Source organism: Mesorhizobium sp. AA23 (genome assembly GCF_001672435.1).
Classification (GTDB): Bacteria; Pseudomonadota; Alphaproteobacteria; order Rhizobiales; family Rhizobiaceae; genus Mesorhizobium.
In genome coordinates this window covers 110,109-164,548 of sequence record NZ_LYTP01000012.1, presented here as the reverse complement: position 1 = coordinate 164,548, position 54,440 = coordinate 110,109, and the positions used below count along the sequence as shown (strand labels likewise).

Annotated in this window: 58 protein-coding genes, 1 tRNA gene and 2 pseudogenes (2 of these 61 cut by a window edge); 31 read left to right on the top strand and 30 right to left on the bottom strand. The window is 64.9% G+C overall.

All coding sequences use genetic code 11. The annotated features are described in order from the left end of the window. The 3 genes from ffh to rpsP all read left to right on the top strand — a co-directional run. Positions 1-670 carry the end of a signal recognition particle protein gene (ffh, locus tag A9K66_RS11450; protein ID WP_067323624.1) on the top strand. The gene continues 920 nt to the left of window position 1, outside the view, so the window shows 670 of its 1,590 coding nt (coding positions 921-1,590); the start codon falls outside the window, past its left edge; it ends in the stop codon at positions 668-670. A 6-nt stretch (positions 671-676) separates the two neighbouring features. After that, positions 677-1,003: a chorismate mutase gene (locus A9K66_RS11445; RefSeq protein WP_066991680.1), complete on the top strand. Its 327-nt coding sequence runs from the start codon at positions 677-679 to the stop codon at positions 1,001-1,003. 106 nt (positions 1,004-1,109) lie between these two features. Further along, positions 1,110-1,511, top strand: coding sequence for a 30S ribosomal protein S16 (gene rpsP / locus A9K66_RS11440; RefSeq protein WP_067323622.1), 402 nt, complete (start codon positions 1,110-1,112; stop codon positions 1,509-1,511). Between the two features lie 77 nt (positions 1,512-1,588). Here the strand turns inward: rpsP and A9K66_RS11435 are convergent, their stop codons facing one another. Together A9K66_RS11435 and A9K66_RS11430 are read right to left on the bottom strand one after the other, a co-directional pair. After that, on the bottom strand, positions 1,589-1,852 hold the full coding sequence (locus tag A9K66_RS11435; protein WP_066991674.1) for a YMGG-like glycine zipper-containing protein: 264 nt from the start codon (positions 1,850-1,852) through the stop codon (positions 1,589-1,591). A gap of 235 nt (positions 1,853-2,087) precedes the next feature. Next, positions 2,088-2,498, bottom strand: coding sequence for a DoxX family protein (locus tag A9K66_RS11430; RefSeq protein WP_067323620.1), 411 nt, complete (start codon positions 2,496-2,498; stop codon positions 2,088-2,090). Between the two features lie 141 nt (positions 2,499-2,639). On the opposite strand from A9K66_RS11430, the gene A9K66_RS11425 reads away from it, so the two are divergent. Continuing rightward, on the top strand, positions 2,640-3,047 hold the full coding sequence (locus A9K66_RS11425; RefSeq protein ID WP_067323618.1) for an ACT domain-containing protein: 408 nt from the start codon (positions 2,640-2,642) through the stop codon (positions 3,045-3,047). 246 nt (positions 3,048-3,293) lie between these two features. On the opposite strand, the gene A9K66_RS11420 is transcribed toward A9K66_RS11425, so the two are convergent. Beyond that, a complete protein-coding gene (locus A9K66_RS11420; RefSeq protein ID WP_067323616.1) occupies positions 3,294-4,328 on the bottom strand; it encodes an aspartate-semialdehyde dehydrogenase in 1,035 nt (344 codons plus the stop codon). 285 nt (positions 4,329-4,613) lie between these two features. Next, positions 4,614-6,023: a glycosyltransferase gene (locus A9K66_RS11415; protein ID WP_067323614.1), complete on the bottom strand. Its 1,410-nt coding sequence runs from the start codon at positions 6,021-6,023 to the stop codon at positions 4,614-4,616. Between the two features lie 147 nt (positions 6,024-6,170). Between A9K66_RS11415 and A9K66_RS11410 the strand changes: the two genes are divergently transcribed. Continuing rightward, positions 6,171-6,878, top strand: coding sequence for a DUF805 domain-containing protein (locus A9K66_RS11410; protein ID WP_067323612.1), 708 nt, complete (start codon positions 6,171-6,173; stop codon positions 6,876-6,878). Here the strand turns inward: A9K66_RS11410 and A9K66_RS11405 are convergent. The 6 genes and pseudogenes from A9K66_RS11405 to leuD form a co-directional block, all read right to left on the bottom strand. After that, positions 6,868-7,365: a GNAT family N-acetyltransferase gene (locus A9K66_RS11405; protein ID WP_066991656.1), complete on the bottom strand. Its 498-nt coding sequence runs from the start codon at positions 7,363-7,365 to the stop codon at positions 6,868-6,870. The genes A9K66_RS11410 and A9K66_RS11405 overlap by 11 nt on opposite strands. Positions 7,366-7,370: 5 nt before the next feature. After that, positions 7,371-8,474 carry a 3-isopropylmalate dehydrogenase gene (leuB, locus tag A9K66_RS11400; RefSeq protein WP_067323610.1) on the bottom strand — a complete coding sequence of 368 codons (1,104 nt, stop codon included), beginning with the start codon at positions 8,472-8,474 and terminating at the stop codon, positions 7,371-7,373. A 138-nt stretch (positions 8,475-8,612) separates the two neighbouring features. After that, a pseudogene (locus A9K66_RS11395) lies at positions 8,613-8,965 on the bottom strand (VOC family protein). Between the two features lie 62 nt (positions 8,966-9,027). Continuing rightward, positions 9,028-9,411, bottom strand: coding sequence for a RidA family protein (locus A9K66_RS11390; RefSeq protein WP_067323608.1), 384 nt, complete (start codon positions 9,409-9,411; stop codon positions 9,028-9,030). A 127-nt stretch (positions 9,412-9,538) separates the two neighbouring features. Next, entirely contained in the window at positions 9,539-10,483 is a 945-nt protein-coding gene (locus tag A9K66_RS11385) for a hypothetical protein (RefSeq protein ID WP_067323606.1), read from the bottom strand. A gap of 73 nt (positions 10,484-10,556) precedes the next feature. Continuing rightward, positions 10,557-11,162, bottom strand: a complete 606-nt coding sequence (gene leuD / locus A9K66_RS11380) for a 3-isopropylmalate dehydratase small subunit (protein ID WP_066991643.1) — start codon at positions 11,160-11,162, stop codon at positions 10,557-10,559. Positions 11,163-11,321: 159 nt separating this feature from the next. On the opposite strand from leuD, the gene A9K66_RS11375 reads away from it, so the two are divergent. The 5 genes from A9K66_RS11375 (at position 11,322) to A9K66_RS11355 (ending at position 13,964) form a co-directional block, all read left to right on the top strand. Continuing rightward, the gene (locus tag A9K66_RS11375; protein WP_067323604.1) at positions 11,322-11,747 is read left to right on the top strand and encodes a GNAT family N-acetyltransferase; all 426 of its coding nucleotides are present in this window, start codon (positions 11,322-11,324) and stop codon (positions 11,745-11,747) included. Positions 11,748-11,822: 75 nt separating this feature from the next. Further along, positions 11,823-12,143, top strand: a complete 321-nt coding sequence (locus A9K66_RS11370) for a helix-turn-helix domain-containing protein (RefSeq protein ID WP_067323602.1) — start codon at positions 11,823-11,825, stop codon at positions 12,141-12,143. Next, positions 12,140-12,589 (top strand): SRPBCC family protein, encoded by a 450-nt coding sequence (locus A9K66_RS11365; protein WP_066991633.1) that lies wholly within the window; start codon positions 12,140-12,142, stop codon positions 12,587-12,589. Before A9K66_RS11370 ends, A9K66_RS11365 begins: the two co-directional genes overlap by 4 nt. Positions 12,590-12,623: 34 nt before the next feature. Beyond that, positions 12,624-13,112 (top strand): SRPBCC domain-containing protein, encoded by a 489-nt coding sequence (locus A9K66_RS11360; RefSeq protein ID WP_067323600.1) that lies wholly within the window; start codon positions 12,624-12,626, stop codon positions 13,110-13,112. Between the two features lie 42 nt (positions 13,113-13,154). Next, positions 13,155-13,964, top strand: coding sequence for a DUF72 domain-containing protein (locus A9K66_RS11355; RefSeq protein WP_067323598.1), 810 nt, complete (start codon positions 13,155-13,157; stop codon positions 13,962-13,964). On the opposite strand, the gene A9K66_RS11350 is transcribed toward A9K66_RS11355, so the two are convergent. From A9K66_RS11350 to A9K66_RS11340, 3 genes are read right to left on the bottom strand one after another with little or no spacing between them, the layout of a single operon-like run. Next, the gene (locus A9K66_RS11350; protein ID WP_067324626.1) at positions 13,883-15,049 is read right to left on the bottom strand and encodes an FAD-binding oxidoreductase; all 1,167 of its coding nucleotides are present in this window, start codon (positions 15,047-15,049) and stop codon (positions 13,883-13,885) included. The genes A9K66_RS11355 and A9K66_RS11350 overlap by 82 nt on opposite strands. A gap of 23 nt (positions 15,050-15,072) precedes the next feature. Then, on the bottom strand, positions 15,073-16,644 hold the full coding sequence (locus tag A9K66_RS11345) for a HAMP domain-containing sensor histidine kinase (protein ID WP_067323596.1): 1,572 nt from the start codon (positions 16,642-16,644) through the stop codon (positions 15,073-15,075). Further along, the gene (locus A9K66_RS11340; RefSeq protein ID WP_067323595.1) at positions 16,632-17,330 is read right to left on the bottom strand and encodes a response regulator transcription factor; all 699 of its coding nucleotides are present in this window, start codon (positions 17,328-17,330) and stop codon (positions 16,632-16,634) included. The genes A9K66_RS11345 and A9K66_RS11340 overlap by 13 nt, the downstream gene beginning before the upstream one ends. 638 nt (positions 17,331-17,968) lie before the next feature. Here A9K66_RS11340 and A9K66_RS11335 point away from each other — a divergent pair. Beyond that, a pseudogene (locus tag A9K66_RS11335) lies at positions 17,969-18,849 on the top strand (CoA ester lyase). Between the two features lie 56 nt (positions 18,850-18,905). Next, positions 18,906-19,112 (top strand): DUF1737 domain-containing protein, encoded by a 207-nt coding sequence (locus tag A9K66_RS11330; protein ID WP_066991619.1) that lies wholly within the window; start codon positions 18,906-18,908, stop codon positions 19,110-19,112. A 25-nt stretch (positions 19,113-19,137) separates the two neighbouring features. Here A9K66_RS11330 and A9K66_RS11325 read toward each other — a convergent pair whose 3' ends face one another. Continuing rightward, on the bottom strand, positions 19,138-19,575 hold the full coding sequence (locus tag A9K66_RS11325; protein ID WP_066991616.1) for a metallopeptidase family protein: 438 nt from the start codon (positions 19,573-19,575) through the stop codon (positions 19,138-19,140). Between the two features lie 183 nt (positions 19,576-19,758). On the opposite strand from A9K66_RS11325, the gene A9K66_RS31135 reads away from it, so the two are divergent. The 3 genes from A9K66_RS31135 to A9K66_RS11310 are packed head-to-tail and all read left to right on the top strand — an operon-like array spanning position 19,759 to position 25,605. Then, positions 19,759-20,859, top strand: coding sequence for a hypothetical protein (locus A9K66_RS31135; RefSeq protein ID WP_067324624.1), 1,101 nt, complete (start codon positions 19,759-19,761; stop codon positions 20,857-20,859). Then, entirely contained in the window at positions 20,801-22,276 is a 1,476-nt protein-coding gene (locus A9K66_RS11315; RefSeq protein WP_067323593.1) for a DUF6504 family protein, read from the top strand. Before A9K66_RS31135 ends, A9K66_RS11315 begins: the two co-directional genes overlap by 59 nt. Then, positions 22,273-25,605, top strand: a complete 3,333-nt coding sequence (locus A9K66_RS11310) for an error-prone DNA polymerase (protein ID WP_067323591.1) — start codon at positions 22,273-22,275, stop codon at positions 25,603-25,605. Before A9K66_RS11315 ends, A9K66_RS11310 begins: the two co-directional genes overlap by 4 nt. A 23-nt stretch (positions 25,606-25,628) precedes the next feature. Here the strand turns inward: A9K66_RS11310 and A9K66_RS11305 are convergent, their stop codons facing one another. The 4 genes from A9K66_RS11305 to A9K66_RS11290 form a co-directional block, all read right to left on the bottom strand. Beyond that, the gene (locus tag A9K66_RS11305; protein ID WP_067323589.1) at positions 25,629-25,871 is read right to left on the bottom strand and encodes a Trm112 family protein; all 243 of its coding nucleotides are present in this window, start codon (positions 25,869-25,871) and stop codon (positions 25,629-25,631) included. 79 nt (positions 25,872-25,950) lie between these two features. Then, entirely contained in the window at positions 25,951-26,622 is a 672-nt protein-coding gene (locus A9K66_RS11300) for an LON peptidase substrate-binding domain-containing protein (protein WP_067323587.1), read from the bottom strand. 195 nt (positions 26,623-26,817) lie between these two features. Next, positions 26,818-27,813, bottom strand: coding sequence for a thioredoxin (gene trxA, locus A9K66_RS11295; protein ID WP_067323585.1), 996 nt, complete (start codon positions 27,811-27,813; stop codon positions 26,818-26,820). Between the two features lie 85 nt (positions 27,814-27,898). After that, positions 27,899-28,396, bottom strand: a complete 498-nt coding sequence (locus tag A9K66_RS11290; protein WP_067323583.1) for a prolyl-tRNA synthetase associated domain-containing protein — start codon at positions 28,394-28,396, stop codon at positions 27,899-27,901. Between the two features lie 208 nt (positions 28,397-28,604). On the opposite strand from A9K66_RS11290, the gene A9K66_RS11285 reads away from it, so the two are divergent. After that, positions 28,605-28,679: transfer RNA gene (locus tag A9K66_RS11285), tRNA-Gly, on the top strand. Between the two features lie 67 nt (positions 28,680-28,746). On the opposite strand, the gene A9K66_RS11280 is transcribed toward A9K66_RS11285, so the two are convergent. Beyond that, a complete protein-coding gene (locus A9K66_RS11280; RefSeq protein ID WP_067323579.1) occupies positions 28,747-29,040 on the bottom strand; it encodes a hypothetical protein in 294 nt (97 codons plus the stop codon). A gap of 228 nt (positions 29,041-29,268) precedes the next feature. Beyond that, entirely contained in the window at positions 29,269-29,709 is a 441-nt protein-coding gene (locus tag A9K66_RS11275) for an Lrp/AsnC family transcriptional regulator (protein WP_067324622.1), read from the bottom strand. A gap of 132 nt (positions 29,710-29,841) precedes the next feature. Here A9K66_RS11275 and rocF point away from each other — a divergent pair, with 132 nt between their 5' ends. Together rocF and A9K66_RS11265 are read left to right on the top strand one after the other, a co-directional pair. Next, a complete protein-coding gene (gene rocF / locus A9K66_RS11270; RefSeq protein ID WP_067323577.1) occupies positions 29,842-30,774 on the top strand; it encodes an arginase in 933 nt (310 codons plus the stop codon). A 2-nt stretch (positions 30,775-30,776) separates the two neighbouring features. Continuing rightward, positions 30,777-31,835: an ornithine cyclodeaminase gene (locus A9K66_RS11265; protein ID WP_067323575.1), complete on the top strand. Its 1,059-nt coding sequence runs from the start codon at positions 30,777-30,779 to the stop codon at positions 31,833-31,835. Between the two features lie 170 nt (positions 31,836-32,005). Here A9K66_RS11265 and A9K66_RS11260 read toward each other — a convergent pair whose 3' ends face one another. The 5 genes from A9K66_RS11260 to A9K66_RS11240 form a co-directional block, all read right to left on the bottom strand. Then, positions 32,006-33,007 carry a substrate-binding domain-containing protein gene (locus A9K66_RS11260; protein WP_066991595.1) on the bottom strand — a complete coding sequence of 334 codons (1,002 nt, stop codon included), beginning with the start codon at positions 33,005-33,007 and terminating at the stop codon, positions 32,006-32,008. Between the two features lie 16 nt (positions 33,008-33,023). After that, positions 33,024-34,040, bottom strand: coding sequence for an ABC transporter permease (locus A9K66_RS11255; RefSeq protein WP_067323574.1), 1,017 nt, complete (start codon positions 34,038-34,040; stop codon positions 33,024-33,026). Continuing rightward, positions 34,037-35,539, bottom strand: a complete 1,503-nt coding sequence (locus A9K66_RS11250; RefSeq protein WP_067323572.1) for a sugar ABC transporter ATP-binding protein — start codon at positions 35,537-35,539, stop codon at positions 34,037-34,039. Before A9K66_RS11250 ends, A9K66_RS11255 begins: the two co-directional genes overlap by 4 nt. 105 nt (positions 35,540-35,644) lie before the next feature. Continuing rightward, positions 35,645-36,616 (bottom strand): sugar ABC transporter substrate-binding protein, encoded by a 972-nt coding sequence (locus tag A9K66_RS11245; protein WP_082953827.1) that lies wholly within the window; start codon positions 36,614-36,616, stop codon positions 35,645-35,647. A gap of 145 nt (positions 36,617-36,761) precedes the next feature. Further along, positions 36,762-37,853, bottom strand: coding sequence for a helix-turn-helix domain-containing protein (locus A9K66_RS11240; protein WP_067323570.1), 1,092 nt, complete (start codon positions 37,851-37,853; stop codon positions 36,762-36,764). A 193-nt stretch (positions 37,854-38,046) separates the two neighbouring features. Here A9K66_RS11240 and A9K66_RS11235 point away from each other — a divergent pair, with 193 nt between their 5' ends. The 3 genes from A9K66_RS11235 (at position 38,047) to A9K66_RS11225 (ending at position 39,985) form a co-directional block, all read left to right on the top strand. Then, positions 38,047-39,123: a class I SAM-dependent methyltransferase gene (locus tag A9K66_RS11235; protein WP_067323568.1), complete on the top strand. Its 1,077-nt coding sequence runs from the start codon at positions 38,047-38,049 to the stop codon at positions 39,121-39,123. A gap of 114 nt (positions 39,124-39,237) precedes the next feature. Further along, positions 39,238-39,681: a carboxymuconolactone decarboxylase family protein gene (locus A9K66_RS11230; RefSeq protein ID WP_067323564.1), complete on the top strand. Its 444-nt coding sequence runs from the start codon at positions 39,238-39,240 to the stop codon at positions 39,679-39,681. A gap of 70 nt (positions 39,682-39,751) precedes the next feature. Then, entirely contained in the window at positions 39,752-39,985 is a 234-nt protein-coding gene (locus A9K66_RS11225) for a YgjV family protein (RefSeq protein ID WP_197507466.1), read from the top strand. A 100-nt stretch (positions 39,986-40,085) separates the two neighbouring features. Here the strand turns inward: A9K66_RS11225 and A9K66_RS11220 are convergent, their stop codons facing one another. Both A9K66_RS11220 and A9K66_RS11215 read right to left on the bottom strand, forming a co-directional pair. After that, entirely contained in the window at positions 40,086-41,105 is a 1,020-nt protein-coding gene (locus A9K66_RS11220) for an LLM class flavin-dependent oxidoreductase (RefSeq protein WP_067323561.1), read from the bottom strand. Between the two features lie 168 nt (positions 41,106-41,273). Beyond that, complete coding sequence (locus A9K66_RS11215) at positions 41,274-42,767, bottom strand: aldehyde dehydrogenase family protein (RefSeq protein WP_067323558.1); 1,494 nt, start codon at positions 42,765-42,767, stop codon at positions 41,274-41,276. A gap of 204 nt (positions 42,768-42,971) precedes the next feature. On the opposite strand from A9K66_RS11215, the gene A9K66_RS11210 reads away from it, so the two are divergent. Further along, positions 42,972-43,733, top strand: a complete 762-nt coding sequence (locus tag A9K66_RS11210; RefSeq protein ID WP_067323556.1) for a COG4280 domain-containing protein — start codon at positions 42,972-42,974, stop codon at positions 43,731-43,733. Positions 43,734-43,823: 90 nt separating this feature from the next. Further along, positions 43,824-44,042, top strand: a complete 219-nt coding sequence (locus tag A9K66_RS11205; protein WP_066991559.1) for a hypothetical protein — start codon at positions 43,824-43,826, stop codon at positions 44,040-44,042. 43 nt (positions 44,043-44,085) lie between these two features. Here the strand turns inward: A9K66_RS11205 and A9K66_RS30225 are convergent, their stop codons facing one another. Together A9K66_RS30225 and A9K66_RS11200 are read right to left on the bottom strand one after the other, a co-directional pair. Next, positions 44,086-44,271 (bottom strand): hypothetical protein, encoded by a 186-nt coding sequence (locus A9K66_RS30225; protein ID WP_095799570.1) that lies wholly within the window; start codon positions 44,269-44,271, stop codon positions 44,086-44,088. Between the two features lie 241 nt (positions 44,272-44,512). After that, entirely contained in the window at positions 44,513-45,019 is a 507-nt protein-coding gene (locus tag A9K66_RS11200; protein WP_245307485.1) for an isoprenylcysteine carboxylmethyltransferase family protein, read from the bottom strand. A 196-nt stretch (positions 45,020-45,215) separates the two neighbouring features. Here A9K66_RS11200 and A9K66_RS11195 point away from each other — a divergent pair, with 196 nt between their 5' ends. Genes A9K66_RS11195 through A9K66_RS11185 form a run of 3 tightly spaced genes read left to right on the top strand, consistent with a single transcriptional unit; the run spans position 45,216 to position 47,714 of the window. Further along, on the top strand, positions 45,216-45,893 hold the full coding sequence (locus tag A9K66_RS11195; protein WP_066991553.1) for a winged helix-turn-helix domain-containing protein: 678 nt from the start codon (positions 45,216-45,218) through the stop codon (positions 45,891-45,893). 56 nt (positions 45,894-45,949) lie between these two features. Continuing rightward, positions 45,950-46,330 (top strand): YkvA family protein, encoded by a 381-nt coding sequence (locus tag A9K66_RS11190; RefSeq protein ID WP_067323554.1) that lies wholly within the window; start codon positions 45,950-45,952, stop codon positions 46,328-46,330. 4 nt (positions 46,331-46,334) lie between these two features. Then, positions 46,335-47,714, top strand: coding sequence for an ATP-binding protein (locus A9K66_RS11185; protein WP_067323552.1), 1,380 nt, complete (start codon positions 46,335-46,337; stop codon positions 47,712-47,714). A gap of 9 nt (positions 47,715-47,723) precedes the next feature. Here A9K66_RS11185 and A9K66_RS11180 read toward each other — a convergent pair whose 3' ends face one another. Then, the gene (locus tag A9K66_RS11180) at positions 47,724-48,590 is read right to left on the bottom strand and encodes a helix-turn-helix domain-containing protein (protein WP_067323547.1); all 867 of its coding nucleotides are present in this window, start codon (positions 48,588-48,590) and stop codon (positions 47,724-47,726) included. Between the two features lie 106 nt (positions 48,591-48,696). Here A9K66_RS11180 and A9K66_RS11175 point away from each other — a divergent pair, with 106 nt between their 5' ends. The 5 genes from A9K66_RS11175 to A9K66_RS11155 form a co-directional block, all read left to right on the top strand. After that, on the top strand, positions 48,697-49,965 hold the full coding sequence (locus A9K66_RS11175; RefSeq protein ID WP_067323546.1) for an ABC transporter substrate-binding protein: 1,269 nt from the start codon (positions 48,697-48,699) through the stop codon (positions 49,963-49,965). A 267-nt stretch (positions 49,966-50,232) separates the two neighbouring features. Further along, positions 50,233-51,093, top strand: a complete 861-nt coding sequence (locus A9K66_RS11170) for a sugar ABC transporter permease (RefSeq protein WP_067323545.1) — start codon at positions 50,233-50,235, stop codon at positions 51,091-51,093. After that, positions 51,090-51,926, top strand: coding sequence for a carbohydrate ABC transporter permease (locus A9K66_RS11165; protein ID WP_067323543.1), 837 nt, complete (start codon positions 51,090-51,092; stop codon positions 51,924-51,926). The genes A9K66_RS11170 and A9K66_RS11165 overlap by 4 nt, the downstream gene beginning before the upstream one ends. Positions 51,927-51,938: 12 nt before the next feature. Next, positions 51,939-53,024 carry a sn-glycerol-3-phosphate ABC transporter ATP-binding protein UgpC gene (ugpC, locus tag A9K66_RS11160; RefSeq protein WP_067323539.1) on the top strand — a complete coding sequence of 362 codons (1,086 nt, stop codon included), beginning with the start codon at positions 51,939-51,941 and terminating at the stop codon, positions 53,022-53,024. Positions 53,025-53,079: 55 nt separating this feature from the next. Continuing rightward, positions 53,080-54,440, top strand: the 5' portion of a protein-coding gene (locus A9K66_RS11155; protein WP_067323537.1) for an aldo/keto reductase. Its footprint extends 667 nt past the window's final position; only the first 1,361 of its 2,028 coding nucleotides appear in the window; the start codon lies at positions 53,080-53,082; its stop codon lies beyond the right edge, outside the window.

Here is a 54,440-nt window from a genome sequence, read left to right as displayed (position 1 = left end):
CGCCGAGACCATCGACGCCGAGCAGGCGGCGGCGATGGCCAAGAAGATGCAGTCAGGCAAGTTCGACCTGAACGACCTTGCCGCGCAGCTTCAGCAGATGTCGAAAATGGGCGGCATGGGCGGCATCATGGGCATGATGCCCGGCATGGGCAAGATGAAGGACCAGCTCGCCGCAGCCGGCTTCGACGACAAGATGTTCCGCCGGCAGCTCGCCATCATCTCCTCGATGACCAAGGCCGAGCGCGCCAACCCCGATATCTTGAAGCACTCGCGCAAGAAGCGCATCGCCGCCGGCTCCGGCACCGACGCGGCCGAGATCAACAAGCTCTTGAAGATGCATCGCGGCATGGCCGACATGATGAAGGCGATCGGCGGCAAGGGCAAAGGCGGCGGCATGATGCGCGGCATGATGGGCGGCCTTGCCTCGAAGATGGGCCTTGGCGGCATGATGCCCGGCGGCGGCATGCCCGACCTTTCCAAGATGGACCCGAAGCAGCTGGAGGCCTTGCAGAAGCAGGCCCAGGCTGCCGGTCTCGGCAAAGGCCTGCCGGGCGGGCTGCCCGGCGGACTTCCCGGCGGCGGGTTGCCGGGCCTGCCCGGCGGCATGAAACTGCCGGGCCTTCCCGGTCTCGGCGGCGGCGGGCTGCCTGGCCTTGGCAAGAAGAAGTGAGGGGCGATGAACGAGGAGAAGGACATGGCCGAGGCACGCGCCGTTCTGGCGGGCTACCGCGCTTCGATCGACAACATCGACGCCGCCCTCATTCATATGCTGGCTGAGCGCTTCCGCTGCACCAAGGCGGTCGGCGTGCTGAAGGCCGAGCATGGCCTGCCGCCGGCCGACCCGGCGCGCGAGCAGCAGCAGATCGCCCGCCTGCGCCAACTGGCGAAGGATGCGCATCTCGATCCGGATTTCGCGGAGAAATTTCTGAACTTCGTCATCCGCGAAGTTATCCGGCATCACGAACAGATCGCCGCTAACAACGGCGTGACGAAAACCGGCTGAAGCTGGTGCATGTGGCCCAACTGCGCAGCGGTCTTGGGATTACGACTTGCACAACGCCAAAGCCGCAACCCAATCAACGAACTCAGAGCTTGTTAGGAGATAAAGAATGGCACTGAAGATCAGACTGGCCCGTGCGGGCTCGAAGAAGCGTCCCTATTACCACGTCGTCGTCGCCGACGCCCGTTCGCCGCGCGACGGCCGTTTCATCGAGGCGCTCGGCTCGTGGAACCCGCTGCTGCCGAAGGACGGCGAACGCGTGAAGGTCGATGCCGACCGCGTCAAGCACTGGCTCTCGCACGGCGCCCAGCCGACCGACCGCGTGCTGCGCTTCCTCGACGAGGCCGGCATCGCCAAGCGTCCGGCCCGCTCGAACCCGAACAAGGCCCTGCCGGGCAAGAAGGCGCAGGAGCGCGCAGCCCTGCTGAAGAAGGCCCAGGAAGACGCCGCCGCTGCCGTTGCGGCCGCGTCCGCAGCACCCGCCGAGTCGGAAGCCGCGACCGCCGAGTAGTCTCGGCCCCCGGTCAAAACAGGTCAAAAGAACGGCGGGCCAACCCCGCCGTTCTTTTGGTCAGGCCTGTCGATACCTCAATATCCCGACGGGCAACGAGCAATATAAACGCGCCCGTAGCGGTCCCGATAACGGCACTTGCCGCTTTCGCTGGCACGGCCGATCAACGCGCCTGCCACGGCGCCGACAGCACCACCGACCACTGCGCCCTCGACCGGGTCATTGGCGACGGCCGCTCCGACCGCAGCACCGCCCAAGCCGCCGATCGCCGCTCCTTTTTCCGTCTGCGAACAGGCGCCCAGCGCCACCGTCAGCACCAGAATGGTAATCGCTTTCTTCATTTCAGTTCCTCTCTCACGGGATCGCCGTCCTCGCCGCCAAGCTTTAACTCGCAAACGGCTAATTTGATCCCGAAGGGAACGAATATTGCTGTTTCGAAGGCAGGCGCGGGTTGCGCCAACCGGCCTCGACAGCATTGAGAGTGCTCACGAATTAGCGTTCGGTAACGCAGCTTGGCAACCCGGCTTCGAAGCCTTGCGGTCGCCGCAGCCGGTGGAATCACCAGAACGAACCGGCTCAGCGGCTGAACGGGATCAGCGCGCGCACTCTGGGGTCGCGCAGATAGAGCCCGCCCCACAGGACAACAGCGAGATAGACGCCGAAAAGCGTGTGCGAAAGCAGCGGGTTGCCGATGCGCACATGCGTGGAAATCGCGCCGCCCATATAGGCGGTGAGCAGGATGGCCCCGAGCACGGACGTGCGCGGCAGCGCATAAAGCACAGTCGAGATCAGGCCGACGATGCCGAGCAGCCGCGCGGTGTTTGGGTCCTCCGGCCAGCCGAGCTGCGCCATCGTCTCGGTGACGATCTGCAGCGGCGGCAGCTTGATGACGCCGTCGAAGATCATGAAAAGGATGACAATGGCGCTAAGCGCGCGCCCGGTCCACAAGGCGCCGTTCGAGACGGGAGCGGTTTCTGAAATGCTCATTGGTGTTCCCTCCTTGGTTGGAGCCTGGCTGTTTTGCCAGTTTCGAGCCAAGGACGGCGGGCAGGGCGGCGATCCGACAAGGGCCGGTGCGCTTTTTTCGAACGCATGGTTGAGTGAGAATGCATGACCGAAGGAGAGAGAATGACCGGCGAGACCAATCTCCAAAGACTACTGGCGTCGATGACGCCGCAACTGCTCCCCGATGTCCATGTTTTCGCGACGCTGGCGCCCGGTACAGCCGTACCGGACGGTCTTGATCCGGTCATGCAGTTTCGCGAGCGGGAAGGTCTGACGTTGATCGTGTCGGAGGACCAAGCGAAGGTAGCCGGCCTCGCCGGCACGTTCCGCTGCCGGATGATCACGCTCGACATCCATTCGTCGCTCGACGCCGTCGGCTTTCTGGCCGCGATCACGACGCGGCTCGCCGCTGCCGGCATGGGCGTCAATCCGGTTTCGGCCTTTTACCATGACCATCTGTTCGTCCCGGCGGAGCGGGCGGACGAGGCGCTCGGCCTCCTGCGGCAGCTGGCTGCGGAGAGCAGTGGCTAGCGCCTCAGCACATGGAAGCAGCGGGCATCGCTCGTCACACCCATTGCGGCGCCACCCTCATCCTCCTGCCGCGACCTTTCCCGTGAACGGGAAAAAGAGAGCTATCGGCGGAAGGCCGCCCGCGACGCGCGGCCCGTGAGCGAGAACCCAACGGCCGAAGGCCGAGCCCGCGACCGCGGGCCGCCGGTCGTCCGGCGCCCTCGCGGAGGGCCAGCCGCGAAGCGGCGGCGCGGCCCGTAAGCGAAATTAAGCCGCCTTCTTCTTCGGCTGGATCAGGCCCCGCTCCACCAACAGCTCGGCGATCTGGACGGCGTTGAGCGCCGCGCCCTTGCGCAGATTGTCGGAGACGACCCACATCGACAGGCCGTTATCGACGGTCGAATCCTCGCGGATGCGCGAGATGAAGGTGGCGTCCTCGCCGGCCGACTCGAGCGGCGTGATGTAGCCGCCGTTCTCGCGTTTGTCCAAGACCTGGCAGCCGGGAGCCTCGCGCAGGATCTCGCGCGCCTCGTCGGCGGTGATCGGCTTCTCGAACTCGATGTTGACGGCTTCCGAGTGGCCGATGAACACCGGCACGCGCACGCAGGTCGCCGTCAGCTTGATCTTAGGATCGAGCATCTTCTTGGTCTCGGCGACCATCTTCCACTCTTCTTTGGTGAAGCCGTCGTCGAGGAAGACGTCGATATGCGGGATGACGTTGAAGGCGATGCGCTTGGTGAACTTCTTGACGTCGACCTGGTCGGCGACGAAGACCGCGCGGGTCTGCGTGAACAGCTCGTCCATGCCTTCCTTGCCGGCGCCGGAGACCGACTGGTAGGTGGCGACGACGACGCGCTTGATGGTGGCGACATCGTGCAGCGGCTTCAGCGCCACGACGAGCTGCGCCGTCGAGCAGTTCGGATTGGCGATGATGTTCTTGCGCGAGAAGAGTTCGACCGCGTCCGGATTCACCTCCGGCACGATCAGCGGCACGTCAGGGTCGTAACGGAAGGCCGAGGAATTATCGATGACGACGCAGCCCTGCTTGCCGATCTTGGGCGACCACTCCTTGGAGACATTGCCGCCGGCCGACATGACGCAGATGTCGGTGTCGGAAAAATCGTAGGTGTCGAGCGCCTTGACCTTCAGCGTGCGGTCGCCGAAGGACACTTCGGTGCCCTGGCTGCGGCGCGAGGCCAATGCCACCACTTCGCTCGCCGGGAAGCCGCGCTCGTCCAGAATGTTGAGCATTTCGCGGCCCACATTGCCCGTGGCGCCGACTACCGCAACCTTGAAACTCATCGAAATCTCCTGTCCCTCTCCGCTTGGTTGTTGGAGAAAACCCGCCGGCCTCATGCGGGTTCTGTCCCCCGGGCCGAACCCGGGAGAGGGTGGTTAGGCCAAGGGAATCACACCGTTTTGGTGGTGGTTTTGGCCGTAGTTTTGCGAGAACGGACGGACGCGTCGAAACGCCCGGCCCAATGCTGTGCATCGTGGCTGGGGGCATCGAATGCCAGAAGAGCCAAATGGCCGCGCATTGAAGACGATCCCGTTCGCTGCCGGCTTTTACGCGCTTTGCGTAAAGAGTCAATTGGCGCAGGCTGCTGCCGCCTTGAGCCCGGCCTTTATCGCCGCCCAGCTTTCGGCAGGCGATGTCGGCCTGTGCTCTTCGGCGATACGGCCGGCCAGCAAATCGCGCCAGGCAGCGTCGTCTGTCATCCGTCGGATTGCGCGATACCAGCCGATCTGATCGGTCGAACCGACCGCGGGCATCAGGCCGCCGGTCGCTTCGATCAGCGACGGCGTGGTCGAGACGATGACCGGGACTCCGAAATCCAGACACTCCGAAGCTGCATAGCCCCAGCCCTCGATATGCGAGGGGAAAACGCCGAAGGTGGCACTTCGATAATAGCCGATAAGCTCCTCGTCGCTGACCGGACCCGCGAAGATGATCTTTTCTTTCAGCCCCGGATGAGCCTTGAGATAGGCGCTGAGCTCCTCGACCATCCAGCCCCAGCGGCCGACGCAGACGAGCTTCGGCAACCAAACGGCTTCGTCGAGCGCCTGCTGCCAGATGCGGGCGAGCATGATGTGGTTCTTCCGGATCTCGACGGTCGAGCAATAAAGGATGTAGGGCTCGCCAGCCTCGAGCCGCGACGTCATTCTCAGCCGCGCGGCCTTCTCATGCAGCAGCGAGGGCATCGGGAAGCGATGGACGACCGGCAGATCTATGCCGGCCTTGCGCATGTGATCGCCAAGCATCGTCGCCGCGGTGTCGGAGGTGCAGAAGGCCGCCGCGCCGGACCGCACCAGCCGTTCGAGATTGGGCCCGAAGGCGGCTTGCCATCTGTTCTTGGCGACAAGGTCGGGCCGCATGGTCGGGATCATGTCGTGGCAAAGAAAGGCTATGTTGTCGGGGCCGGCGCAAACCGCCGCTACCTTTTCGCCGACCAGCAGTTGGTTGCTGATCAGCACCGTTCGAGGCCCGACATCCTTCGTCGGCTGCGCCGCATCGCCCCGAAGCAAACCGGCCCAGAGACGGGCTCGCCTAGAGAAGCGATAGGCCCGCAGCAACAGCTTCGACACCGTGAAGGTGAAGCCGGGACGGCCGTTCGTCACCATTCCCGCAAGCTGGCGATCGGCTTCACTCTTGGCCATTGGATGGCGCCGCACCGCTTCGAACCCCTGCCGCAGCGCGGCAGTGGCTTGCAGTCGTGGCCGCTGCCGGAACGGCGCGATCTCGCTGACGCCCAACTGCTCGACTTCGAATTTTTCGAGCGGCCGGAAACGATGGCTGGAGAAATCGAGCGTCACCACCTCGACATCCGGGTCGGGATCGGCGAGCGCTGCCCTGACCATGAAGTCTTCCAGCCGCTGGATGCCGGCCAGCGCGCCGCGCCAGGCGAGCAGGCCGGTCGCGTCGATGCAGATTTTCCGTCTTTGGCCGCCGGGAGCGTCGGCCGCTTCTGGCAGCAGTATCGAGTCCTTCCGGGCCATTGCTTCGCGGTCTGTGAGGCGACTTGCGGCTTCTATCCCGATTTGCCGCCTCTAAGATAGCCGGCTGAACGCCATCGCTCTTGCCCGCCGGCCGGCGCTCATGTCAAATCGAGCAAAGGGAAAGAATTCGACGCTCGGGGGGATCTGATGCGTGGCGAAGTTCTTCACTATGACGAGCACCAGGGCTTCGGCTTCATCAGCGGCGCCGACGGCAGGCGCTACAGTTTCGCGCGCGAGGAACTGCGTCGCGAGACAACGCTTGCCAGGGGAGCCCAGGTCGAGTTCCAGCCGAACGGCGAACGTGCCGGCAATGTCTTCTCGGTCCGCGGCCGGATGATCGATCCGGTTGACAACGCCGTTCCAGTTCCTGCCCGTCCGCTGCCGGGCAGCTCGCCTGCGGGGCAGCCGCATTTCGGCCGCGACGCCGAGGCCGAAACGGTGGAATCGACCGGCCTCTGGAGCTATTTCTGGCGTGGCGTGTCGACGAACTACGTCAACTTCTCCGGCCGCGCCCGGCGCAAGGAGTTCTGGGGCTTTTGCCTGTTCTGGACGATCGGTCTTGTCGTCGCCATCGGCGTCGGCTTCTCCGCAGACCTGTCGCGCGGCAACGTCGAGGGCGGCGGCGATGAGCCGGTCGTCATGTTCAGCCTGCTCGGTCTTTACGTCCTGCTCACGTTCCTGCCGTGGGTCGCGCTCATCGTGCGCCGCTTGCATGATCTCGGCCTGACCGGCTGGCTCGCCATCCTCTGCTTCGTGCCTTATGTCGGCTGGCTCGCCACCCTGGTCTTCGGCCTGATCCCGACCCAGGCCGGCGACAACAAGTGGGGGCCGGTGCCGGGCGGAGTTAGATTCTGACGGCCGCCGTCCTTAGTGCCTCGCCCGACAGCCTGAGGAAGATCTTCTGGCCGTGGCGTTCGGCGCCGAGCCGCTCGTAGAAGCGCAGCGCACCCTCGTTCCAGTCCTCGGCGGTGAGGTCGATGCGGCCAATGCGCTTGTCGAGGCAATAGCCGGCGAGAAACCCGATCAGCGCCTCACCCACTCCCGCGTTTCGTGCCTCTTGGCGTACGAACAGGTCTTTCAAGAACATCAGCCGGTCGAGATCGATGCCCGGATGCGCGATCGCGACCGAGGCCAGGCCGGCCACCTCGCCACCGGCGAAGGCCAGCGCGAAATGCGGATAGGCCGGGCTTTCCTCGCCGAGCCACTGCTTTGCCGTGGCCGTCGCCCGGGCATGGTCGAGCGGTGACTGCCGATAATGCGCCGCCATTGCGCAAAGCACGGTGGCGAGCGCCTCGGCGTCTTCGGTCGTCGCCCAGCGGACGTCGACCGCCGCCTCTGCCATGGGGATCAGCCCTGGAACTTGGCGATGATGGCGTCGCCCATCTCGGTGGTGCCGACCTCGGTCATGCCCTCGGACATGATGTCCTTGGTGCGCAGGCCGTCGTCGAGCACGGCGGCGATCGCCGCTTCGAGCTTGTCGGCTTCCACCGTCATGCCGAAGGAATAGCGCAGGCACATGGCGAAGGAGGCGATCATGGCGATCGGATTGGCGACGCCCTTGCCGGCGATGTCGGGCGCCGAGCCGTGCACCGGCTCGTAGAGCGCCTTGCGCTTCTTGGTCTTGACGTCCGGCGCGCCGAGCGAGGCCGACGGCAGCATGCCGATCGAGCCGGTGAGCATGGCGGCGATGTCCGAGAGCATGTCGCCGAACAGATTGTCGGTGACGATGACGTCGAACTGTTTTGGCCAGCGCACCAGCTGCATGCCGCCGGCATCGGCCAGCATGTGGTCGAGCTTGACGTCGGCATATTTCGCCTGATGCGTCTGGGTGACCACCTCGTTCCACAGCACGCCCGACTTCATGACGTTGCGCTTTTCCATCGAGGTGACATGGTTCTTGCGCGTGCGTGCCAGCTCGAAAGCGACGCCGGAGATACGCTCGATCTCGAACGTGTCGTAGACCTGGGTGTCGATGCCGCGCTTCTGGCCGTTGCCGAGGTCGATGATCTGCTTCGGCTCGCCGAAATAGACGCCGCCGGTGAGCTCGCGCACGATCAAGATGTCGAGGCCCTCGACCACCTCCTGCTTGAGCGAGGAGGAGGTGGCCAGAGCCGGATAGCAGATAGCCGGACGCAGGTTGGCGAACAGCTCCATGTCCTTGCGCAGGCGCAGCAGGCCGGCCTCGGGGCGCACCTCGTAGGGCACCTTGTCCCATTTCGGCCCGCCGACGGCGCCGAACAGCACGGCATCCGCAGCAACAGCCTTTTCCATGTCGGCATCGGAGATCGCCGCGCCATGCGCGTCGTAAGCGCATCCGCCGACCAGCCCCTCGTCGGTGGCAAAGCCGCTGCCGAGCTTCGCGTTCATGGCCGCGATCAACTTCTTCACTTCGGCCATGGCCTCGGGGCCGATGCCGTCGCCGGCGAGCAGGAAGAGACTTTTCGAAGCCATGGAGAACCGTCCTGGGGAGAGAATTGAACCGCGGCCTTGCTAAACGCCGGGCGGGCTGTGCGCAAGGGGACGAGCCTCGAGATCCTTCACACCCCCTCTGCCCTGCCAGCATCTCGCAAGAGGCCGGTAGGCGCGCCATCACCGATGCGACAGGATATTCACCAGCCGCCCGAACGGATCGCGCACATAGAAGCGCCGCACGCCCCAGGGCTCGTCGGCCGGCCCTATTCGACGGCAAAGCCAGCCTTGCGCATGCGGTCCAGCGCATCATCGACATCGTCGACCTCGATCGAGAGGTCCGGCACCGGCGTGCCCGACCCGCCTTGCGACATGAAGCTGATCTGGACGGCCATGGTCTGCTGGGAGCCGTACGTGGCGATCCAGCCCATATCCATGAGCTGATCGAGGCCAAGCACGCCCTGATAGAAGCGCTTTGCCGCCGCAATGTCGGGCGTTTCGGTATTGGCGACGATGCGTCTGACCTTGACCATGGGCCGCTCCTCGCTCCACGCCGTCGTTGTGCCCAGCCGCTTCGCAGCTTGGGCGACAGGCCTCAGACAGTGCGCCTGAGCGCCGTCACCTCGATCTCGATCTTCATCTCCGGCTTGTTGAGCTGGCAGACGATCATCGTCGCCGCCGGGCGGATGTCCCCGAACGCCTCGCCGAGGATCGGGAAGACCACGTCAACATAGGCCTGGTCGGTAATATAGTAATGCGCCCGCACCACATCGGCCATGTCGAAGCCACCGTCGGCAAGGGCCTTGGCGATGGTGGCAAGACAATTGCGCGTCTGCGCCTCGACCGTGTCGGGCATCGTCATCGTGGCATAGTCGTAGCCGGTCGTTCCGGAGACGAAACACCAGTCGCCCTGCACCACCGCGCGCGAATAGCCGGCGGTTTTCTCGAAGGGGGAACCGGTGGAGATCAGCTTGCGCATGGGGGCCTCGCAGGATTTGTCCGGTCATTCTGAAACGCATCCACAGCCCAGTCGTGAGCCAGACAACGGGATGCTGGCGGGACAGCGGGGAGGCGCGAAGGACGCAACCTGGCAATTGACGCTCGGGCTAATTCCCCTGCGCGTCGTCATAGGCCTTCTTGATATCCGCCGGCCAGTCCTTTACCGGCGGCCAGGCATCCGGCTCGCCATTTTGGCCGCCGCGGGCGAAATAGACCTTGTGCTTGACCGGGTCGACCGCCATGAAGCCGTCATTGCCGCCGCAGTCATGTGGCACGCAGCCGGTGGCATAGAAGGCGCCGGAAGCGGTCTTTTCGGTGCCGCCGCCGACCAGCAGGCTGGTCGCCATGTCGGGCATATCGTCGCCCAGCAGCGCCTGCGCCGCCTTGTAGACCGCTTCGTTATGGAACGCGTCGATGATGTTGTCGTATTTCGACGCATCGACGTCCTTCCAGTCGGTGCCGGGTTCCGGCGTGTAGGTCAGGTTTCCGGAGGTCGTCAGCCCCTCGGTCGGCGACCATTGCAAGGCCGGCTTGGTTGCTCCGGGCAGCAGGAAAGGCATAAAATAGATGGCGTCGTCGGAAACCGCGGCCGGCGGCGCGCCGCATTCGTCCTGCTCGACCGTCGTGGTCCGGATCTCGCCGTCCTTCGGTTTCCAGACGATGACCTTGGCCGGGCCGCACTGGTTGCCGCCGTCGCCGACATCGACCAGCGCCACGTTGACGTCGCCGATCTTGACGATCCTGTCGAAGGAGACGTCGTAATTGCTGGCCAGCTGCTTGCCGTCATAGGCGAGCATCTTCTCGCCGTCCTGCTCCGGCTGCGTGATGGTGAGCTGGCCGCCCTCGAACGGGATCGGCGCCTGTTTGTCCTCGTCGGCGGGAGCGGCGTCGGAAGTGCTCGATGCGCCTTGATCGGCCGCCCCTTGATCGGCGGCGGGCTGGTCGGAAGGCGCGGGCGCCTGCGGCGCCGTCTGGCTCTGCGCGGTCGCCCCGGACACCGCCAGAAGGATCGCCGCCAAGGCGCAGGCGCCGGCCAGAAGCGAGCGTGTCATGACTGTCCCTCCGTTCAGCCACACGAACCCGGCCGCTTGCGGCCGGGCTATCTATCACAAGTGCCTCAGCCGTTCAGGCCCAGGGGCGCAGCTCGGCGTTCTTCTTCTCGAAGGACGCGATGGCGCCGGCCTTCTCCATGGTCAGCCCGATATCGTCGAGGCCGTTCAAGAGGCAGTGACGCTTGAAGTCGTCGAGATCGAACTTGACCACGCCGCCATCCGGGCCGCGGATCTCCTTGGCTTCGAGGTCGATCGACAGCGTGGCGTTGGAACCGCGCGAGGCGTCGTCCATCAGCTTGTCGAGGTCTTCCGGGCTGACCGTGATCGGCAGGATGCCGTTCTTGAAGCAATTGTTGTAGAAAATATCGGCGAACGACGTCGAGATGACGCAGCGAATGCCGAAATCGAGCAGCGCCCAGGGCGCGTGCTCGCGGCTCGAGCCGCAGCCGAAATTGTCGCCGGCGACCAGGATCTGCGCCTTGCGATAGGCCGGCTTGTTGAGCACGAAATCCGGGTTCTCCGAGCCGTCGTCCTTGTAGCGCATCTCGGCGAACAGGCCGGTGCCAAGCCCGGTGCGCTTGATCGTCTTCAGATAATCCTTCGGGATGATCATGTCGGTATCGACGTTGACGATCGGCATGGGCGCCGCGACGCCGGTGAGCTTGGTGAATTTGTCCATGGTCCTTACCCGTCTTCTCTCTGCGGGGAATTTTGCGCACGGCTTTACACAAAGCCGACGGCAAATGAAAGGCAACTGTTGTCGTGTGGCTTGGGCGATCGAACACAAGATCGGGATCGGCTGCTTTCAAAATCCCGGCCGATCGGGCACCTTGGCTGCATGACGCCGACTTCGAAGGTCCTTTACGCAAGCGAGCCCACGCTCGATGTCGGCGAATTCCGCCGCGTGCTGGTGGAATCCGGCCTCGGCGAAACACGGCCGGTCGACGACGAAGCTCGACTGAAGGCGATGCTCGGCAATGCCAATCTGGTGCTGACGGCACGGCTCGATGTCGACGGCAGGCCGCTTCTCGGCGTCGCGCGCGGCGTCACGGACTTCTCCTGGGTGTGTTATATCTCCGAGCTCGCCGTATCGGCTTCGGCGCAGGGGCTCGGCATCGGCAAAGGCCTGATGGACGAGGCACGCCGCCAGCTCGGCACGTCCGTCGCCATCAGCCTGATCTCGATGCCCGACGCCGTCGGCTTCTACGAGCGCATCGGCATGAAACGCATGCCCGACGCCTTCTGGTTCTCCCGCAAGCGCTGACGCCATTCACCGGCAAGTGATCGCTCGACCTGTCGCAACGCTTGACATGCAACCAGTTGGTTGCATATTAAAGCCATGAGCATGGATGCCGTCTTTCGCGCCTTGGCCGACCCGACCCGCCGGCAATTGCTGGACAGCCTCTATGCCAGGAACGGACAGACGCTGAACGCGCTCTGCGAACGGATGGACATGACGCGCCAGGCGGTGACCAAACACCTGGCAATTCTCGAGGAGGCGAACCTTGTCGCCACCGTTCGCCGCGGCCGCGACAAGGAGCATTACCTCAACCCCGTGCCGATCAACGAGATCGCCGAGCGCTGGATCGGCAAATTCGAGCGCCATCGGCTGGATGCCTTGAGCGACCTGAAGAAACGACTTGAAAGGGAAGAGCCGTGAGCGACAACACTTTCGTCTACGTCACCTACATCCGCACCACGCCCGAAAAGCTTTGGACGGCGCTGACCGATCCGGAGTTCAACCGGCAGTTCTTCCTCTGCTCCTACCAGGAGAGCGACTGGAAGGTGGGTTCGAGCTGGAAGCTGATCTTCCCGGACGGCCGCGTGGCCGACTCGGGCGAGATCCTCGAGATCGATCCGCCCCGGCGTCTGGTCATCAAATGGCGCAACGAATGGCTGCCCGAGGTGAAGGAAGACGGCTACACGCGCTGTACCTTCACCATCGAAAAGGACGGCGAGCTGATGAAGCTTGCCGTCACCCACGAGGCCGACGGCCCGCACCGGCTGATTCCGAACGTGTCCAAGGGCTGGCCGCTGGTGCTGGCGAGCCTCAAGAGCCTGCTGGAGACCGGCAAGGGTTTCGAGCGCCCGCCATCGAAGGTCTGAACCAGGTATTGAACGGCCGCGGAGGAGGTTGGCAATGATACTGCCGCATGGCTGGCCGCGCGCCATGGCGAACACCGAGACGGTCATGGCTTCGGCGGAACTTCCCGCTTCGCCGCAACAAGTCGTCACCGCGCTTCTCACCAGCGACGTCGAGCGCTGGTGGGGGTCGGCCGAGACCTACCGGATGATCGGCTGGGCCGCCGATCTGCGCGTCGGCGGATCGTGGCGCGTCATCGTGAGGACGGCCGACGGCAGGACCCTGCCCGCCAGCGGCAGCTTCCTCGAGATCGAGACGGGGCGCAGGGTCGTGCAGACGAGGCGCTACGATTGGGATCACCCGACGCTCGGCCGTCACGAAACGACAGTTGCCTATCTGCTGGAACCGACCTCTGCCGGCACGCGGCTCACCGTCTGCCATGGCGGCTTCGCCGGCTTCCCGGACGCCGCGGCGGAGCACGCCGAAGGCTGGGCGCGCGTGCTCGGCTGGCTACAGGCACATCTGGGCTGCCGCCTCGCCGCCTGAGCCCCACCTTGACCTGCAGGCGCGCCTGTCCAGATTGTCGACATGGCCGAAAACAAACCTTTTGTCGGAACAGCCGGATGGACCATACCGGCAGCGCACAGGTCCTCTGTTCCGGCGACGGGCTCGCAATTGGAGCGTTACGCTTCGCGTCTTCCTGTCGTGGAGATCAACTCCTCCTTCTACAAACCGCATCAGCGCGAAACCTATGAGCGCTGGGCGTGCTCGGTCCCGGATCATTTTCGGTTCTCCGTTAAAGTGCCCAAAGCCGCGACTCATGAGCGCCGCCTCATAGATTGCCATGATCTTCTGGATGCTTTCATGGGCGAGGTCGGAGGTCTCGGTGAGAAGCTGTCCGCCCTCTTGGTCCAGCTGCCGCCCAGTCTGCAATTCGACAGGCAGATAGCCAAAAAGTTCTTCGCTTTGTTGCACGACAAGACCGACTGCCGCTTGGTCTGCGAACCGCGTCACGCCAGTTGGTTCGAGCCGGGAGCAGACGCTTTGCTGAGCCGCCTCCGCGTCGGGCGCGTGGCGGCGGACCCTGCCTCAGTTCCCGCCGCTTCCGCGCCCGGCGGCTGGCATGAGCTCGCCTATTTCCGCTTTCACGGCGCGCCGCATGTCTATTTTTCGGACTACGACGCCGGCCGGCTGCTGGAAATCAGCGCCCATCTCGCCGACGCGGGCGCCTCAGCCACCGAGGTGTGGTGCATTTTCGACAATACGGCGCGCGGGCATGCGCTCGGCAACGCGCTGGCGGTCGATGCGATTATGCGTCAGATGACGTTCAATTCCCTGAACGCCCGCCCCGCCGCGACGCGCTCATATCCGAACGCCGTGCAATCGATCGTCCGATAGCCGCCATGCACGATGAGTTCCGAGAGCGCCTTGCCCACCGCCGGCGCCTGCTGCAGGCCATGGCCGGAGAAGCCGTTGGCGAAGAGGAAGTTTTCCACCTCCGGATGCGGCCCGATCACCGCGTTCTGGTCGAGCGTGTTGTAATCATAATGCCCGACCCAGGCGCGCGTCGGCTTGATCGCCTCGAAGGCTGGGACGCGGGTGGCTAACGTCGGCCAGATCACGTCCTCGAACAGCGGCCACTCGACCTCGAAATCGTTTGGATCGGGTGCATGGTCGCCTTCCTCCGGCTCGGCGCCGCCGGTGAGATAGACCGAGCCTTCCGGCCGCACATAGATGCCGGAGGGATCGACCAGCAGCGGCATGTCGGCATATTTCTCCCGCGCCTCGAAGACGAAGACGTTGCGCTTGCGCGGCTCGACCGGCAGCGCGAGCCCCGCAAGGGCGGCCACCTTGCCGGCGTTCGGGCCGGCGGCATTGACGATGATGCCGGCCTCCAGCGTCTCGCCATTGTCGAGGGCGACGCCGGTGACGCGACTGCCCTGGCGCGTGATACCGGTGGCCGACGCGGTGATGAAGTCGATCCTCCTCTCGCGCAGCGCCTTACGGAACAGCATCAGCAGCGCATGCGCGTCGAACCAGCCCTCGCCGCCGCGGCCATAGGCGCCCGCGGAAATGCCTTCGGTTGAAAGCCAGGAGAAGCGGCGGGCGAGCTGGCCTGCATCCTCCAGCACGATATCGGCGCCTTCGGCGATCTGCGCCTCGTGATTGGCCTTGAGGATCGGCAGCCCCGCCTCGCCGGCGAGGATCAGATAGCCGCCCTCGCGAAAGCCGATATCGGCGTCGGCGCCGAAAGTCTCTTTCAGCTGCCGGAACAGCTTCAGCGTGAATTGCGACAGGCGGATGTTTTCGGGAATGGAAAATTGCTGGCGGATCGAGGCCAGGGATAGCGTCGTCGCCGCTTGCGAGAATTGCGGATCGCGCTCGATCAGCGCGATGGAGCCGGTAAAACCTTCTTCGCGCAGATAGTAGGCGACCGAGGACCCGACGATGGCGCCGCCGATGATGACGATGTCGTAACGCACTTTGTTCTCCGATTCACCGGTCCTCACGCGACCGGCAAATTGATCTCGAAGCGCGCGCCGCGTTCGGAGTCAACCAGCGTTATCGTGCCATCATGTGCTTTCAGGAGGGCCAGCACGATGCCGAGGCCCATGCCGGTGCCGCCGGCCTCGCGTCTTGTGGTGAAGAACGGCTCGAATATTCTTGCGCGATTGGCCGCCGAAATGCCGCCGCCGTCGTCGTCGACGTGGAGGGCCACCCTTTCGCCCGCCTTTTCGGCGCCGACCGTCACCTGCTTCGCGCCGTGCCGTGCGGAATTGTCGATGAGGTTGGCGAGCACGATCGCGAGATTCTCGCCCGAGATGCCGAGGCCGATATCGCTGCCCGATTCGACGCGTACCTCCAGCCTGGCGTCGACCGGCAGCAGCGCCAGCACCGCGCCGATTGTCGTGCTTTCGCCGCTCGGCGCCAGGTTTTCCGCGCGCGCCAGTTCGAGCAGCCGGCGTACCAACAGATTGAGCCGTCCGGCATCGGTGACGATGTTATTGGAAAAACGCCGTCGCTCGGCCTCGTCCATCGTCCCGCCGGAATCCCTGAGCAGCTCGGCCGCGCCCTGGATCGCCGTCAGCGGCGATTTCAGCTCGTGCGAGACATGGGTGGCGAAGGTCTGGATGCTGTCGGAGCGCGCCTGGAGTTTTTGCGCCATGTCGAGAAAGGCGGCCGACAGGGCCGCCATCTCGCGCGTGCCGTGATGGGCGAGTGGCCGCATTGCCTCGCGGTCGCCGGCGGCGATGCGTTTGGTGCGCTCGATCAGCGCGTAGATCGGCCGGCTGACGGTGCGGATGAACACCAGCGCGATCAGCAGCGTGCCGCCGAGAATCGCGATCGCCGCGAGCGTGACCTTGCCGCGCTCGCCATAGAGATGTTTCACGATGTTGTTCGGCGTTCGCGACATATAGACCACGCCGGCGACCCTGCCGTCGAGTTCGACCGGCAAGGCGACGAAGACGCGCACCTTGGTGCCGCGACTCACCGAATAGAGCGGCGGCGGCGGCTGGTCGGGGATCCGCAGGCGAAGCTCGCTTGCATAGGCGCCTGCGAGCGCCTGCCGCACCTCCTCGACCGCAACGAAAGACTGTCCGACCTCACCGCCGCCGGCAATCACCACGCCATGCGGATCGAGCAGCCGGAAGCCGGCAAGCGTTGTCTTCTGCGCCTCGTCCAGAATGCCGTCGAGCTTTGCGCCTATGGCCGCGAAGTCCGGATCGGCGGTGGCGGGAACGGCCGCCGGTCGCGACGGCATGACATTGTCGGAGGCAAGGTCGAGCTGCGGCTCGATCGGCTGATAGGGGTAATTATTGTCCCTTGCCGGATCCGCCGAGATCGGCGTTCCCAACCGTTCCGGTGCAATGCCGGCCGCGCGCACCGCATCGGCATAGACGGCGGCAATCACCGCGCCCTGTGCGATGAGCTCGCCCTCGGTCTGGCGGATCAGCTGGTTTTCATAGAGCCGGAAGAAGAACAGGCCGACCAGCGGCAGCGCCATCACCACGATCAGGATGGCGACGACCACGGTGGCGAGCCTGGGCCGCCATTTCTCCTTGCTCAGCCACCGCATCGGCCGAGCCGGAAGCCGACGCCATGCACGGTCGCGATCGCATCCGAACAGCCGACCGCCGCCAACTTGGCGCGGATGTTGCGGATATGGCTGTCGACCGTGCGTTCCGAGACATGGATGTTGGATTGGTAGGCATTGGCCATCACCGCATCGCGGCCAAGCACATGCTGCGGGCGGCCAAGAAAACCTTTCAGAATCGCGAACTCGATCGCTGTTAGGGTGAGCGGCTTGCCTTCAAAGCTCGCAGCATGACTTGCCGGAACCAGCACGAGCTTGCCATGCGCGAACTGACGGTCGTCGGCGTCTTCCTCCACCACCGCCGGGCGCGCCCGCCGCAGGATGACGTTGACGCGGGCAACCAGCTCGCGTGGGCTGAACGGTTTCGTCACATAGTCGTCGCCGCCCATTTCAAGGCCGAGGATACGGTCGATTTCTTCATCGCGGGCCGACAGGAACAGCACCGGCACGTCGGAGCGCTGCCGCAGCCTGCGGCAGACCTCCAGCCCGTCCATCTCCGGCATGCCGATGTCGAGCACGATGAGGTCGGGCGCGCGGCGCTCGACCGCTTGCAGCGCGGCGGCGCCGTCGGCGACGGCGGCCGTCTTCATGCCGGCCTTTTCCAGCGCGAAGCAAATGATCTCGCGGATATGCGGATCGTCGTCGGCGACGAGGATGTTGTGCGGCATGGAATCTGCAGCTCGCTGAATACGGTTTTGTCATGACAGGATTAGCAAGCGGGCCGTGCTTGTCGAGAGCGCGCAAAGGCCGCCAGTCGTGAAAGCTGGCGTCAAGACCGAACCGTCCCGAGCGCCGCCGCTCGCATGGCATGCCGCAGCCGTGATCTTGGGATGAAAGGAAGCATGACCGCCGTGATGCGCGGCCTCTGCGGCTCGACCAACCACCAGCCTTCGTTGCGGAGGCGCCGGGGCAGGGACCAGCGGGATCTGTGATGTGTTCGCATGCCGCCTGTTTCGCCGGCGGCTGCGGAAAGCGCGCGGCGGATTGGAGGAGGTTTTCCGCAAGGATTTGCAGATTTCGTGCAGGAGCAAAGTCGTTTCAGGCTGGCGCCGCCTCTCACCTGCCTGCCGGCATCCTCTCCCCGTATAGTGACGGGGAGAGGGGCGCTGCCATCGCCGGCTTCGCCAATCGCCAGCATTGCAGGAGCCGACATCGCGGCCAGGCCCTTTCTCCCCGTCACTATACGGGGAGAAATGCCCGGCAGGGCAATGAGGGGCGGCGCCGGCTTCGACAATTAGCCAGAACGCAAATGAGTTCTATGGTGCCGCGCCTTGCCTCGCCCGCTGCAAGCCGGCATAGATCGGTCATGACCTCTGACACCTACCGCCCGCGCCGCTCGGTGCTCTACGTGCCCGCTTCGAACGACAAGGCGCTGGCCAAGATCCCGTCCTTGGCCTGCGATACCGTCATCATCGACCTCGAGGATGGCGTGGCACTGGCCGACAAGGTTTCCGCCCGCGACAAGCTGACCGGCATCCTCGCCGCGCGGCCGGCGCGCCGCTGCGAGATGGTGGTGCGCATCAATCCGCTCGGCAGTGAATGGGGCATCGACGACCTGTTGACCGTCGCCAAGGCAGAGCCCGACGGCATTCTTTTGCCCAAGATCGGAACGCTGCGCGACATCCTCGAGGCCGGCGACCTGCTCGACGACAATTTCGCGCCGGATATCGTGAAACTGTGGGCAATGATCGAGACGCCCAAGGCGCTGCTCAACGTCGGCGCCATCGCCGAGCTTGGCCGCGATCCCTCTTCCCGCCTCGCTTGTTTCGTCGCCGGAACGAACGATCTGGTGAAAGCAACCGGCATTCTGGCGACGCCCGACCGGCGCTATCTCACGCCCTGGCTGCTGCAGCTTGTGCTCGCCGCCCGCGCCAGCGGCCTCGACGTGATCGAGGCGTCGCCAACGACTTTCGCGACCTCGACGCCCTCGCGCGGGAATGCGCCGACGCGGCCGCCATGGGTTTCGACGGCAAATCGCTGATCCACCCCGCCCAGATCGAGCCCGCGAACCGCGCCTTTGCGCCGGCGCCGGAGGCCCTGGCCAGGGCGCGGGCGATCAGGGAGGCGTTCTCACGGCCCGAAAATGCCGGCAAAAGCGTCATTGCGCTGGACGGCCGCATGGTCGAGCGGCTGCATCTGGCGGAAGCCGAGAAACTTCTGGCGAAGGCCGCAATCATCGGCGCATGATGCGCTCGAGCGATTCCAGGAAAGATAGACAAGCATTGGTCACGACAGGGTCGAAAATGAAACTCTACCGCTTTCTGTCCGGTCCGGACGATTCCACTTTCTGCCATAAGGTGACTTCGGCCCTGAACAAAGGCTGGCACCTGTTCGGCTCGCCGACCTATGCCTATGACAAGACGACCAAGTCGATGCGCTGCGGCCAGGCCGTGGTGAAGGATATCGAGGGCCAGGAATATACGCCTGACACCAAGCTCAGCGATTGGTAGGAAAGGGCGGCAGCCCTCTCATTCGTCACCCCGCCGCTGCCTGCTCCGCCGCTTCCTCGATCCGCTCCATGTCGTCGTCCGACAGGCCGAAATGGTGGCCGATTTCGTGGATCAGCACGTGAGTGACGATGTCGCCCAGCGTCTCCTCGTTCTCGGCCCAATAGTCGAGAATGGCGCGGCGATAGAGCGTGATGCGGTTCGGCCCCTCGCCGGTCTGCGGGTTCCAGCGCTCGGCGATGCCGCGCCCCTCGAACAGGCCAAGCAGGTCGAAGGGCGTCTCCAGCGACAGGTCGTCCATGATCTCGTCGGTCGGAAAATCGGCGATCTGGATGATGATCTCGCCGGTGAGCTTGCGGAACTCCTCCGGCAGATGGGCGTAGGCCTCCAGCGCCAGAAGTTCCATCTCGTCCATCGATGGCGAGAGTTGGTCGTGCCAGATGCGGGTCTTGTAGATGCGGGCCATGAGGTTTCCTTTGACCTCGGCATATAGGCTTTCGCGCCTGTCGAGGCAAATGGGCCCGGCTGGCTGGGTCTTGGAAGCTGAAAGCCGAAGGAATAAATTCCTTGCGACTCCGCTTGACTCTTCCAGGCCCCTCTGGAATCTATAAGAACATAACAGGAACAAGTGCTGCCGAAAGTGAACGTCATGGCGATAAGCGCCGTGGCGCGGGAAACTGTTTTTGCCCTGCGCCGCCAGATCGCAAAGATCGAGGGAACGCTGCCCGAGCGCCTGGAAGCGCCGGCTTCCGGCGCGCCAAAAGCGATTCCAGGAACAGTGCGAAGCGGTTTTTCGTCCGGACTTGCAAAAAAACAAATAGCTGGCGATGCCGCGGGATCGGATGTCACCCCCGAAATCACCATCGTCCGGCGCGGCCTCGCTGTGGCCTCGCCGGATGCCTTCCTGCATACCGGCGTAGAACGCCTCGACACCGCCCTCGGCGGCGGCCTGCCCAAGGCGGCGCTCAGTGAAATCCATGGGCTGGAGACCCGCGATGCCGGCGCCGTGGCCGGCTTTGCGCTGTCGCTCGCCAGCTTGATCCTCCAACAGAAGCAGGGCCTGCCGGTCCTCTGGATCGGAACGGCGGAGATTTTCCGCGAGGCCGGCTTTCCCTATGCCAGGGGCCTCCACGCCTTCTTCGGCATCGAGCCCGAACAATTGCTGTTTTCCGAAGCGCCGAAACTGCTCGACGCGCTGTGGATCGCCGAGGAGGCCGCCCGCATGACGGCCTTCGCCGCCGTCCTCCTCGAGATCCGCGGCAGCCCGCGGCTTCTCGACCTTACCGCGACGCGGCGGCTGCACGCCCGCGCCCAGAGCGCCGGCCGGCCGGTGTTTTTGCTGCGTCAGGCCGGCCAGGCCGAGCCCACCGCGGCGCCCGTGCGCCTCATTGTTTCGGCAGCGCCCGCGGCGAGCCGCGAAACGCTCGCCGGCGCGCTGGCCGGCTCGATCGGCCGCCCCGCCTTCACCGTCGATATCGGCAAGAGCCGCACGGCCCTGCCCGGACAATTCACACTGGAGTGGAACCCCGATGAGCACGCTTTTGCCGAAAGAAGGCCCGAGGAAGAGCGGGCAGCGAATTCTGTCGCTGTGGTTCCCCTATCTTTGCGCGGAGCGGATCCTGCGCCAGCGTCTGGGGCGGTCCTGGCGTTCCCGGCCCTCGCATCACCTGCCCCCATCTTGCCCACCGCTTGTGATCAGCCATCGCGACAGCAACGCCCAGCGCATCGCAGCCCTCGACGAGCGGGCTGAGGCGCTGAAGCTGAAGCGCGGCATGGGCATTGCCGACGCGCGCGCCATGCATCCGTCGATCGATGTGGTGGAGGCCGACCCGGAAGCCGACCGCCGCCTGCTCGAAGGCCTCGCCGACTGGTGCGACCGCTACACGCCGCTGGTGGCGATCGACGGCGAGGACGGGCTGTTTCTCGACGTCACCGGCTGCACGCACCTGTTTGGTGGCGAGCGGGCCATGCAGGACGAGATCCTCACCCGTTTCTTCCAGCAGGGTTTCGATGTTCGCGCCGGCCTCGCCTCGACGCCGGGCGCCGCCTGGGCGGCGGCGCGCTTCCACGGCGACCGCATCGTTGCCGGCGGCGAGGAGGCGGCGCTGCTTTCGCCCCTGCCGCTTTCGGCGCTGCGCATCGCGCCGGAAACCCGCGCCAGCCTGGAAAGCGTCGGCCTGCGCACGGCGGGGGCGGTGATGGCCGCACCCCGCGCGCCGCTCGCCCGCCGCTTCGGCGCCACCTTGCTTCTGCGCCTCGACCAGGCGCTCGGCCGGCTCGACGAGGCGGTGTCGCCGCGCCTTCCCGTGGCGCCGCTCTCGGTCGAGCGCCATCTTGCCGAGCCGATCGTGCTCACCGACGACATCGAGCGGCTGGTGAGCCGGCTTGCCGTTGCCTTGAAGGCCGACCTCGAGCGCCGCGGCGAAGGCGCGCGGGCGCTCGCCCTTCTCCTCTTCCGCGTCGACGGCGCCGTCAGCCGCATCGCGGTCGGCACCTCGCGGCCCATGCGCGAGCCGCAGCTGATCCGAAAGCTGTTTCACGAACGGCTGACCGCGCTGGAACAGACCATCGATGCCGGCTTCGGCTTCGACCTCATGCGGCTGTCGGTGCTTTCGGTCGCCGCCTTCGACATGCTGCAGGCCGACCTTGCCGGCGAGACAAGCGACGATGACGCCGACATCGCTTTATTCGCCGACCGCGTGCGTGCCCGTCTCGGCGAAGCCGCCGTGCTGAAGCCGGTCGTCGTCGATAGCCACCTGCCGGAGCGCGCCGTTACCACGGTTCCTTTCGCGGAGGCGCCGCAAAGGCGCATGCCGCCGAAGCCCGACCGGACAGCACCTCCGATGACCATCTTCCCGCCGGAGCGGCCGGTACGGCTGTTCCGCTCGCCCGAGCCGATCGAGGTGCCGGCGACCGAGATCCCCGAGGGCCCGCCGATGAATTTCCGCTGGCGGCGCGCGCTTTATCGCGTCGCCCGCGCCGAAGGGCCGGAGCGCATCGCCGCCGAATGGTGGCGGCAGCTGCCCGGTGAGGAAGAGGCGCCGACGCGCGACTATTACCGCATCGAGGACAGCGAAGGGCGCCGCTACTGGCTCTACCGCCAGGGCCTCTACAGCAGCGCCTCGCATGCCGCGCCGCGCTGGTTCATGCACGGCGTCTTCGCATGAACGCGCTGACCGCCATCCCCTATGCCGAGTTCGGCATCCAGTCGAACTTTTCCTTCCTGCGCGGCGCCTCCAAGCCCGAGGAGCTGGTGGTCACGGCGAAATTCCACGGCTTTTCCTCGATCGGCCTTGCCGACCGCAACACGGTCGCCGGCGTCGTGCGGGCCTGGCAGCAGGCCAGGGTCGAGAAGCTGCCCTATCATCCCGGTTGCCGCCTGGTTTTTTGCGACGGCACGCCGGACATTCTGGCTTACCCCCGCGACCGCAAGGGCTGGGGACATCTCTGCCGCATGCTGACGCAGGCCAATCTGCGCGACGAGAACGAGAAGGGCGCGACGCTGCTCGAACTCAACGACCTTCTCGAATGGGGCGATCTGATGTCGCTGGCGATCCTGCCCAACCTGTCGGGAGGCGCGGAAGACAATCTGACGCTCATTAGCCGGCTTAAGGATCGTTTCGGCGCCGCGCTTCGGCTTGCCGTGGCGCCTGATTACGGCGGCAACGACCGCTTCCGTATCGAGCAGGCGGCGGCGATGGCCCAACATCTGCACATCCCGCTGATGGCGACCAACGACGTGCTCTATCATGCCGCCGACCGCCGCCCGCTGCAGGACGTGCTGACCGCGATCCGCCTCAACACGCCGGTTTCCGAGGTCGGGCTGGAGCTGACGGCAAATGCCGAGCGTCATCTGAAGACGCCGCTGGAGATGGCGCGGCTTTTCCGCCGACACCCTGAAGCGCTGGCGGAGACGCTGCGCTTCGCCGACGAGCTCACCTTCTCGCTCAGCGACCTCGAATACAATTATCCGGACGAGCCGACGGAATCCGGGCTCGGACCGCAGGCCGAGCTCGAACGCCTGGCGCGGGAAGGAGCGGCCGTGCGCTATCCGGCCGGAATCCCGGAAGAAGTGCTGCGGCGCATCGGCAGCGAGCTCGCTTTGATCGAGCGGCTGAACTATGCGCGCTATTTCCTGACCGTCCACGACATCGTGAAATTCGCCCGCAGCAAGGGCATCCTTTGCCAGGGGCGCGGCTCGGCCGCCAATTCGGTCATTTGCTTCTGCATCGGCATCACCGAGGTCGGCCCTGACCGGATCGATGCCCTCTTCGAGCGCTTCATCTCCGAGAAACGTAACGAGCCTCCCGACATCGACGTCGACTTCGAGCATGAACGGCGCGACGAGGTCATCGCTTATATTTACGAGAAATACAGCGCCAAGCGCACGGCGCTGGCCGCCGCCGTCATCAGCTATCGCGGCCGCTCCGCCCTGCGCGAGGTGGCGAAGGCCATGGGCTTGTCCGAAGACGTCCGGAGCGCCCTGTCGAGCACCATCTGGGGCTGGTCGACCTCGGAGCTCGGCGAAAGGGAAGCCAATGCCGGCGGCCTCGACCGCGCCGATCCGCTGTCGCGGCAGGTGCTGGAACGCGCCAACGAGATCATCGGCTTCCCCCGCCATCTCTCCCAGCATGTCGGCGGCTTCGTCATCACCCGCGACCGGCTCGACGAGGTCGTGCCCATCGTCAAGACGGCGATGGAAGAGCGCAAGATGGTCGAGTGGGACAAGGACGATCTCGACGCGGTGAAGATCCTCAAGGTGGATGTGCTGGCGCTCGGCATGCTGACCTGCCTGAAGCGAGCCCTGACCTTGCTCACGCATCATTATCCGCAGGCGCGTGACAAATACGGCCGGCCGCATCAGTTGAGCTCGCTGCCGCCGGAGGACCCTCGCGTCTACGACATGATCTGCCGGGCCGACACGCTGGGCGTCTTCCAGATCGAATCGCGCGCCCAGATGTCGATGCTGCCGCGGCTTCAACCGCGTGAGTTCTACGATCTCGTCATCGAGGTGGCGATCGTGCGGCCCGGCCCGATCCAGGGCGACATGGTGCACCCCTATCTGCGTAGACGGCAGGGCAAGGAGCAAGCCGAATACCCGAAGCCGGAACTGAAGGAGATTCTCGGCAAGACGCTGGGCGTGCCGCTGTTCCAGGAGCAGGCGATGAAGATCGCCATCGTTGCCGGCGGCTTCCAGCCGGGCGAGGCCGATGAGCTGCGGCGCGCAATGGCCACCTTCAAGCGCACCGGCACGATCGGCAACTACCGCCAGCGCATGATCGACGGCATGGTCGACAAGGGCTACCAAAAGGAATTCGCCGAGCGTTGCTTCAAGCAGATCGAAGGCTTTGGCGAATATGGCTTTCCGGAAAGCCATGCCGCCTCCTTCGCGCTGCTGGTCTATGCCTCCTGCTGGTTCAAGACCTTCTATCCCGACGTGTTCTGCGCCGCGATTTTGAACTCGCAGCCGATGGGATTCTATCAGCCGGCCCAGCTCGTTCGCGACGCGCGCGACCATGGCGTGGAGGTGCGCGAGGTCGATATCAACCATTCCGTCTGGGATTGCAGGCTGGAGGAGGCCGGTTTCGATCCTTCGCGCATCCTCGAACGCCATGCCTCGATGCGCGGCGTCATCGAGACGGCTCATGCGGTGCGGCTTGGCTTCCGTCAGATCAAGGGGCTTTCGGAGGAAGGGATGGAGGCCGCCGTCGCCCGGCGCGGCGACGGCTATCGATCGGTCAGGGATGTCTGGCTGCGTTCGGGCCTCGATGTTGGCGAGATCGAAAGGCTGGCCCAGGCAGACGCCTTCCGCTCGCTCGGCCTCGACCGCCGCGCGGCGCTCTGGGAGGTGCGCGCGCTGGACGGCAGGAGCGCAGCCGAGAAACTGCCGCTGTTCGACCAGCCCACGCTCCGCTTGCGCGAGCTGGAGCCCGAGACGAAGCTGCCGAAAATGCCGCTCGGCGAGCATGTCGTCCACGACTATCGCTCGCTCGGCCTGTCGCTGAAGGAACATCCCGTCGCCTTCCTGCGCGAGCGGCTTGACCGCGCCGGCATCACCCCTAATGTCCGCCTGCCGTCGGTGCGCGACGGCCGCCGCGTCACCGTCGCCGGCCTGGTGCTGGTGCGCCAGCGCCCCGGCAAGGGCAATGCGATCTTCCTAACGCTGGAGGACGAAAAGGCGATCGCCAATGTCATCATCTGGCCGCGCGTCTTCGACCGCTTCCGCTCTATCGTGATGGGCGCACGCTTCATCCGCGTCACCGGCAAGCTGCAGCAGGAATCGGATGTCATCCACATCGTCGCCGACAGGATCGAGGATTTGACGCCCTGGCTGAGCGTCCTCCTGCAGGAGCCGCCCACCATCGAGCATCAGCCCGCCGGGTCATCGAATGGACCGGAGCGCTCCGCGAACCGCGGCCTGCCGGTGCGGCAGCATGTCGACGCCCTGTCGGGCGCGGCGCAACAGGTCATGCCCAAGGGGCGCAATTTCCAGTAGCGGCAACCGGCCCGCCGGCGCATTCACGACGGACCGCCGAGCCGCGGCGGCGGCTTGAGAGCGTCTTCGGCCGAGATCGTGCGCGCTTCCGAAGGCAGCATGATCGGGATGCCGTCACGCACCGGATAGGCAAGCTTCGCCACGCGCGAGATCAGTTCGCTGCGCTCGGCGTCCCAGGTCAACGGTCCTTTGGTCAGCGGGCAGGCGAGCAGTTCCAGCAATTTCGGGTCGACCGTGGCTTTGCGCCCGTCACGTCCGTCCGCCATCTCGCTTTTCCATTGTCCAACTGCCGCCGGCCTAAGTGTTGAGATTCAGGTCAGGCCGATTTCACCTGAATCATTGCGCTTACTGCAGGCTCGAGCCAAAATCCTCATCCTCGCGCGCCAGCGTAATTTCGGTGATGGCGATCAGCGTCTCGGCGCGCGTCTTCAGGTCCGCCGCCTCGAGCAGGGCCTGCTTCTCGGCCGGCCCATAGGGCGCCATCATCGACAGCGCGTTGACCAGCATGGCGTTCTCGGCGCGGCTCACGCTTTCCCAGTCGGCCTCGAGGTCGTTGGCCTGCAGATAGGCGCGGAACGCCTTGAGCAGGGCAGGGCGGTCGACCTCGGCGCCGGCCGGATCCTCCTCGAGATCGGCGAGGAAGGGTGCCATCCGGCATTGCCGGAACGGCGTCTTGACCGCCAGCTCATCCGTGACGCGGAAGCGGCAGACGCCTTGCAGCGAGATCAGGTAGCGCCCGTCGCCGGTCTCGGCAAGCGAGATGATGCGCCCGGCACAGCCGACGCTGCAAAGCTCGGGCTCGCCGTCGTGGCGCAACGCGCCGTCGAGGCTGGGCTGGATCATGCCGATCAACCGCGGCCCGGCCATCGCCTCATCGATCATCTCCAGGTAGCGCGGCTCGAAAATGTTGAGCGGCATGCGGCCGCCGGGCAGCAGCAGCGCCCCGGCGAGCGGAAACACCGGGATCCTCGACGGCAGATCCCTCGCGAGCCGGTAGCGGGCGTTTCCGACCTGCACCTCAACCCTCCGCCTGCGCTTCAACTCTCGAAAGCGTCGCCGGGCAGCGTATCAATCTGCGATCTCCTCTTACGCAACCCAGCCTGTTTAAACCCTCAACCGGCAGGGGCAAGCTGCTGCCGCCTATCTGGCGCAGTTGGCGCCTTGCGCAAGACCTCCTGGCAAAAGGGGCCAGCAGCAAAGCCGGCAAAAAGCTCAGGAGAACAACAGCGACGACAGCTTGCGCCGCGCCGACAGCGTCGCCTCGTCGGTCATCCCCCATGCCTCGAAGAACTTCAAGAGCTGCGCACGCGCGCCATCGTCGTTCCACGTCCGGTCGGCCCTGACGATCGCCAGCAGGTTGTCGGCGGCCTGCATCCGCTCGCCGCGCGCATTCTGCACCATCGCCAGGTCGAACCGCGCCTGGTGATCGTTCGGATTGGCGGCGAGCCGGCGTTCGAACTCGGCCGGATTGCCGAGCGCGGCGGCCTCCGCCGCGAGCGTCATCTTGGCGCGCAGCGCGGCAAACGCCGGCGCGTCCTTCTTGTCCTCCGGCGCCCTGGCAAGCACCGCCTCGGCGCCTTGGCTGTCGCCGGCCTCGAACAGGATCTCGCCGAGCCCGGCGATGGCCTCGATGGTTTCGGGCGACTGCTCGAGGATCGCATCATAGATGTCGGCCGCGGTCTGGGTGTCGCCTGCCTCGCGCGCCTCGGCGGCCGCGGCCAGCGCTTCGGTGATCTGCGGCGCGCCGCCGCCGCCCTTGCCGCCGACCTTCTGGATGAACTGCGTGATCTGGCTTTCCGGAATGGCGCCCATGAAGCCGTCGACCGGCTGGCCGTCCTTGAAGGCGATGACCGCGGGAATCGACTGGATGCCGAGCTGGCCGGCGACCGAGGGATGGTCGTCGATGTTCATCTTGACCAGCTTGACCTTGCCGCCGGCAGCCTTGACCGCCTTTTCGAGCTGCGGCGTCAGCTGCTTGCACGGGCCGCACCAGGGCGCCCAGAAGTCGACCAGCACCGGCTGGCGGCGCGATTCCTGGATGACGTCGGCCGCGAACGTCGCGGTCGTCGTGTCCTTGACGAGATCCGTGGCCGCAGGCGCCTCGCCGAGCGAGACCTTGCCGCGGTCCGCCCCGCCATATTGCACGGATTGGGCGTACTGGCCGGCATTGCCGCCAAATGAGCCGCTGAACGGATTGTTGTCACTCATGTCGTCGCCCTTTCGGTCGCGTCGTCGCCGGCTTCGGGGTGCGGCGCGTTATTATCGGATTTCGGTTTCGCCATCCATGTGGCGATCAGCCCGAGACTTTCAAGATAACAGGATCGTGGCCCGTTGCCTCGACGAATTTGACGAGATCGGCAGCGGCGATGGCCGTCGTCGCCTCATTGGTCAGCGGATGGCCGTTGATGACGTCGTGGCTCATCAATTCCTGGTCCAGAACCACCTTGATCCGCCCGGCCGTGTCGTTGATCAGGCCGAAGATGGTAACCGCGCCGGGAATGACGCCGAGCAGCTCCATCAGCATTTCCGGCTTGCCGAAGGAGACGCGGCTGGCGGCGCCGATCAGATGGTGGATCTGCTTGAGGTCCACCACGGCCTCCTCGCCGACGGTGACGAGAAAGTAATTGTCCTTCTTGTCCTTGAGGAAGAGGTTCTTGGTGTGGCCGCCCGGGATCTCTCCGCGCAGCGCCTGCGAATCGGCGACCGTGAACAAGGGCGGGTGGCGCACCGTCGAGACGGAAATGCCGAGATCGGCAAGAAATGCGTAAAGCTCGGCTTCGGTCTTCGGCATCGGTCCTCGCATCATCTGGAAAGCTTGTGCCGTTTACGGCCAACGATGCCCTTGGGGCAAGATCGCCCGGTTGAGCCAACCGAATTCGCCTGGTCGAAACGCACCCCTCGCTTTATGAAGAGCTAGCTCCAAAAGACCGTCATTTCCCTGTTGCAATCGCCGCGCTCTTCGGCCATATAGGCGCGGCTTGCGGCCCAAGGCCGCGCGAGCGGGTGTAGCTCAGGGGTAGAGCACAACCTTGCCAAGGTTGGGGTCGGGCGTTCGAATCGCCTCACCCGCTCCAGTTTCCTTCAGGGGATCAAGCAAACGAAAAGCCGCGGTTTTCCGCGGCTTTTTCGCGTTTGTAGCCTTCAGAACAAGATTCCGTTCCCCGCCATTCCCCATACCGCGGCGGCGCAGTGAACGATCCCGATCGGCAGCGCCAGCAACGGCTTGCAGCGGATCAGAAGGATATAGATCGTGAATTGGGCGCATGCCGCGAGCAGCCCAGGCAAAGCGCCAGCGCCCGCCATCATCAGCAGCATCATCCAGGGGACCACGACGAAACCGGGAACGTTCGTTCCGTGCCCTGCGCCCATCGTGAAAAGCGCGATGAGGAACCCGACAAGGCCCAGGCCGAGGCCGGCCGCGATTGTCTTCAGCATGACGCTGCTCTCCGCGATCTGTGGCTCGGCCCATGCTGGCCGGGCAAAATAGAGGAACGTCGCGACGGAAAGGAAGCGCCCTGCCGCCCACTCCTGACGGTTTGGCGCCTTTGCTGGAACAATTCCAGGAAAGTCCCTAACGGCTCGCCGCTCTCGCCGAAGCCTTCAGTCCGGAATTGCGCAAAAAAGGAAGTCGAGCGGTTCGGCGTTTCCATAAAACGAACCGCTCTACCCAAGCCTCGCCCTCGTCGTCCTCGGCGTCGCCAACAGCAGGCTCGTCTCGCTGCCGGTGATCCCGGGGATCAGCCGGATGCGACGCAGCACGGCGTCGAAGTCCGTGAGTGAGGCGGTGCCGAGCTCGACCACCAGGTCCCAGCGGCCGTTGGTGGTGTGGATGGTCGACACCTCGGGAAAGCCGCCGAGCGCCCTGATCACGCGGTCCGCGGCATGGCCCTCGATCTCGATCATCATCACGCCGCGTATCCTCTGGTCAACCGCGTCGGCGCGCAGCACCACCGTGTAGCCGATGATCTCGCCGGACTTTTCCAGCCGCTCCATGCGCCCCCTGACCGTCGCGCGCGAGACGCCGAGATCGAGCGCGAGATCGGAGACGCTGCGCCGCGCATCGTGCCTCAGAAGCGTCACCAGTCTCTCGTCGAGCGCGTCCATGTTGACCATTTCGAACAGCCGATATGCCCACTATGATAGATCGGCCTTTTCGAAATGCCAATTTACCCTATTCAAACCGCCAGGCAGCGGTGGTTCACTCCGGCAAATCAAACGCAAAAGCGGAAAGAAGTGATGCGCTGCAGGATCGTTGGCGCGCCGGTGCAGGACGGCGCGGGCCGGATGGGATGCGAGATGGGGCCGAGCGCGCTGCGCACCGCAGGGCTTGTCTCGGTGCTGTCGGAGCTTGGCCATGAGGTCGAGGACTGGGGCGCGGTTGAGAAGGCGGCGGCGCGCCCTGTAGCTCATGGCAATCTCGCCCTGAAGGCGCTGCCCGAAATCTCCGCCTGGACGGCGGCGATTTCCGAGACCGCCTACGCCGCGTCGAAGGATGCCATGCCGATCTTCCTCGGCGGCGACCACTCGATCTCCGCCGGCACGGTCTCCGGCGTGGCGCGCCGCGCCGCCGACCGCGGCCGGCCGCTCTTCGTGCTGTGGCTCGACGCCCACCCGGATTTCCACACGCTCGACACCACCACCAGCGGCAATCTGCACGGCGTGCCGCTCGCCTATGCCAGCGGCCGTCCCGGCTTCAACGGCTATTTCCCCGACCTGCCCGCCGCAGTCGACCCGGCCCGCATCTGCACCATGGGCCTGCGCAGCGTTGATCCTGCCGAGCGCCGCGCGCTGAAGGAAGCGGGTGTGACCGTGCATGACATGCGCGCCATCGACGAGCACGGCATCGCCCCGCTGCTGCGCGCTTTCCTGGCCAGGATCGAAGACGCAAACGGGCTGCTGCATGTCAGCCTCGACGTCGACTTCCTCGACCCCTCGATCGCGCCGGCCGTCGGCACCACGGTTCCCGGCGGCGCCACCTTCCGCGAGGCGCATCTGGTGATGGAGATGCTCTCCGACAGCGGCCTGGTCTCCAGCCTCGACCTGGTCGAGCTGAACCCGTTCCTCGACGAACGCGGCCGTACCGCGACCCTGATGGTCGACCTTACCGCCAGCCTGATGGGCCGCCGCATCATGGACCGTCCGACCCGCAGCCATTCCGGAAGCCTCTGATCATGACCCAGCCGTCCCGCCTTGCCATCGTCCCCTTCGTCAGCGTCGACCGCATGATGAAGCTTGTGCTCGCCATCGGCCTCGAGCGCTTCCTCACCGAGCTTGCCGGCTATATCGAGGAGGATTTCCGCCGCTGGGAGCTGTTCGACAAGACGCCGCGCGTCGCCTCGCACAGCCATGACGGCGTCATCGAGCTGATGCCGACCAGCGACGGCCGCCTCTACGGCTTCAAATATGTCAACGGCCACCCGAAGAACATGCGCGAAGGCCGCCAGACCGTCACCGCCTTCGGCGTGCTCGCCGATGTCGGCTCCGGCTATCCGATGCTCTTGACCGAGATGACGATCCTGACGGCGCTGCGCACCGCCGCGACCTCGGCGGTTGCCGCCAAATATCTGGCACCGAAAGGGTCGCGCGCCATGGCCATCATCGGCAACGGCGCCCAGTCCGAGTTCCAGGCCGTCGCGTTCAAGGCGCTGCTCGGCATCGACCGGCTGCGGCTCTACGACATCGACCGCTCTGCTTCCGAAAAATGCGCCCGCAACCTCGCCGGCAAGGGCTTCGACATCACCATCTGTTCGACCGGGCAGGACGCGGTGGAAGGCGTCGACATCATTACCACGGTGACCGCCGACAAGCAGTACGCCACCATCCTCACCGACAACATGGTCGGCTCCGGAGTCCACATCAACGCCGTCGGCGGCGACTGTCCCGGCAAGACCGAGCTGCACCGCGATATCCTTTTGCGCTCCGACATCTTCGTCGAGTTTCCGCCGCAGACGCGCATCGAGGGCGAGATCCAGCAGCTCGACGCCGATCATCCGGTGACCGAGCTGTGGCAGGTCATGACAGGCCAGGCCGAGGGCCGCAAGACGAAGGAGCAGATCACGCTGTTCGATTCCGTCGGCTTCGCCACGGAGGATTTTTCCGCGCTGCGCTATGTCCGCGACCAGCTCCAGGCGACCGGCCTCTACGAGGAGCTCGACCTGCTTGCCGACCCCGACGAGCCGCGCGACCTGTTCGGCATGCTGCTCAGGGCCGCCATGCAACCTGCCGCGTGAGGGAATGAGCGCGTGATCTCCCCCCTTGCGGGGGAGATGGCCGGCAGGCCAGAGGGGGTCGCCTCGCGTGGAGCGCCAACCTCCATCTGCCGCAGCAGGCCGAGCCCAGTCGGACCGACCCCCTCTGTCGCCTTCGGCGACATCTCCCCCTCAAGAGGGGAGATTACACGCTACTTCTGCAAAGCCGCGCAGCTTTCCCTCTCCACCAGCACTGGCGCCAGCACCTCGCGGCGCGACGGCGCCTCGGGCTCGCCGACGCGCTCGAGCAGCAGGCTCACCGCCCGCGTTCCGATCTTTTCGACCGGCTGCGCGATCGTCGTTAGCGGCGGCCATGTGGTGACCGCATAGGGGATGTCGTCGAAACCGATCAGCGACATGTCGTCGGGCACCCGCAAGCCGCGCGTGCGCAGCGCGGTGATGGCGCCCATGGCCATCAAATCGTTGCAGGCGAACACCGCCGTGATCTCCGGCGCCTGCGTCATCAGCCGCTCCATCGCCAGGCGTCCGCCGGCGAAATGATAGTCGGAATCGACCACCGACGAAGCAGGCAGGTCGATACCTGCCTCCGCGAGTGCCCGGGTAAAACCGCGCAGGCGGGCCGGGCTGGAGCTCGAATCGCGCGGACCGCCGATGACGCCGATTTTGCTGTGGCCGAGCCCGACCAGATGGCGCCCGGCGAGATAGCCGCCGTGATCGTGGTCGACCAGCACGGAATCGACATGGACAGAATGGATCTCGCGGTCGAGCAGCACCGCCGGCAGGGCGGCGGACAGGTGCGAGAACACCCGCGCATGGTCTGACGAACCGGCGAAGATCAGCCCGTCGATCTGCTTTGCCATCAACACCGACAGATAGCGCTCTTCCTTCTCGGCGCTGCCATCCGAGTTGCACAGGATCACCGTATAGCCGGCCACGAAGCCGGCATCCTCGATCTGGCGCGCCACGCTGGCGAAGAACGGGTTGGAATTGTCCGGGAGCAGCAGGCCGATGGTCTTGGTCTCCCCGCGTCTCAGGCTCCGCGCCAGCGAGTTCGGGCTGTAGCGCAGGGCGGTTATCGCGGCGCGCACGCGCTCGGCCGTCTCCGGCTCGACATGGCGCGTGCGGTTCATCACATGCGAGACCGTTGCGACGGACACCCCCGCATAGCGCGCGACATCGGCAATTGTGGTCATGGTTCCCTCTGACCCTCTAGCGGATCCTCCGCAACAGCCTCTCCCGATAAGCGTCTAGGATGACGGCGAGCACGATGACAAGGCCAATCACGATCGGTTTGAAATTGTCGCCGACGCCGAGCAACTGCAGCCCGGTGCTGAGCACCTGCAGGATGCAGGCGCCGACCAGCGTGCCGATGATCGAGCCCTTGCCGCCGCTGAGGCTGGTGCCGCCGATGATGACGGCGGCGATTGCATTGAGCTCGTAGCCGACGCCTGCGATCGGGCTGCCGATGTTCAAGCGCAGCAGATAGACCATGGCCGCGATGCCGGCCGTCAGGCCGCCGATGGTGAAGGCCGCGACCTTGTAGAAATCCGGATTGTGGCCGGAGAGGCGCACCGCCTCGTCATTGGTGCCGACCGCGAAGATCATGCGGCCGAACACGGTGAAGCGCAGCACGAACCAGCCGGCCGCGATCACCAGCACCGCGACCAGAAAGATCGACGGCAGGAAGCCGCCGATGATCAGATTGCCGAAATCGACGAAACTCTGCGGCAGGCCGGTGATGGTCGAATTGTCGCTGACCACGCGCGCGGCGCCCGCCGCCATGTTGAGCATGCCGAGCGTGACGATGAAGGACGGGATCTTCCAGCGCGTCGAGATCCAGCCGTTGAGGAAGCCGCAGGCAGCACCGGTCGCCATGCAGGCGAGCAGCGCCAAAGTGATCGCGACGGCCGGCGACAGGCTTTCGTCGATCATGACGGTGGCGCCGACCACGGTGCAGAGCGCCAGCACCGAGCCGACCGAAAGGTCGATGCCGCCGGTGAGAATGACGAAGGTCATGCCGGCGGCGAGCACCGTGTTGATGGCGATCTGCACGAAGATCTTCAGCGCATTGCCGGGCGTGGCGAAGTAAGGCGCTGTGAGCGAGAAGAACAGCGTGATCAGCACCAGCGCCAGAAGCACGCCGGCGTCGCGGATCAGGAAGCGCAGGAACTTCGCCCTGCCGGGAGAAACAGGCGCCGACACGAGGGTTTCGGACGTCTCGCTCATGGTCGCACATACTCCTGGTAGGCGAGCGACAGGATACGCTCCTGGTCGAATTCGGCTCGCGGCACCTCGCCGACGATTTTGTTCTTGGAAAAGACGATGATGCGATGGCACATGCCCATCAGCTCCGGCAGGTCGGAAGACACCATGACAATGCCTTTTTGAGCCGCCGCCAGCATCCACAGAAGCTGGTAGATCTCGCGCCGCGCGCCGATGTCGACGCCGCGCGTCGGCTCGTCGAGGATCAGCGTCGAGGTGCCGCGGAACAGCCATTTGGCCAGCACCACCTTCTGCTGGTTGCCGCCCGAGAGATTGCGCACTGCCTGCTCGATCGAGCTTGCCTTGACGCGCAGCTGGCCGATGAGATCGTTCGCTGCCGCGGCTTCGGCCCGGCGGTTGACCAGCCCGTGGCGCGACACCTTGCCGAGATCGGTGATGGTGATGTTCTTGTCCACGGCCAGATCGAGCAGCAGGCCCTGGCCTTTGCGATCCTCGGTAAGCAGGCTGAGCCCATGCCGCACGGCATCCTTGGGCGCCGTGATCGCCACCGGCTTGCCGTCGATCTCGACGACGCCGTCGAGCCTCGGATCGGCGCCGAACAGGGCCCGCATGGCTTCGGTCCGGCCGCTGCCGACCAGACCGGCGACGCCCAAGATCTCGCCGTGGCGGACGTTGAAGGAAATTTCGGGCGTCACGGCGCTGCGCTTCAGATTGGTGACGCTGAGCGCGACCTTGCCCGGCACGATCGAGGCGTCGAAGCCGAATTCGTCGGCGATGTCGCGGCCGATCATCATGCGCACGACATCCGGCACGCTGAGGCCGTGGAGGTCGCGGGTCGCGACCAGCCTGCCGTTGCGCAAGATTGTCACCCGGTCGCCGATCTCGAACACTTCGTGCAGCCGGTGCGAGATGTAGATGATGGTGACCCCCCTGGCCTTCAGCCGCTTGATGATAGCGAACAGCCGCCCGATCTCCGGCGGCGTCAGCGTCGCCGTCGGCTCGTCGAGCACCAGCAGCTTGCTGTCGTAGCTCAGCGCCTTGGCGATCTCGACCAGCTGCATCTGCGCGACGCCAAGCGCTTCGACCCGCGTCCTCGGATCGACATCGAGCCCGACTTCCTTGAGCAGCGCGACGGCGCGCCGGTTGAGCGCCTTGCGGTCGACGATGCCGAAGGCGCGGCGCGGCAGGTTTTCCAGCATCAGGTTCTCGGCGATGCTGAGATAGGGCAGTAGGTTCAGCTCCTGGTGCACGATGCGGATGCCGCTTAGCTGCGCGTCATGCGGCGTCTTCGGCTGATAGGGCTGGCCGTTGAAGGCGATCGTCCCGCTGTCCGGCTGGTAAATGCCGGCCAAGAGCTTGATCAGCGTCGATTTGCCGGCGCCGTTCTCGCCGAGGACGATATGCGTCTCGCCGCGCGCGATCGACAGCGAGACGTCGCTCAGCGCGACCACGCCGGGAAAGATTTTTCCTACCCCTTCAAGGGAAAGAACCACATCGTCCATGCAGCAATCCTGAATGGCGCTCATCGCCGCCGGCTGCTTGCCGGCGGCGATGATGAGACAAGCGAATGGATGGCGCCAGAGGGAGTCCCGGCGCCTGTGCTCGCCTCAGGCGGTGATCAGCTTGACGTCGGTCTTGACCCAGCCCGAGAACTTCTCGCCGGCAAGCTCGCGCAGGCCGTAGTCGATGCCCATGGCCGCCATCTGCGCGCCATACTGCTCGACCGTGGCGAGCATCTTGCCTTCCTTGAGCAGCGGGCCGACGGCCGGAATGTTGTCGAAGCCGACCACCTTGATCTGACCCGACTTGCCGGCCGCGTCGATCGCCTTGACCACGCCGAGCGCCATCGAGTCGTTTGCCGCCATCACGCCCTGGATGTCCGGGTGCTGCGTCAGGAAGTTGGTCATCAGCGTGTTGGCTTCCTCGGTCTCCCAATGCGCGGTCTTGGAATCGAGCAGGTCGAGGCCGTGCTCCTTCACCGAATCGTCGAAGCCGAGCTTGCGCTGCTTGGCGTTGTCGGCTTCCGGATTGCCTTCGAGGATGACGACCTTGCCACCCTTGCCCAGCGCCTTGCCGAGCGCGTCGCCGGCGAGCTTGGCGCCGGCTCGGTTGTCCGGCCCGAAGAAGGCAAGGTCGATGCCGGCCTTCTTCTTGGCCTCATCGTCGAGCGCGACGTCGATGTTGATGACCTTGATGCCGGCCTTCAGCGCCTTGGCGATCGGCGTGACCATCGCCTTCGAATCGGCCGGCGCCACGACGATGATGTTGTAGTTCTGGGTGATGAAGTTCTCGATCGCATCGACTTGCGCGGCGAAATCGCGCTCGTCCTTCATGCCGACGGCGGCGAAATCGAACTTGTCCTTGTTCTTGGCCGCATAGTCCTCCGCGCCGGCCTGCATCTGCTTGAAGAACTCGTTGGCCAAAGACTTCATGACCAAGCCTACCTTCGGCTTGTCGGCCGCAAACGCCGGACCGAACGGCAGCGCAAGCGCGCCGGCCGCCAGCGCGCTTGCCTTGAGGAACCGACGACGCGAAAACGATCCCAGGTCGAGCCCGCGGGTATTTGAAACCTTGCTCATGCTTTCCTCCTCCTGAAATGGGCGTAATCGGTTACGTAACCGATTACGCCAAAAACTACTGCTTGTCTTCGTCGGATGTCAACATGCTCGCGGAGGAAGCGTACCCGAGCAGCCTGCCGGGCGGATATCGCAGCGTCGGCCCGGCTTAGGTCTGCCGCTGGCTATTTCCCAGCCGGAGTTCGACGCTCTCGTCGGGCAAATGCCTTTGCGCATAGGCGGGGATCTTGAACCGCTTGCGGTATGCGCCGGGCGCCAGCCCCGTCACACGTTTGAACAAGCGACGGAAGAACGCAGGCTCTTCGTACCCGACCTGCCAGCTGACGTCGTCGATTGACGCGTCGGTGCGCTCCAGTCGGCGCTTGGCGTCCTCGATCCTCAAGCGCTGTACATAGGCGATCGGGCTCAGGCCGGTCGCGCTCGTGAACCGGCGTTTGAAGGTGCGCTCCGTGAGCTGGGCGCAGCGGATCATCTCTTCTATGGGATTGGCGACCGAAAATCGGGTGGCGATCAAGTCCTGCGCCGCCTGAACGGCAAGGTCGCCATGATCCTTGCGGCCCTCAAAGATGATGTAGGGCGCAAGACCGTCCTGATGCCACTGCAGCGCGAATGAGCGCGCCACGGCCTGGGCTGCGGTCGCGCCGGCGTGTCGGGCGATCAGGTACAACACCAGATCATGCCAAGTCATGGAAGCACCCGAGGAGATGAGCTCCTCTCGCTTGCCCGACACCACCAGCACACGATCCGGGTGGATAGGCACTTGTGGAAACGTCCGGCCGAAGTCGCCGGCGTAGCCATAATGCACGGTCGCGTCCACGCCATCGAACAGACCGGTTTCGGCAAGCAGGAAGATGCCTGAGCACGCCGAGCACAAGAGCGCGCCGCGGGCATGCATGGCGCGGAACCACTCGATCAGTTCCGGATGCAGGTCCTTTCGCCAGCCGTTCGGCCCAAGCAGGATCGAAGGAACAATGACGATGTCGGTCATATCCACCTCCGCCACACTTCGCTGAACCATGACCGGCACGCGGCTGGCCAGTTCCAGAGCGCCCGTTTCTAGGCCGACGATCTCAATCTCGAAGGGCGGAGCCTGGCGCGGCTCGCTGCCCGGCAGCGGCATTATTTTGAAGGCATTCATCACGTCGAAGATGCCCGACAACGTGGACACCACGGCCTCTGGAATGGCCACTAGACTCACGTGAAGCGGCTCGGATGCGGCAGTGGTGAAGTGACGATGCATGTCGGCTAATCCATGTCGCAGGTGCCGCAACCATAGCGCCCGGCGCGCGCGGCCGCCAGTTTCTCTCCTGACGACGGGCCAGTGGCACAAATGGCCCGATTCTGGAGAGTCGCGCTCTCCCGTTTCTTCCCTGTTCCTGCGATTCAGCCGCTGCCTCGGGGGTTGCCCGAGCGCTTGGACAGGAGACTTGGACATGGAGCATACCCACAACCATAAGATCGATCCGGCAAAACTCGATGCGCTCGTCGCGCGAGCGATCGGTGATATTTCGGCCGGCTACGGCGGAGTCATGATCAGCCTCGGCCACCGTCTCGGTCTTTACAAGGCCATGGCGGGCCTCGGACCCCTCAGTGCCCGCGCGCTCGCGGGGCGGGCCGGCTGCGCCGAACGTTATGTACGCGAATGGCTCAATTCCCAAGTGGCGGGCGGCTATATCGTCTACCACCCGGTCAGCGACACCTACGAGTTGACACCCGAACAGGAAGTCGTGCTCGCCGACGAGGACAGCGCCGTCTTCATTCCCAACGCTTGGGCGGTGCCCGCTTCGATGTGGGCCGACGAAGAGAAGGCCGTAGAGGCTTTCCGCACCGGCAAGGGCATCGCCTGGGGAGATCATGACGGACGCCTGGCCTGCGGCGTGGCCGCCTTTTACCGGAACGGCTACAAGGCCAGTCTCGTCAGCGAATGGCTGCCATCCCTGGAGGGCGTCGTCGAGAAGCTCAGGACTGGCGCGCTTGTCGCCGATATCGGGTGCGGCCACGGCCATTCGACGGCGCTCATGGCAAAGGCCTTTCCGGTTTCCCGCTTCCATGGCTTCGACAATCACGAAGACTCGCTGGGGGAGGCCCGTCGCGGCGCCGCCAAGCAGAGCTTGGAAGGGCGCGTGGCGTTCGAAAAGGCGCGGGCCGACGACTACCCGGGCAGCGGCTACGATCTGATCTGCTTCTTTGATGCCCTGCATGACATGGGCGATCCTGTCGCCGCGGCAGTGCATGCATCAAAGGCGCTGGCGCCGGACGGGACGGTGATGCTGGTCGAGCCTTTCGCCAATGACCGGGTCGAGGACAACATCTCGCCGGTGGCGAGAATGTATTACGCGGCCTCCACCACCATCTGCTGCGCCCACGCTATTTCGGACGGCGGCCGCCTCGTGCTGGGCGCCCAGGCCGGCGAGGCACGGCTGGCGGAAGTGTTCCGCAAGGCCGGGTTCACCCGTTTCCGTCGTGCCTTCGAGACGCCCTTCAACTTGGTCCTCGAGGCCCGGCTCTGACCTTCGAAAGCTAACACCGGTCGGTCGCAGCGGACGACTTCCGGCCTCGCGGCGCGCAAAGGGGGCGCGGGGCGGGCGGCAATTCCTTCGATCCCAACAAACAGGAGACTGATCATGAAAAACATTCTCACAGGCATAGGCTTCGCCATCGCTATCGTACTTGCCGCACCGCTCGCCGTTGCGCAGGAACTGCCGGCGGCCGAGCAGACCTACAAGGAAATCGAGGCGACGCTCGGCATCGTGCCGAGCCATATCAAGGCCTATCCAAAGTCGGCAGTCGCCGGCGCTTGGGCGATGTTCAAGGGTCTCGAGCTTCAACCCAAGAACAACGCTCTCGAACCGAAGGTAAAGTCGCTCATCAACGTCGCGGTGGCGGCGCAGATTCCGTGCCGTTACTGCATCTGGCTGGAAACCAAGATGGCCAAGGACCGCGGCGCCACCGACGAGGAGGTCGCCGAAGCCGTGGCCCATGCCGGCTACGTCCGGCACTGGAGCGCCGTGCTGAATGGCCTGCAGATCGACTTCGAAACCTTCAAGACCGAATTTGGCGGCGACTGACGGCAGGCGGTGCCCGGCGTTTCAACCGGGCACCGCCCCTTCCTGCACGCCCCACCACATGGGAACTCTCATGGAACTGCTCAGCAACGCGGCGAACATTCTTTACGTGATTGCCTACTTCACAATGGACATGCTGCGCCTGCGAATGCTCACCCTGACGGCGGCAACCTGCCTCGCAGTATACTTCTACTGCCAGCCCGTCCCGATGTTGAACGTCGTTGCATGGAACGTCTTCTTCATCGGCCTGAACGTGGTCCACATCACCCGGATCGTGCGCGAGCGGTACACTGGCGCAGCGACCTGATTGCCGGTGGCAGTGCCTCAAAGCATCGGGTGCGCCGATTCGATCATGGCCCCGAAATCGAGTTTGGTCTCGCCTCGCGGCCGTCGAATCGCTCGATTGATCACCGCCAGCCGAGTGCCGGCGCGACGTGCTTCAGGATCGCCTCGATGACATGGGCGTTGTAGTCGACGCCGAGCTGGTTCGGCACGGTGAGAAGCAGCGTGTCGGCCTCGGCGATCGCCTCGTCTTGCCTGAGCTGCTCAACCAGCACATCCGGCTCGGCGGCGTAGGTACGGCCGAAAACGGCGCGCTTTTCCGGCTCGATATAGCCAAAATGATCCTCGCCCTCGCTGCCGCCGAAATAGGCGCGGTCCATGTCGTTGACCAAGGCGAAGATGCTGCGGCTCACCGACACGCGCGGCTCGCGCGCATGGCCGGCTTCCTTCCAGGCGGCGCGGAAGGCTCTTATCTGCTCAGCCTGCTGGATGTGCAGCGGCTGGCCGCCCTCGTCGAATTTCAGCGTCGAGCTCTGCAGGTTCATGCCGAGCTTGGCCGCCCATTCGGCGGTGGCGTTGGTGGCCGCGCCCCACCAGATCCGTTCGCGCAGGCCGGCCGAGAACGGCTCGAGCCTGAGCAGCCCAGGGGGATTGGGAAACATCGGCCGCGGATTGGGCTGGGCGAAGCCTTCGCCGCGCAACAGATCGAGGAGGATCTCGGCGTGGCGGCGCGCCATGTCGGCATCGGTCTTGCCCTCTTCCGGCACGTAGCCGAAATAGCGCCAGCCATCGATCACCTGCTCGGGCGAGCCGCGGCTGATACCGAGCTGCAGCCGGCCGCCGGCGATGAGGTCGGCCGCACCCGCATCTTCGGCCATGTAGAGCGGGTTCTCGTAGCGCATGTCGATGACGGCGGTGCCGAGCTCGATACGCTTGGTCTTCGCGCCGGCCGCGGCAAGCAGCGGAAACGGCGAGGCGAGCTGGCGGGCGAAATGGTGGACGCGGAAATAGGCGCCGTCGGCGCCGAGCTCCTCGGCCGCGACTGCAAGGTCGATCGACTGCAGCAACGCGTCGGCGCCCGAGCGCGTGCCCGATTGCGGGGCGGGCGACCAGTGCCCGAACGACAGAAATCCGATCTTCTTCATGCGCTCCGTTCCGCGTCGGGCGGCCCGCTGAACCGCTCGTGTTCTTGTGTTGCTCCAGCGCAATACCAGGAAAACGTGCGACGGGCGTTCCGCCGCGGAATTGCGCAATGCAACGCAAATAGTTGAAGCCGTGCGGCTATTCAACGAAACGCGACCGGATACAGACCGTCAATCGATCCGGATCCAGACGCCCTTGGTGTTGAGATATTCGTCGAGATGCTCGGCGCCGCCCTCGCGGCCGTAACCGCTCATCTTGTAGCCGCCGAACGGCACGGCCGGGTCGATCGCGTGATAGGTGTTGACCCAGACCGAGCCGGCGCGCAGCCGGTTGGCGAGCTGGTGCGCCTTGCCGACATCCTTGGTGAACACGCCGGCGCCGAGACCGTAGGGCGTGTCGTTGCCGCGCCGCACCGCTTCGTCCAGCGTGTCGAAGGGCAGCGCCGAGATGATCGGCCCGAAGATTTCCTCGCGCGCGATGCGCATGCCGTCGGTGACGCCGGAAAACACGCCGGGCGTCATGAAATTGCCTGCGGCCAGCGCGCCCTTGGTGATGCGCTCACCACCTGTCACCAGCCGCGCGCCCTCGCGCGCGCCGTCCGCGATGAAGCCTGAGACGCGCTCGAGCTGTCTTGGCGAGATCAGCGGTCCGATCTCGGTCTCGGGGTCGGCGCCGTCGCCGATCCGCAGCTTTGCCGCGAAGGCCGCGACGCGTTCGACGAATTCGTCATAGATCGGCCGTTCGACGAAGAGCCGGGAGCCGGCGATGCAGACCTGGCCGGAATTGGCGAAGACCGACATGGCCGCCACCGGCACGGCGCGCTCGATGTCGGCATCGGCGAGCACGATTACCGGCGATTTGCCGCCTAGCTCCAGCGACACACGCTTCATGTTGGCGGCTGAGGCGCGCAGAATCGCCTGGCCGGTGGCGGTCGAGCCGGTGAAGACCACCTTGTCGACATGCATATGCGCCGCGAGCGGCGCACCGGCTTCCGCGCCCGTGCCGGTCACGACGTTGACGACGCCCGGCGGCACGCCGGCCTCCTGCATCAGGTCGGCGATCAGGAGCGGCGTCAGCGGTGCCTCTTCCGACGGTTTCAGCACGATGGTGCAGCCGGTGGCCAGGGCTGGGCCGATCTTCCAGATCGAGGCGGCGGTGGGCGCATTCCACGGAATGATCGCGCCGACCACGCCGACCGGCTCCTTGCGCGTGTAGGAGACGACCTCGCCGGGCAGCGAATTGCCGATCGTCTGGCCGAGGATCGACGTCGCCATGCCGGCATAGAAGCGCAGCATGCCGAGCACGCGGTTGCGGTTGGCCAAAGTGCGGGTGATCGGCATGCCCATGTCGGTGGTGTCGGAAAGCGCCAACTCTTCCCAATGCCGTTCCATGAGATCGGCGATCTTCAACAGCAGCAGCTGGCGCTCATAGGGCTTGAAGCGGCTCCACGGTCCCTCGAAGGCGCGCCGCGCGGCGGCCACCGCCAGGTCGACGTCCTTGGAATCCGCAAGCGGCACGGTGCCCAGCACCGCGCCGGTGGCGGGGTTGCGCGTCTCGAAAGTCCGGCCGCTCACCGCATCGCGCCACTCACCGTCGATCATCATCTGCCGGTGCCGGCCGTCGATCGGCGTGCGCAGGGGAAGGTCTCTCACCGATAACGTCATCTGAAGCCGCTTCCTCTGATGAGCATGGCCTTATGCCACCGGCCTGAGCACGGGCGCAAGTTCGCCGCCGCGGTCGAGAATGTGCAGCCGGCGACGGCTGATTTGTCCATCCGCCATACTTTGTGCGTCATCGCCTGTTGAACAAGGCTGAACCGGCACCGCCTTCCCAAAAGGGCGGCGAAACACAGACCTCGGTGCCCATTCATGCATGAACTGACCCCCGTTCTCTCCACCGTGGCCGCTTCGTTCCTGGCGTCCTTTGTCGAGGTGGTCGAAGCCTTCACCATCGTGCTGGCCGTCGGCGTGACGCGCGGCTGGCGGCCGGCGCTGACAGGCGCCGTCTCGGCGCTCGCCGTGCTGGCGGCGCTGGTGCTGGCTTTCGGACCGCTGCTGCAGCTGATCCCGATTGCACTCCTGCAATTCGCGGTCGGCGTGCTTCTTATCCTGTTCGGCATGCGCTGGCTGCGCAAGGCGATCCTGCGCAGCGCCGGCATCATTGCGCTCCGCGACGAAGAGGCAGCCTTTTCCAGGGAAACCGACGCGCTGACCCGCCACGCCAACGACCGTCGCGCCGGCTATCTTGCCGGCGTGGCGGCCTTCAAGGCGGTGCTGCTCGAAGGGGTCGAGGTGGTGTTCATCGTTATTGCGGTCGGGACCGCGCATGGCCAGACGCTCTATGCCGGTCTCGGAGCGCTGGCCGCATTCGTGCTTGTGATGCTGATCGGCCTCGCCATGCACCGGCCGCTGGCGCGGGTGCCGGAAAATGCGCTCAAATTCGTGGTCGGCCTGATGCTGACCAGTTTCGGCGTGTTCTGGACAGGCGAAGGCCTCGGCGCCGAATGGCCGGGCGAGGATTTTGCGCTGCTTGCCATCTTCGTCGTCATCGCCGCGGCATCCTTCGCCATGGTGCGCTGGCTGCGCAACGCCCACGTGGCTGCTGCCAAAGCAATTCCAGGAAAAGTGTGAAACGGTTTTCCGCCCGGAATTGCGGTCAAAAAGAAACAGAGCGGCTTGCCGTTTCCGTGAAATGGTGAACCGCTCGAAGGGAATTGCCCGATGAAAATCGTCCGCCTCGTCCTGAAGGAGCTCGTCGGCATGTTCGTCGACGACGGCAGCCTTGCGCTTCTGGCACTGCTTCTGATCGCTTTGGTCGCCGGCGCCGTGAAGCTTCTGGCGCTGCCGCCGCTCCTCGGCGCTGTCCTGATCCTGATCGGCTGCCTGGCGATCCTTTTGGAAAGCACGAGGCGCGGCGCGCGCGGCGGAGGCAAAGGCTAAGCCGGCCTGATGGGTGGCGCGGGCCAATTCGACGCGACGCGCTTTAGGCTCGGAGGGCGCGACTTTCCTCGCCGATCGCGCGTTTGACGAAAAGCTCGGCGTGCTCGGCCCACTGGATTTCCGTGACGTTGTTCTCGCGAACCGATCGCTTGAAAGCTTCCCGCAACGCGTCGAGTTCAAACACCGACAACCGTCCGAGCGTATCGTGTTTCGACGTGCGAATTTCCATCACGCAGCCCAACAGCCCAAGTCATAAAGAGGTATATGCTTCGCCAGCTCGGACTCAAGGCATTGCCCCTGACTTCTTTTGGGTGCAATCGCCGGGCTTGTTAGCTCGGGCAGCGAAACGCCCAATCGCAATCAGTAGATTGTGAACAAGGTCGGCAGCATGCCGATCATACGAAAATGCTCGACCGCCTCGATAAGCGGAAAGAAAGCCAGAAAATATAGGCCGTCCCGGAACGTGCTTTTCAGCGCGCTGGTGGAAAAGACCCAGTGGTCCTCGTCGCGGTAGAGCATCGGATTCGGCCAGAAACGCGGCGTCCGCTCGGCATAGGCCGTGTAGGCGGCGCCGAACTTGCCTCCCGGCCGGCGGTGAACCGGAAGACGAGGAAGCTTGCAAGCCCAAGCATCGCCGCGGCCAGCACCGATCCGAACATCAGCCCGATACCCACCGCTCCGATGATCGAGAAGAAATAGAGCGGATTGCGGCTCATCGAGAACGGACCGGAGACGACCAGCTCGTCGTTCTTCCTGCCGCCGACATAAAGAATGCTCCACAGCCGGCCGAGAAAGCAGACGAGCACGAAGCCGAAGCCGGCCGTCTCCATCAGCTCGTGTCCGCTCGAGCCCTCGCTGAGGAACGGCTTGGCAAACAGCAGCAAGACGATGGCCGTCACTGCGGCGACCTGGACGACGATCAGGCGCTTGTGCTGGTCGAAGGCCTTTGGCGCTGACTTGAGCGATGTGTAAGCCATTCGATTTGAGTCACTCCGGCCGGGCCAGCGCTCCCCTAACCTTTCTCGCGCCCGGCGGCGAGGTCTTCCCATTATTTTCGATCATTCTTACGAATTTGTAAGGACCCGGACAGGCCTGCGTAAGTCCGGCTTGTGGGAATGGGGCCTCGCAGATGCTACCGTGCCGCTTGAACTCGACACCGGACGATAGGCCAAGATGCGACTGCTGCTGGTTGAGGATGACCCAAGGACTGCCGACTACATCGTCAGGGGACTGAGCGAGGCCGGGCACGCCTGCGATCTCCTGCGCAATGGCCACGAAGCGCTCGCCGCGGCAACCCGCAATGCCTATGACGTCATCGTTGCCGACCGTATGGTCCCCGGTCTCGACGGCCTGTCGATGATCAAGGCGGTGCGAGCGGCGGGCATCAAGACGCCGGCGATATTCCTGACCTCGATCGGCGGCGTCGACGACCGGGTGGAAGGGCTGGAGGCCGGCGGCGACGACTATCTGGTCAAGCCCTTCGCCTTTTCCGAACTGCTTGCCCGCATCAACGCGCTCGGCCGGAGGCCGGCGGCGCAGGAGCAGAAGACCAGCCTTCGTGTTGCCGACCTCGAAATGGACCTGATCATGCGGCGCGTGACCAGGCAGGGCAGGACCATCGACCTGCAGCCCCGGGAGTTCAGCCTGCTCGAAGTGCTGATGCGCGGCGAGGGCCGGGTGATTACCCGCACCATGCTTCTGGAGCGCGTCTGGGACTTCCATTTCGACCCCAAGACCAGCGTCGTCGAAACCCATATCAGCCGGCTCAGGGCCAAGGTCGACAGGCCGTTCGACGTGCCGCTCATCCATACCGTGCGCAACACCGGCTACAGCCTGCACGCGCAGGGTTGACGATCCATGCCTGATCGCATCTCGCGCCTTCGGCCGGCTGTCCGTATATAAGCGACATGGCGATGCTGGACTCCACAAGGCAATGGGCGCTTCGCATGAAGCGCGACGTCGTGGCGCTCTGGCTTGCCGCCCGCGATCCACGCGTCCCCTGGTACGCAAAGGTCGTGGCCGGCGCGGTCGCGGCCTATGCGCTGAGCCCTGTCGACCTCATTCCGGATTTCATTCCGATCATCGGCTATCTGGACGATCTTGTAATCGTTCCGCTCGGCATCCTGCTTGCGGTAAAGCTGGTTCCGGCCGGGCTCATGCGGGAATTCCGCAACACCGCCACGCGCAGCACCCGGCCGGTCAGCCTGACCGGTCTGATCTTCATGATTGCCGTCTGGATCGTGGCGGCCCTGGCCCTGCTATGGCTGGTCTGGCCGAGCCCCGCCTGAAACGATGAAGGAAGCACGCCCCAGCCTGCTGCGCAGCACGCCGTTCCGCCTGGCACTGACCTTTGCCTTCCTTTTCGTGCTCGCCTTCATCCTGTCCGGCGCGGTCGTCTATCAGCTGATGAGCGCCGATCTGGCGAGGCGGCTCGATAAGTCCATCAAGGAGACCTATTCGGTCGTTGCCCTGACCTATGCCGCCAACGACAAGGAGGATCTTGTCGCCTCGGTCAACAACAACGCCGACCTCAGCCCCGACAAGGACCAGCTTTTCTCGCTGACCGACCCCGCCGGCAACCGTCTGGCAGGCAGTTTCACCGCCTCCGGCCTGCCCGACGGTTTCTCGATGTTCGCCGCCAGATTGCCGGGCGTGCCGCCCGACACGATGTACCGCGCCTATACCGGCGAGGTCGGTGGCAACAATCTGACGGTTGCCTTCTCGCTTGCCGAGACGGACGAGTTGAAGACCATCGTGCTGATGAGCTTCGGCTGGGGCACGCTGTTTATCACCGGGCTCGCCATTGCCGGCGGCGCCCTGCTCGCCTCGCGCGTCCAGCGGCGGCTCGACGGCATTGCCGCCACCATGGTCGACGTCTCGCACGGACGGCTCGACGCGCGCATCCCGTTGACCGGCAATGGCGACGACATCGACGCCGTGTCCACCCAGGTGAACGCAGCCCTCGACCGCTTGTCGGGCCTGGTCGACGGCATGCGGGAGGTGAGCGCCAACATCGCGCACGACCTGAAGACGCCGCTCAACCGCCTGCAGATGATCCTGGAGCAGGCTGCCGACAAGACCGCCTCCGGCGAGACCGTTTCAGCCGAGCTGGCCGATGCGCGCAGCGAAAGCCGGCAGATCAACGACACCTTCGATGCGCTGCTGCGCATCGCTCAGATCGAGGCCGGCGCGCGCAAGGCCCGCTTTGTCGATCTCGACGTCGGCAGTGTCGTCGACACCATCGGCGAGGTCTATGCCGACGTCGCCGAGGATGACGGAAAATCGTTGTCGACGACGCTCGTTCCGGACACCAAATGGTACGTCCACGGGGACCGCGACCTGCTGATGCAGATGCTCGCCAACCTGGTCGAGAACGCGCTCAGGCACTGTCCCCCCGGCACAGCGATCGAGCTGTCGGTGACAAGGCAGGGCGAGCGTGTCCTCGTCCATGTCCGCGACGATGGGCCCGGCATTCCGGCCGGCGAGCGCGAAAAGGTCTTTCAGCGGCTTTACCGGCTGGATTCCAGCCGCACGACGCCGGGCAGCGGCCTCGGCCTAAGCCTCGTCAAGGCGGTCGCGGACCTGCATGGCGCGTCGATCACGCTGGAGGACAACCATCCAGGGCTTGCCGTCATCGTCGACTTCCCCGCGGTGACGGAGCCGGCCGCCTGACGGCGGGCTTCAGCGCACGCCCGCCCTGCGAAAATCGGAGGGCGACATGCCGGCAAGCTTGCGGAACGACTTGTTGAAGGCGCTGAGCGAGCCGAAGCCCGAGTCCATGGCGACCTTCAGCACATTGGCGCCCTCATGCATCAAAAGCGCCTGGGCATAGCTCAGCCGCAGCAGATTGACATATTCGTTGAGCGTCATGCCGGTCGATTTCTTGAACAGGCTCATGGCATATTTCGGATGGATGTCGGCCGCCGCCGCGATGTTCACGCAGTCGATGTCGTAGAGGAAATTCTCGGCGATGAAATCGCACATGCGCCCGACATTGCGCGAGGACTGCTGGTCGAAGGCGCTGCCGGCGCCGTGTCCGGACGCGGTTGCCGGCACCAGCCGGTACGGCTCGAAGCGCACGCGCTCCAACCGCAAGAGCAGCTCGTTGACGGCGTGTTCGGCCTTGGCCGCATCGCCCGAGCGCGCATACTCGTTCCAGCGCTTGAAATTGTCGTTGTCGGACTGGTCGGTGGCATTCGTCACCAGCGTCGCGCCCGTCATCAGCCGATGCCGGACATCGGCCGGCAGATGCAGCCTGAAGAAATGCACCAGCGGCAGATGCGCGCCGGCATAGATGGCGTCATCGGTGAGATCGTCCATCTGGTGCGGCAGCCCGCCCCAGAACAGGCACATCTCACCGGCAGAGAGCGCGATCTCATGCTCGGCCATGCGGTAGTGCACGCTGCCGCGCACGATGAAGTTGACCTCGACCTGGGCGTGCCAATGCGGCTTCAGCATCACCAACGGCTGGTTGTGGAACATCTGCAAGGCCAGCGGCAGGCCTTCGACGCTGCTCGCGCCTGGCTGGTAGAACGGACGCTCCGGCATCTTACTTTCCGCCAATTTCTTATTCCCTTTGTCGGGGACAAGCCTTCCGCGCCGCATAATCTAGCCAGGCTCACGGTGAGAGAGCAAACGAAATGGGAGGATTTCAATGCGCACCACACTGACCTGCGCCGCGCTTTTGCTTGCCCTGGGCTCCGGCCCCGCTTTGGCGCAATCCGGCGAACTCACGATCTGGAGCTGGAACATCGCCGCTTCGTCGCTGAAGGCCACCGTCGCGGGCTTCAACAAGAAGTACCCCGACATCAAGGTCACCGTTCAGGACCTCGGCAACCAGCCGACCTATGACAAGTCGATCGCCGGCTGCGCCGCCGGTGGTGTCGGCCTGCCCGACATCGTCTCGATCGAGAACGGCGAGGCCGAGAACTATTGGAGCCAGTTCCCGGACTGCTTCGTCGACCTGCACACGCTGGGCTACAGCGCGGAAGACCAGAAGAAATTCCCCGATTTCAAGCGCACCGAGCTCGAAGTCGGCGACAAGGCCTATGCGATGCCCTGGGATTCCGGCCCGGTCGCCGTCTTCTACCGCCGCGACTTCTACGAGAAGGCCGGTGTCGACCCCGCATCGATCAAGACCTGGGATGATTTCATCGCCGCCGGCAAGAAGATCCAGGCCGCCAACCCCGGCGTCACAATGACCAACGCCGACTTCAACGGCGATACCGAATTCTTCCGCATGATCTCCAACGAGCAGGGCTGCGCCTATTTCGCCGAGGACGGCCAGTCGATCACGGTCAACCAGCCGAAATGCGTCGACGCCATGACCAAGGTCAAGGAAATGAAAGACGCCGGCATCGTTTCGTCGGCCGACTGGTCGACCAAGATCACCAACAACACGGCCGGCACCGTCGCCACCCAGGTCTATGGCGGCTGGTATGAGGGCACGATCCGCACCGAATCGCCGAAGGAAAGCGGCAAATGGGGCGTCTACCTGATGCCGACCCTGACCGCCGACGGCCCGCGCGCCGCCAATCTCGGCGGCTCCTCTTTGGCCATCACCTCGGCCAGCAAGAACAAGGAAGCGGCCTACGCCTATCTAAAATACACGCTGGAGACCAATGAAGGCCAGATCACCATGCTGAAGGATTTCGGCCTGGTGCCGTCGCTGATTTCCGCGCTCGACGATCCTTACGTCGCGCAGGGCCAGCCCTATTGGGGCGGCCAGGCGGTCTGGAAGGATATCCTCGCCACGCTGCCGAAGGTCGTGCCGAGCCGCGGCACGCAGTTCCAGAGCGATGCCGAGATCATCGTGCGGGCCGTGCAGACCAAGTATCTTGCCGGCGGCTATCCCGATGCCAAGGCCGCACTCGACGACGCCGCCAGCCAGATCGCCTCTGCGACGGGCCTGCCGGTCAAGTGAGCGTCGCTTTTCCTTCTCCCCTTGTGGGAGAAGGTGGATTGGCGCGTAGCGCCAAGACGGATGAGGGGTGTTGGACGGATTGCCGTCGTTGCCAAGCTGGAACACCCCTCATCCGGCCGCTTCGCGGCCACCCTCTCCCACGAGGGGAGAAGGCAAGACAGGGCAGCGCCTGCATCGATCATTGGCACTGCTCCAGCAATTCAACACATGATCAACACCGCGCCCGCTAGGAAGGCGCGACCCGAAACTGGAAGGAGGAGGAACACGATGCGCTACCGCAACGCCGCCGCGTATCGCTTCCTCACGCCTTATCTCCTGATCTTCGCCATCTTCTGGATCTGGCCGATCATCAGCTCCTTCCTGATCTCCTTCCAGGCGACCCGCACCGTGCCGTGGCGCTTCGCGCCGACCTTCAACTGGGGCCGCCTGATCGGCGACCCCGCCTTCTTCAACGCGCTGAAGAACACGCTGCTTATCCTCGTCATCCAGGTTCCGGTGATGATCTCGCTGGCGGTCGTGATGGCGGTGCTTTTGAATTCGCCGCTGCTCAAGGCGCGCGGCCTCTACCGCTTTGCGTTCTTCGCCCCGGTCGTGGTCGGCGAGGTCGCCTATTCGGCGGTGTTCCGGCTGATGTTCAGCCTCGATTTCGGCATCGTCAACAAGCTCTTGAACAGCGTCGGCCTGGAGAAGATCGACTGGTTCTCCAACGTCACGCCGGCCATGGCGCTGATCATGATCGCGGTGACCTGGCGCTGGGCCGGCTACAACGCCATCATCATTCTTGCCGGCCTGCAATCCATTCCCGATGACGTCTACGAGGCCGCCACGCTCGACCGCGTCAGCAAGGTGAAGCAGTTCTTTTACATCACCCTGCCGCTGTTGAAGCCGGTCATCGTCTTTTGCGCCGTGCTGTCGATCATCGGCACCATGCAGCTCTTCACCGAGCCCTTCCTGATCACCGAACGCGGCGGGCCGGGTGGCGGCACCGAAACCCTTGGCCTCCTGCTTTACCGCCAGGGCTTCCGCTCGCTCAATTTCGGCTATGCCTCGGCGATCGCCTACACCATGGCGGGCCTCGCCATCGCCATCACGCTAGTGCAGCTCTGGCTGACGAGGGAGCCGAAATGACCTCGCGCTCGCAAAGGCGGCTCGGACGCAGCATCCTGCTGCATCTCGTCCTGACGCCGCTGGCGCTGATCTGGCTGTTCCCGCTGTGGATGATGGTGGTGTTCTCCACCATGCCCGACAACGGCATCTTCAGCCCCGGCATCGAGCTTCTGCCGCATGACGGCTTCCTCGACAATTTCAACAATCTGCAGCGCGACACCAATTTCGTCGGCGCGATCGGCATCTCGGTCTCGGTGGCGGTGACCTACACCTTTCTTTCGGTGCTGCTCACCTCGATGGCCGGTTGGGCGCTGGCGCGCTACGACTTCCTCGGCAAGGGCATGGTGGTGGCGATCATCTTCGGCACCATCACGCTTCCCTACGCCGTGGTGCTGATCCCGCAATTCATCATGGTGGCGCGCGACTTCCAGCTCGCCAACACCTGGATCGCGCTGATCGTGCCGCCGCTGTTCAATTCGCTCGGCGTGCTCTTCATGCGCCAGGCCTTTTCGATGATGCCGGCCGAGCTGTTCGACGCGGCGAGGGTCGAAGGCGTGAAGGAATGGCGCATCTTCCTGTTCGTGGCGCTGCCTTTGGCGCGGCCGATGCTGGCGGCCCTCGCCATCATTCTCTTCCTCGCCTCGTGGAATAACTATCTCTGGCCGCTTTTGATCAACAGCCAGCCCGGCGCGATGACGGCGCCGGTGGCGCTCGGCACCCTGATCGGCCTGACCAAGGTGTCCTGGGGCGGCATCATGGCCGGCGCCGTCATGCTGACCGTGCCGATGCTGATCGTCTTCGTGCTGCTGCAGCGCCATTTCATCGCCGGCATCGCCGCCGGCGCGGTCAAATAGGATAGGAACGAGATGGCGGCCGTCACCCTCACCAATGTCGTCAAGCGTTTCGGCACCTTCGAGGTCGTCCATGGCGCCAATATCGACATTACCGATGGCGAGTTCGTCGTCTTCGTCGGCCCGTCGGGATGCGGCAAGTCCACGCTTCTTCGCATGGTCGCCGGGCTGGAGGACATCAGCGGCGGCGAGATCGCCATCGGCGGCAAGGTGGTCAACGATGTCGAGCCGGCCGACCGCGGCATCGCCATGGTGTTCCAGTCTTACGCGCTCTATCCGCACATGACGGTGGAGCAGAATTTGAGCTTCGGCCTGCGCATGAACGGCAATCCGAAGGCCGACACCGAACGGCGGGTCAAGCGCGCCGCCGAAATTCTTTGCATAGACGAGCTGATGCAGCGCCGGCCGAAGCAATTGTCCGGCGGCCAGCGCCAGCGCGTCGCCATCGGCCGCGCCATCGTGCGCGAGCCGCAGGTCTTCCTGTTCGACGAGCCGCTTTCGAATCTCGACGCCGAACTGCGAGTGCAGATGCGGGTCGAGATCTCGCGCCTGCACAAGGAGCTCGGCGTCACCATGATCTATGTGACGCACGACCAGACCGAGGCGATGACGCTCGCCGACCGCATCGTCGTGCTCAAGGCCGGCAATGTCGAGCAGATCGGCGCCCCGCTCGACCTTTACGACGATCCGGCCAACCGTTTCGTCGCCGGCTTCATCGGTTCCCCGAAGATGAATTTCATCGCGGCGAAGGTCGTCGATTTGTCCAACAGCGCCGCGACCATCGAGCTCGTCAATCATCGCGGCGCCAGGCTGCGCAAGCCGCTCTGCGGCCCCTTGCCGGCGCCCGGCGCGGAAGTCGTGCTCGGCGTCAGGCCGGAGCATTTCTTCGAGGCCGGCGAGGGCGACTGCGACATTTCGGTCAAGGCCGACGTCTCCGAGCATCTGGGCTCGGTCAGCTATGTCTACGCCGATGCCGGGCCGGAGGAGCTGATCATCGAGCGCGAGGCCAGGCGCCAGCGCGCCGGCAGCGACCACTTCACCGTCTCGATCAAGGCCGAGCGCTCGCTGCTCTTCGACAAGACAGGCGCCAGGATTCGCTGACTTTCCTTTCTGCCCGATCGCGAAGGCGTGGCGGCGACCGCATGGAGAATTCGACATGACATCCGGAAAAATTCGCTGGGGCATCCTCGGACCCGGCAGCATCGCCAAATCCTTTGCCGGCGGCCTGGCGCAGTCGCGTACCGGCGAACTAGTCGCGCTCGGCGCTCGCAATCCCGGCAAGCCGGGTCTTGCCGAGACGTTTCCGGGCGCGCGCATCCTCGACGGCTATGACGCGCTGCTTGCCGGCGACGGCGTCGATGCGGTCTATATTTCGATCCCGCATCCAGGCCATGCCGAATGGGCGATCAAGGCGGCAGAAGCCGGCAAGCATGTGCTGTGCGAAAAGCCGCTGGCGCTCACCGCCTTCGAGGCCGACGCCATAATGCATGCGGCGCGAAAAGCAGGCACCTTCCTGGGCGAAGCTTTCATGTACCGGCTGCACCCGCAGACGCTGCAGCTGGTCGAGCTGATCAAATCGGGCGCCATCGGCGAGGTCCGCATGATCAAGTCGTGCTTCGGCTTCGCCATGCCGGGCTTCATGCCCGAGCACCGGCTCTACGCCAACGAGCTGGCCGGCGGCGGCATCCTCGACGTCGGCGGCTATCCGGTCTCGATGGCGCGGCTGATTGCCGGCGCCGCGGCGGGAAAACCTTTCCTCGAGCCGGACAAGGTCGTCGGTGCGGCCCATCTCGGCCAGTCCGGCGTCGATGAATGGGCCTCGGCGCTGCTCCATTTCCCGGGCGGCATCGTCGCCGAGGTCTCGTGCAGCATCTCGCTTAACCAGGACAATGTCCTGCGCATTTTCGGCACCAACGGCCAAATCGAGGTGCCGGACTTCTGGTTCGCCGGTGGCAACCGCGATGTCGGACCGGGCCGGATCGAGGTGATCCGGTCCGGCGGCACGCGCGAGGTGATCAGTGTCAACGAGACCCGCCACCTCTATTCCTTCGAGGTTGACGCCGCCGGCGAGGCGATCCTGGCCGGCCGCCAGGAATTCGCCTGGCCGGGCATGGGCTGGACCGACAGCCTGGGCACGTTGCGCGTTCTCGACAAATGGCGCGCCGCCGTCGGGCTGGAATACGAGATCGAAAGGCCGGCTAAGCGCGTCAACACCATCTCCGGCCGGCCGCTCGGCGCCAACGGCACAGCCATCGGCAAACGCGCGATTCCGGGCCTGCCGAAGCCCGTCTCGCGCCTGGCGCTCGGCTTCGAGGATTTCCGCACCTTCTCCTCGGGCTCGATCCTGCTCGACGCGTATTTCGAAGCCGGCGGCAACCTGTTCGACACCGGCTTCGTCTATGGCGCCGGCTACACCGAGACGCTGCTTGGGCAATGGCTGAGCAATCGCGGCGTGCGCCAGCAGTCGGTCATCATCGCCAAGGGCGCGCACACGCCGCTCTGTTATCCCGATGTGAT

Bases quoted from the DNA above. Each gene is read 5' to 3' on its own strand.
- A9K66_RS11370 (WP_067323602.1), top strand. From the start codon at position 11,823: ATGAGCATGGATGCCGTCTTTCGCGCCTTGGCCGACCCGACCCGCCGG.
- A9K66_RS31135 (WP_067324624.1), top strand. From the start codon at position 19,759: ATGGCGATAAGCGCCGTGGCGCGGGAAACTGTTTTTGCCCTGCGCCGC.
- A9K66_RS11215 (WP_067323558.1), bottom strand. From the start codon at position 42,767: ATGACGTTATCGGTGAGAGACCTTCCCCTGCGCACGCCGATCGACGGC.
- A9K66_RS11445 (WP_066991680.1), top strand. From the start codon at position 677: ATGAACGAGGAGAAGGACATGGCCGAGGCACGCGCCGTTCTGGCGGGC.
- A9K66_RS11175 (WP_067323546.1), top strand. From the start codon at position 48,697: ATGCGCACCACACTGACCTGCGCCGCGCTTTTGCTTGCCCTGGGCTCC.
- A9K66_RS11230 (WP_067323564.1), top strand. From the start codon at position 39,238: ATGAAAAACATTCTCACAGGCATAGGCTTCGCCATCGCTATCGTACTT.
- A9K66_RS11210 (WP_067323556.1), top strand. From the start codon at position 42,972: ATGCATGAACTGACCCCCGTTCTCTCCACCGTGGCCGCTTCGTTCCTG.
- A9K66_RS11165 (WP_067323543.1), top strand. From the start codon at position 51,090: ATGACCTCGCGCTCGCAAAGGCGGCTCGGACGCAGCATCCTGCTGCAT.
- A9K66_RS11360 (WP_067323600.1), top strand. From the start codon at position 12,624: ATGATACTGCCGCATGGCTGGCCGCGCGCCATGGCGAACACCGAGACG.
- A9K66_RS11265 (WP_067323575.1), top strand. From the start codon at position 30,777: ATGACCCAGCCGTCCCGCCTTGCCATCGTCCCCTTCGTCAGCGTCGAC.
- A9K66_RS11195 (WP_066991553.1), top strand. From the start codon at position 45,216: ATGCGACTGCTGCTGGTTGAGGATGACCCAAGGACTGCCGACTACATC.
- A9K66_RS11170 (WP_067323545.1), top strand. From the start codon at position 50,233: ATGCGCTACCGCAACGCCGCCGCGTATCGCTTCCTCACGCCTTATCTC.
- A9K66_RS11180 (WP_067323547.1), bottom strand. From the start codon at position 48,590: ATGCCGGAGCGTCCGTTCTACCAGCCAGGCGCGAGCAGCGTCGAAGGC.
- A9K66_RS11330 (WP_066991619.1), top strand. From the start codon at position 18,906: ATGAAACTCTACCGCTTTCTGTCCGGTCCGGACGATTCCACTTTCTGC.
- A9K66_RS11430 (WP_067323620.1), bottom strand. From the start codon at position 2,498: ATGAGCATTTCAGAAACCGCTCCCGTCTCGAACGGCGCCTTGTGGACC.
- rpsP (WP_067323622.1), top strand. From the start codon at position 1,110: ATGGCACTGAAGATCAGACTGGCCCGTGCGGGCTCGAAGAAGCGTCCC.
- A9K66_RS11245 (WP_082953827.1), bottom strand. From the start codon at position 36,616: ATGAGCAAGGTTTCAAATACCCGCGGGCTCGACCTGGGATCGTTTTCG.
- A9K66_RS11340 (WP_067323595.1), bottom strand. From the start codon at position 17,330: ATGCCGCACAACATCCTCGTCGCCGACGACGATCCGCATATCCGCGAG.
- A9K66_RS11385 (WP_067323606.1), bottom strand. From the start codon at position 10,483: ATGACACGCTCGCTTCTGGCCGGCGCCTGCGCCTTGGCGGCGATCCTT.
- leuD (WP_066991643.1), bottom strand. From the start codon at position 11,162: ATGGACAAATTCACCAAGCTCACCGGCGTCGCGGCGCCCATGCCGATC.
- A9K66_RS11345 (WP_067323596.1), bottom strand. From the start codon at position 16,644: ATGCGGTGGCTGAGCAAGGAGAAATGGCGGCCCAGGCTCGCCACCGTG.
- A9K66_RS11190 (WP_067323554.1), top strand. From the start codon at position 45,950: ATGGCGATGCTGGACTCCACAAGGCAATGGGCGCTTCGCATGAAGCGC.
- A9K66_RS11355 (WP_067323598.1), top strand. From the start codon at position 13,155: ATGGCCGAAAACAAACCTTTTGTCGGAACAGCCGGATGGACCATACCG.
- A9K66_RS11260 (WP_066991595.1), bottom strand. From the start codon at position 33,007: ATGACCACAATTGCCGATGTCGCGCGCTATGCGGGGGTGTCCGTCGCA.
- A9K66_RS11235 (WP_067323568.1), top strand. From the start codon at position 38,047: ATGGAGCATACCCACAACCATAAGATCGATCCGGCAAAACTCGATGCG.
- A9K66_RS11240 (WP_067323570.1), bottom strand. From the start codon at position 37,853: ATGCATCGTCACTTCACCACTGCCGCATCCGAGCCGCTTCACGTGAGT.
- A9K66_RS11255 (WP_067323574.1), bottom strand. From the start codon at position 34,040: ATGAGCGAGACGTCCGAAACCCTCGTGTCGGCGCCTGTTTCTCCCGGC.
- A9K66_RS30225 (WP_095799570.1), bottom strand. From the start codon at position 44,271: ATGGAAATTCGCACGTCGAAACACGATACGCTCGGACGGTTGTCGGTG.
- A9K66_RS11290 (WP_067323583.1), bottom strand. From the start codon at position 28,396: ATGCCGAAGACCGAAGCCGAGCTTTACGCATTTCTTGCCGATCTCGGC.
- A9K66_RS11305 (WP_067323589.1), bottom strand. From the start codon at position 25,871: ATGGCGGACGGACGTGACGGGCGCAAAGCCACGGTCGACCCGAAATTG.
- A9K66_RS11435 (WP_066991674.1), bottom strand. From the start codon at position 1,852: ATGAAGAAAGCGATTACCATTCTGGTGCTGACGGTGGCGCTGGGCGCC.
- rocF (WP_067323577.1), top strand. From the start codon at position 29,842: ATGCGCTGCAGGATCGTTGGCGCGCCGGTGCAGGACGGCGCGGGCCGG.
- A9K66_RS11200 (WP_245307485.1), bottom strand. From the start codon at position 45,019: ATGGCTTACACATCGCTCAAGTCAGCGCCAAAGGCCTTCGACCAGCAC.
- A9K66_RS11280 (WP_067323579.1), bottom strand. From the start codon at position 29,040: ATGCTGAAGACAATCGCGGCCGGCCTCGGCCTGGGCCTTGTCGGGTTC.
- A9K66_RS11275 (WP_067324622.1), bottom strand. From the start codon at position 29,709: ATGGACGCGCTCGACGAGAGACTGGTGACGCTTCTGAGGCACGATGCG.
- A9K66_RS11250 (WP_067323572.1), bottom strand. From the start codon at position 35,539: ATGGACGATGTGGTTCTTTCCCTTGAAGGGGTAGGAAAAATCTTTCCC.
- A9K66_RS11310 (WP_067323591.1), top strand. From the start codon at position 22,273: ATGAACGCGCTGACCGCCATCCCCTATGCCGAGTTCGGCATCCAGTCG.
- A9K66_RS11415 (WP_067323614.1), bottom strand. From the start codon at position 6,023: ATGGCCCGGAAGGACTCGATACTGCTGCCAGAAGCGGCCGACGCTCCC.
- A9K66_RS11390 (WP_067323608.1), bottom strand. From the start codon at position 9,411: ATGCGCAAGCTGATCTCCACCGGTTCCCCCTTCGAGAAAACCGCCGGC.
- A9K66_RS11405 (WP_066991656.1), bottom strand. From the start codon at position 7,365: ATGGCAGAGGCGGCGGTCGACGTCCGCTGGGCGACGACCGAAGACGCC.
- A9K66_RS11185 (WP_067323552.1), top strand. From the start codon at position 46,335: ATGAAGGAAGCACGCCCCAGCCTGCTGCGCAGCACGCCGTTCCGCCTG.
- A9K66_RS11410 (WP_067323612.1), top strand. From the start codon at position 6,171: ATGCGTGGCGAAGTTCTTCACTATGACGAGCACCAGGGCTTCGGCTTC.
- trxA (WP_067323585.1), bottom strand. From the start codon at position 27,813: ATGAGTGACAACAATCCGTTCAGCGGCTCATTTGGCGGCAATGCCGGC.
- A9K66_RS11220 (WP_067323561.1), bottom strand. From the start codon at position 41,105: ATGAAGAAGATCGGATTTCTGTCGTTCGGGCACTGGTCGCCCGCCCCG.
- A9K66_RS11375 (WP_067323604.1), top strand. From the start codon at position 11,322: ATGACGCCGACTTCGAAGGTCCTTTACGCAAGCGAGCCCACGCTCGAT.
- A9K66_RS11425 (WP_067323618.1), top strand. From the start codon at position 2,640: ATGACCGGCGAGACCAATCTCCAAAGACTACTGGCGTCGATGACGCCG.
- A9K66_RS11205 (WP_066991559.1), top strand. From the start codon at position 43,824: ATGAAAATCGTCCGCCTCGTCCTGAAGGAGCTCGTCGGCATGTTCGTC.
- A9K66_RS11325 (WP_066991616.1), bottom strand. From the start codon at position 19,575: ATGGCCCGCATCTACAAGACCCGCATCTGGCACGACCAACTCTCGCCA.
- ugpC (WP_067323539.1), top strand. From the start codon at position 51,939: ATGGCGGCCGTCACCCTCACCAATGTCGTCAAGCGTTTCGGCACCTTC.
- A9K66_RS11420 (WP_067323616.1), bottom strand. From the start codon at position 4,328: ATGAGTTTCAAGGTTGCGGTAGTCGGCGCCACGGGCAATGTGGGCCGC.
- A9K66_RS11225 (WP_197507466.1), top strand. From the start codon at position 39,752: ATGGAACTGCTCAGCAACGCGGCGAACATTCTTTACGTGATTGCCTAC.
- leuB (WP_067323610.1), bottom strand. From the start codon at position 8,474: ATGGCTTCGAAAAGTCTCTTCCTGCTCGCCGGCGACGGCATCGGCCCC.